Below are 57,282 nucleotides of genomic sequence, written 5' to 3' on the forward strand. Positions count from 1 at the left end.
AACAGCCCGCCGTCGGCGTCGAGGATCGCCACCAGCGTCACCCGCGGGAAGTGGTGCCCCTTGGCGAGCATCTGCGTGCCGACGAGGATGCACGGCTCGCCTTTATTGATGGTCGCGAAGAGGTCGCGCATGGCGTGCTTGCGCGAGGTGCTGTCGCGGTCGATGCGCAGCACCGGGTAGTTCGGGAAGAGGATGCGCAGGCGCTCCTCGGCGCGCTCGGTGCCGGCGCCGACCGGGCGCAGGTCGAGCTTGCCGCAGTCCGGGCATTTGCGCGGGGGGCGCTCGCGGTGGTCGCAGTGGTGGCAGCGCAGCTCGCCGGAGCCCTGGTGCAGGGTCATGCGCGCATCGCAGCGCGGGCATTTGCTGATCCAGCCGCAGTCGTGGCACAGCAGGGTCGGGGCGAAGCCGCGGCGGTTCAGGTAGACCAGTACCTGCTGGCCGGCGCCGAGGGTTTCGCCGATGGCCCGTTGCAGCGGCATCGACAGGCCTGCGTCCAGCGGCAGGCTCTTCACGTCCAGGCGCTGGAACTTCGGCGCCTGCGCGCCGCCGGCGCGCTGGGTCAGGCGTAGCAAGCCGTAGCGGCCGCTGGCGGCGTTGTGCAGGCTTTCCAGCGAGGGCGTGGCCGAGCCGAGCAGGATGGGCGTGCGCTCCATGCGCGCCCGCACCAGGGCCAGGTCGCGGGCGTGGTAGCGCAGGCCTTCCTGCTGTTTATAGGAAGCGTCGTGCTCCTCGTCGATGATGATCAGCCCTGGATTCTTCAGCGGGGTGAACAGCGCCGAACGGGTGCCGATGACGATGTCCGCGTCGCCGTCGCGGGCGGCCAGCCAGGCGTCCAGCCGCTCGCGGTCGGTCAGCGCCGAGTGCAGCAGGGCGATGCGGGCGTTGAAGCGGCGCTCGAAGCGACTCAGGGTCTGCGGGCCGAGGTTGATCTCCGGGATCAATACCAGCGCCTGCTTGCCGGCCTCCAGGGTCTCGCGGATCAGCTGCAGGTAGACCTCGGTCTTGCCGCTACCGGTGACCCCCGCCAGCAGGTAGCTGTGGAAGCTGCCGAAGCCGGCGCGCACCGCTTCGCAGGCGGCGCGCTGTTCGGCGTTGAGCGGCAGTTCGGCCTGCGCCAGCCAGCCGCCGTGGTGTTCGACGGGCGCGTGGTGGCGGCTTTCCTGGCTGGCGAGGCCTTTTTCCACCAGCAGGTCGAGGCTGTCCTTATTGATACCAAGCTGGCCGAGCAGTTCGTGCAGCACGCCGTGCGGGTGCTGTTGCAGCGTCTGCAGGGCCTGGCGCTGGCGCGGTGCGCGGGTCAGCCGCGGGTCGTCGAGCTTGGCGCCGGGGGCGGCGAGCCAGAAGCGCTGCACCCGCGCTTCGGCGGGCTCGCCCTGGCGCAGCAGGTTCGGCAGCGCCCAGGACAGGGTGTCGCCGAAGCTGTGCTGGTAGTACTGCGAGGTCCAGCGGCAGAGCTCCAGCAGGTGGGGCGGCAGCGGTGGCTCGCGGTCGAGCACTTCCAGCGCCGGGCGCAGTTTGCCCTCGGGCACCTCGGAGGTTTCCGCGTGCTCCACCAGCACGCCGACGATCTCGCGGCGGCCGAAGGGCACGCGCAGGCGTACGCCCAATGGCAGGCGCTGCGCGTCGACCCCGCGCGGCGGCAGGTAGTCGAACAGGCGGCGCAGCGGCGAGGGCAGGGCGAGGCGCAGGATGCTGGCTTGGGGCACGCTGGGGCTTTCCGGGGCATCGGGAGGCGGCGATCTTAGCATGGGCGTGGCGACGGTCGGTCGAAGGCGCGACTTGCGTTGGAAAAACGCTCTGGTATGATCCACGCCCTTAATTTGCGTGCGGTGCCCGGTAAATAGATCCCGCCTGCGGTCCTCGACGACCGTGGCTCGGCTTCTGACAGAGACTGGGTGGCGGCACACCAACCAGAGGAAGACATCATGAAACCGGAAATCCATCCCGCGTACGAAGAAATCGAAGCCACCTGCAGCTGCGGCAACGTGATCAAAACCCGTTCGACCCTGTGCAAAGGCATCCACCTGGACGTGTGCTCCGAGTGCCACCCGTTCTACACCGGCAAGCAGAAAGTCGTTGATACCGGCGGCCGTATCGACCGCTTCAACCAGCGCTTCGCCATGTTCGGTGGCAAGAAGTAAGAGCGATTTCCGGAAAAGCCCCGATGGCCTTTCCCGATATCCTGAAAAAGGCGCCCCTACGGGGCGCTTTTTTTGTGCTTGCGATTTGCCTGGGCGGGCCGGTGCTGGCCGCTTGCCCGGCGTCGACATCGGCGGAGCACGTGCAGGTCGCAAGGGTGGTCGACGGCGACACCCTGAAGCTCGCCGATGGCCGCAATGTGCGCCTGATCGGGGTAAACGCGCCCGAACTGGCCCACAACGGCCGCACGACCGAACCCTTCGCCGAAGCCGCGCGGCAGCGCCTGCAGGCTTTAGTGGCGGAGAACCATGGCGAGCTGTCGTTGCAACCTGGCCGCCAGCCGAAGGATCGCTACGGTCGCACCCTGGCTCATCTCTACGACCGCCAGGGCAACAACATCGAGGCGCAACTGCTGGTCGAGGGTTTGGGCTACCAGGTGGCGATCGCGCCCAACACCGAGCTGACCGCTTGCCAGAAAGCCGCCGAACGCGAAGCCCGCGAGGCCGGTCGGGGACTCTGGAAGCGTTCGCCGGTGCAGGATGCGCAGGGACTGCATGAGAGCGGTTTCGCCGTAATCCGCGGACGAGTTGCCGAGGTGCAGCGCAACCGCGGCGGACTGTGGATCGAACTGGATGGCCCGCTGGTGTTGCGCATCGGGCCAGACCTGCTGAAATCGTTCGATAAGCGCACACTGGATAACCTGCCCGGGCGCATGCTGGAAGCGCGCGGCTGGGTGATCGACCGAGCCGCGAAAGGCGGCGTGAAACCTGGGCAGGCACGCTGGATGCTGCCCATCACCGACTCGGCCATGCTGGAGCTGATGCCATGATTTCGCCAAGGATGCTGTTGCTGACCTGTCTGTTCGCGCTGAGCGGCGTGCTGGGGGGCTGTGCGGTCAACCCGGCGACCGGCGAAACCGACTTCGTCACCATGAGCGAGCAGGACGAGCTGGCCCTCGGCCGCCAGGCCAGCCAGCAGGCCGCCAAGGAGTACCCGCGTTACCCCGACGAGAAGCTCCAGGCCTACGTGCAGCAGGTCGGCGAGCGCGTCGCGCGGGTCGGCGACCGGCCCAACCTGCAGTACCACTTCACTGTCGTCGACTCGGCGGATATCAACGCCTTCGCCCTGCCTGGCGGCTACATCTATATCCATCGCGGGCTGATGGCCTACCTCAATTCCGAGGCCGAGCTGGCCGCTGTGCTGGGTCACGAGATCGGCCACGTCACCGCCCGCCACAGCGTTCGCCAGCAGAGCCAGGCCAGCGCCTGGAACGTGCTCGGCGCGGCTGTTGCGATCGGCACCGGCGTCAGCGCCGCGGGCGACCTCACCAACGTCCTCGGCACCGCCGTGGTGCGTGGCTACGGCCGCGACATGGAGCTGCAGGCCGACGGCCTCGGCGCCAAGTACCTGGCCCGCGCCGGCTACGATCCCAAGGCCATGATCCAGGTGGTGCGGGTGCTGAAGAACCAGGAAGACTTCGCCCGCAAGGTGGCGCAGCGCAACGGCGATGCGGTGCAACCGGTTGGCTACCACGGGCTGTTCGACACCCACCCGGACAACGACCGGCGCCTGCAGGAAGTCCTCGGCCCGGCCCAGGCGCTGGCCACCGGGCAGCAGGAAGTCGCCCGCGACCGCTACCTGCAGGCCATCAACGGCCTGACCTTCGGCGACTCGGCCGACGCTGGCATCCGCCACGGGCAGAGCTTCTACCACGGCGAACTGGGCTTCACCCTGACCTTCCCGCAAGGCTGGGGCATGCTCAACCAGCCCAGTGCACTGATCGGCTTTCCCAAGGACCAGCAGGCCTACATCGGCATGAAACTGGTGCCGCGCGAAGGGCAGCTCACCCCCCTGGAATATTTGCGCAAGGGCGCTGGCGGCCGCCTGGCCGAGGAGCAGGAACTGAAGCAGGCCGGCATCCAGGGCGCCACCGGCGTGGTGCCGGGCACGCCGGCCCGGCGCGTGGCGGTGATCTACCTGGACAAGGCCGCCTACCTGTTCATCGGCGTGATCAAGAGCAACGGCTCGCTGGAAACCCGCGACAGCGAGTTCCTCAGCGTGATCAACAGTTTCCGCCCGCTGCGCGCCGACGAACGCAAGCTCGCCGAGGCGCGTCGCCTGCAACTGGTGAAGGTGTCGTCGGGACAAAGCGTGGAACAGCTGGCAAAGGGTGAAAACGGGCCGGAATCTGACGCGATTTCTCGTATACGATTGCTCAACGATTTGTATCCATCTGGTCAGCCAAAACCCGGCGACTGGCTGAAGATCGTACGTTAGGAGCATTGACACCAGGGGCCTGCAGCGATCTTGGCAGGCGCTATCTTCCCGCGTATGCTCGGTCGCCCGTCTGTCCAACAAGCAATAAAGCGGAAGTGCCCAAAATGTCTGATCTCAAGACCGCTGCCCTCGAATATCACGCGCAACCCCGCCCCGGAAAACTGAGCGTCGAGCTGACCAAGCCGACCTCCACCGCCCGCGACCTGTCGCTGGCCTACAGCCCGGGCGTGGCCGAGCCTGTGCGCGAGATCGCCCGTGACGCCGAACTGGCCTACAAGTACACCGGCAAGGGCAACCTGGTCGCCGTGATCTCCGACGGTACCGCCATCCTCGGCCTGGGCAACCTCGGCCCGCTGGCCTCCAAGCCGGTCATGGAAGGCAAGGGCGTGCTGTTCAAGCGCTTCGCCGGTGTCGACGTGTTCGACATCGAAGTCGACGCCGAGAGCCCGCAGGCCTTCATCGATACCGTCAAGCGCATCTCCATCACCTTCGGCGGCATCAACCTGGAAGATATCAAGGCGCCGGAGTGCTTCGAGATCGAGCGCGCGCTGATCGAGCAGTGCGACATCCCGGTCTTCCACGATGACCAGCACGGCACCGCGATCGTCACCGCTGCCGGCATGCTCAACGCCCTGGAAATCGCCGGCAAGAACCTGGAGACCGCGAAGATCGTCTGCCTGGGCGCCGGCGCTGCCGCCATCTCCTGCATGAAGCTGCTGGTGAGCATGGGTGCCAAGGTCGAGAACATCTACATGATCGACCGCCAGGGCGTGATCCACGCCGGCCGTACCGACCTGAACCAGTACAAGGCGGTGTTCGCCACCGAGACCGACAAGCGCACCCTGGCTGACGCCCTGGAAGGCGCCGACGTGTTCGTCGGCCTGTCCGGTGCCAACCTGCTGAGCGCCGACGATCTCAAGCGCATGGCGCCGAACCCGATCGTCTTCGCCTGCTCCAACCCGGATCCGGAGATCAAGCCGGAGCTGGCCCACTCCACCCGCAGCGACGTGATCATGGCCACCGGTCGTTCGGACTACCCGAACCAGGTGAACAACGTGCTTGGCTTCCCCTTCATCTTCCGCGGTGCCCTGGACGTGCGCGCCACCCGCATCAACGAAGAAATGAAGATCGCTGCCGCCCTGGCCCTGCGTGACCTGGCCAAGGAGCCGGTACCGAAGGACGTGTGCGATGCCTACGGCGTGACCTCGCTGGAGTTCGGCCGCGAGTACATCATTCCGAAGCCGATGGACAAGCGCCTGATCACCGTGGTTTCCGATGCCGTGGCCAAGGCCGCCATCGAGACCGGCGTGGCGACTCTGCCCTACCCGAAACACTATCCGCTGCAATCGGTGGAAGACGTGTTCAAGGGCTGATCCCGGCCTGCTGACGAAAAACCCCGCGCTTCGGCGGGGTTTTTCGTTTCTGCGCCCGTGCAAGCGAGGGAGTCCGGGGGACTATGCTTTAGGAAGGCGCCGCGTTTCCTGAGGGTTCGACGCCGCATCGGCCTGACTGCGGAGGCGTGCCATGTCCACGCTGATTCGCCATTGCGCTCTGTTCCTGCTGCTCTTGCTGGCGGGCGGAACCCTGGCGGCCCAGCCGGCAGTGGTGCTGACGGTGGACGGCGCCATAGGCCCGGCGACTTCCGACTATGTAGTGCGCGGCCTGCAGCGAGCGGCGGATGAGGGCGCACCGGCGGTTATCCTGCGCATGGACACTCCGGGCGGTCTGGACACCTCGATGCGCGACATCGTGAAGGCGATCCTGGTCAGCCCGGTCGCGGTGATCGGCTACGTCGCCCCCGGCGGTGCGCGAGCGGCAAGTGCTGGCACCTACATCCTCTATGCCTGCCACATTGCGGCCATGGCGCCGGGGACCAACCTGGGCGCGGCCACGCCGATCAATATCGGCGGCATGCCTGGTGCGCCGCAGGAACCCGGCGACAAGCAGAAGAAAGCGGCGAGTGAGGAAGACACCCTCAAGCGCAAGCAGATCAACGATGCCTCGGCGTACATCCGTGGCCTGGCGCAACTGCGCGGACGCAATGCCGACTGGGCCGAGCGGGCGGTGCGCGAGGCGGTCAGCCTGTCTTCCGGCGAGGCGCTGAAACAGAAGGTCATCGACCTGCAGGCGGACGACCTGGGCGCGCTGCTACAGGCGGTGGATGGTCGCAAGGTGCAACTGGCCGGGCAAAGCGTGACGCTGCACAGCGCCGGCGTTGGCTGGGTCGAACGCAGCGCCGACTGGCGCACCCGCCTGCTGGCGGTGATCACCGATCCCAGCGTGGCGCTGATCCTGATGATGATCGGCGTCTACGGGCTGATCTTCGAATTCGCCAACCCTGGCCTGGCCCTGCCCGGCGTACTCGGCGGGATCTGCCTGTTGCTCGGCCTCTATGCCTTGCAGTTGCTGCCGGTGAATTTCGCGGGAGTGGCGCTGATCCTCCTCGGCCTGGCCTTCATGGCCGCCGAAGCCTTCCTGCCCAGCTACGGCAGCCTGGGTATCGGCGGTGTCGTGGCCTTCGTGATCGGCGGGCTGATCCTGCTCGACACCGATGCACCAGGCTTCGGCATCCCGCTCGGACTGATCGTCGGCGTGGCCACGGTCAGTGCGCTGTTCATCTTCGGCATCCTCGGCGTGGCGCTGAAGAGCCGCCGGCGCCAGGTGGTCAGCGGCGCGGCGGGGCTGGTCGGCAGCCGGGCGATCATCGGCGAGGTGGCGGGTGACGACGCGCACGCCGGCTGGGTGCAGCTGCAAGGCGAGCAGTGGCAGGTGCGCTCGACGCAGGCCCTGCATGCGGGCCAGCGGGTACGGGTACTGGCGCGCGACGGGCTGCGCCTGGATGTGGCGGCCGACGACGAAACCGGAGGTGACTGATGGGCATTCCCTATGGGCTGCTGGTGGCGCTGTTCCTGGTGCTGATGCTGGCGTTCAGCTCGCTGCGCATCCTGCGCGAATACGAGCGTGCGGTCGTGTTCCAGCTCGGCCGCTTCTGGAAGGTCAAGGGTCCGGGGCTGGTGCTGCTGATCCCGGTGGTGCAGCAGATGGTCCGGGTGGACCTGCGCACCGTGGTGCTCGACGTGCCGCCGCAGGACGTGATCTCCCGCGACAACGTTTCGGTGAAGGTCAACGCGGTGGTGTACTTCCGCGTGCTCGATCCGCAGAAGGCGATCATCCAGGTCGAGAACTTCCTCGCCGCCACCAGCCAACTGGCGCAGACCACCCTGCGCGCGGTGCTCGGCAAACATGAACTGGACGAGATGCTGGCCGAGCGCGAGCGGCTGAACCTGGACATCCAGAAGGTGCTGGACGCGCAGACCGACGCCTGGGGCATCAAGGTGGCCAACGTCGAGATCAAGCACGTCGACCTCAACGAGTCGATGGTCCGCGCCATTGCCCGGCAGGCCGAGGCTGAGCGCGAGCGGCGGGCCAAGGTGATCCACGCCGAAGGCGAGCTGCAAGCGTCGGAGAAGCTGATGCAGGCCGCCGAGATGCTCTCCCGCCAGCCCGGCGCGATGCAGCTGCGCTATATGCAGACCCTGGGCAGCATCGCCGGCGACAAGAACTCCACCATCGTCTTCCCGATGCCCATCGAACTGCTCAAGGGGCTGCTGGAGCCGGGGAGCAGGCGCGGCGGCGAGTGAGCCTGGCGGCGGCCGAGCGGGGGGCGGAAGCGCGCGCCCGTTCACACCTCGACTGCCGAAGATGGGCTCCAGTGCGCAGCAAACTCACCTACAATCACACGCTTTAGGGATCGCCAGACAGCGCCTGTTCCGATGCCCCCTGTCCATCAGGGGCCGCGTGCGCCCGGAGCGTTCCGTGTTCGCCCCGGTTGTGGCGGGGGTACCGGCATGAGGAGAAGTATGCTGCTGCGCGTCCTGGGGTTCGTGCTGTGTCTGCCTTTGTTGGCGATGGCCGATGAGCCTTTGCGCCTGGTTTCCGACCGCTGGCCGCCCTATACCGATGCGAAGATGCCTGGCGGCGGGCTGGCGGTGCACCTGGTCAGCAGCGTGCTGACCCGCGCCGGCTACTCCATCGAATACAGCGAAGTGCCCTGGCCGCGCGCGCTCTATGGCGTGCAGAACGGCGAGTACGACGTGCTGGTGGATGCCTGGTACAACACCGAGCGCGAGAAGTACGGCCACTACTCGCAGCCCTACCTGGTCAACAACCTGCGCCTGATCAAGCGCAAGGGCGCACCCATCGCCTACGAGCGCCTTGCCGACCTCTATCCCTACCGTTTCGCCGTGGTCCGCGGCTACGCCTATTCGCCGGCCTTCAACGACGACAAGCGCCTGCGCAAGGTGCCGGTGCTCAACTTCGCCAATGCCGCCATGATGGTCGCCGCCGGCCGCGTCGAACTGACCCTGGAAGACGAGCTGACCGCGAGCTACCAGCTGGACCATGAGCTGCGCGATATCCGCGACAAGCTGGAGTTCGTCCCGCGGCCGCTGAGCGAGAACCCGCTGTACATCCTGGTCAGCCGCAAGAACCCGGACCACGCGAAGATAGTCGAAGACTTCAACCGCGAACTGGCGAAGATGCGCGCCGACGGCAGCTACGACGCCTTCATGAACGTCCACCTGCCCTGAGCAATCCTCAGGCGGCGTCTTCCTGCTCGCTGCCGATTTCCTTCTTCAGCAGATGCGCGGCCAGGCTGCGCAGCGGCGCCAGTTCGCGGCAGATCAGCCCCAGCTGGGTCTGCACCAGCCGCTGCGGGTCTTCCAGCTCGTCCGGCACCTGTTCCAGGCGCTTGGCCAGGGCTTCCTCGGCATCGCTGTGGATCGCCACCGGGCGGCGTTCGGCGAGGCTGCTGGCGATGATCTCCAGGCTGGTGCCCAACTGTTCGGCGGCCTCGCTGATCAGTTCGTTGGCTGGCGACTCGGGCAGCCGATCGCGGTGCGCACCGAGGGCCGAGAGGTAGCTGAGCAGGGTGTGCGAGAGCACCAGGAAGCGGAAGCCGATCTCCGCGTCCTTCCGGAAATGCCCCGGCTCCATGAGCATGTTCGACAGGGTCGTGGAGAGCGTCGCGTCGGCGTTGTGGGCATTGCGCCGCGCCGTGCGGTAGGCGAGGTCGTCGCGCTTGCCGTTGGCGTACTGCTGGAGAATTTCGCGCAGGTAGCGGCCGTTGCAGGCGAGGGTGTTGCCAACCAGGCTGTGCAGGCGCCGGCCCTGCCAGTCGGGCAGCACCAGGAACACCGCGAGGCCGGCGATGCAGGCGCCGACCAGGGTGTCGAACAGGCGCGGCAGGATCAGCCCGTAGCCGTTGCCGACCTGGTTGAAGCACAGCAGCACCATCAGCGTGATGGCTGCGGTGGCCAGGGTGTAGCGCGTGCTACGCGTGGCGAAGAAGACTACCCCGGCAACCACGGCGAGCAGCGACTGCACCGGCGCGCCGGGGAACAGGTCGATCAGTGCCCAGCCGGCCACCAGGCCGATCAGGGTGCCGAGGATCCGCTGCACCAGGCGGATGCGCGTGGCGCCGTAGTTGGGCTGGCAGACGAACACCGTGGTCAGCAGGATCCAGTAACCCTGGGTCGGGTGGATCAGGTGCAGCACGGCGTAGCCGGCGGTCAGCGTCAGCCCGAGGCGCAGGGCATGGCGGAACAGCAGCGAGGTCGGCGTGAGTTGCAGGCGAATGCGCTCGAAGGCGTCGCGCAGCGAGCGCGGCGAGCGGTCCAGCAGGGTGCTGTCCTGTTCTTCGGCGAGGGCGTCGGGGTTGCTCGCGCCGCTGAGCTTCTGGTCCAGGCTGGCCAGGTTGCCGGCCAGCGCCGCGAGCGAGCGCAGCAGAGTGCGCCAGGCGGGGTTGCCCTGTTGGCGCAGGTATTCCAGCGACGCCTGGAGATCGGCCAGGGCCAGTTCGCTGTCGTTGTAGTCGAATGGCTGGCGCAGGCGGATGGCGCGTGACAGCGCCTGGCACGCCTTGCCCTGCTGGTTGAGCAGGCGCTGGCAACGGAACATCACGTCGCTGTGGAAGAAGGCTTCGGCCAGGCGGTTGTACGGATAGTGCGAGGAGCTGGCGCGCTCGTGGACGTCCTGGGCGATGAAATAGAGCTTCAGGTAGCGGCTCAGCTTCGGCCCCGGACGGCCGTGGCTGAGGCGCGCGAGAATGGTTTCCTTGGCCTGGTTCAGCGCCACCACGAGCTTGCCGTTCTGTCGCGCCAGGGCCAGCCGGCGGCCTTCGACATCGAGCTGGCGCAGCGGCTCGAAGAGGGTCGACTTGATCTTCAGGTATTCGCCCAGCTCGAAGTACAGCCGCGCCAGCATCTGCTGCACCGGCTGGTTGGCGAACAGCGCATTCCACAGCACCGAGAGCAGGCCGTACCAGGCGGCGCCACCGACCAGCAGCAGCGGCTCCCGCCACAGGTCACCCGGCGCGCCACCACGCTGGTCGACGCCGATCATGGTGTAGATCGACAGGATCAGCGTGGCTGAAGCGATGGCTGCGTAGCGTTCGCCGAGCGCACCCAGCAGGGTCATGCCGAAGGCCGACAGCGCCAGCCCCGTGACGAACAGCCAGGGATAGGGGAAGAGCAGCTCCACCGCCAGCGAGGCGATCAGGAAGCAGACCAGAGTCACCAGCAGCGCCTGCAAGCGGCCCAGCCAATGATCGTCGGTTTCCGCCAGCGCGCTGGCGATGATGCCGAGGAACAGTGGGATGACCAGTGCGGTCTGGCCGAGCAGCCAACAAGCGCCCATGGCCCCGGCGAGGGCGATGAACACCCGCAGGCTGTAGGCGAACTTGTCCAGCGCCCAAAGGCGCCGCAGGGTTTCGAGCAGGGAGGAGGAGGGCATGTGAGTCAGGGACGTCCGGGTGTCTCGGGGGTGAGACTAGCGGATCGCCTGGGGCGCGGCTATCGATGGGGGCTTATGTAGGAGCGAGCTTGCTGGCGAACCTCCAGGCGCGTGGCTTGGGTTCGCGAGCAAGCTCTCTCCTACGACTGGGATCAGAGGATGCGCACCTTGAACGAACGCCCCTTGATCTTGCCTTGCTGCAGGCGCTGCAGGGCCGCCTTCGCCTGGTCGCGCTGCACGGCGACGTAGGCCTGGAAGTCGAAGATGGCGATCTTGCCCACCGCGCTGCCGGGCAACCCGGCGTCGCCGGTGAGGGCGCCGAGGATGTCGCCGGGGCGCAGCTTGTCCTTGCGGCCGCCGGCGATGTTCAGGGTGGTCATGGGCGGCAGCAGCGGTGCGGAATTGGCGCGCAGGAAGTCGATGCGCTCCCAGTTCAGCGGGGCGCCCTGCAACTCCTCGATGGCCTGGGCGCGCGAGGCCTCGGCCGGCGCCACCAGGGACAGCGCCAGGCCTTTCTCGCCGGCGCGGCCGCTACGGCCGATGCGATGCACGTGGACCTGCGGGTCGCGCGACAGCTCGACGTTGATCACCGCTTCCAGCGCCTCGATATCCAGGCCGCGGGCGGCGACGTCGGTGGCTACCAGCACGCTGCAGCTGCGGTTGGCGAACATCGCCAGCACCTGGTCGCGCTCGCGCTGTTCGAGCTCGCCGTGCAGCGCCAGGGCGGAGATCTTCTGCGCTTCGAGTGCCGCGGCCAGTTCCTGGCATTGCTGGCGGGTGTGGCAGAAGGCGACTGCCGATTGCGGGCGGAAGTGCTGCAGCAGGCGCACCGTGGCATCCAGTCGCTGGCGCGGGTCGATCTCGAAGAAGTGCTGTTCGATCTGGCTGTGATCGTGCAGCGACTCGACCTCGACGCGTTCCGGTTTGTTGAGGAACTTCGCCGCCAACTGCTCGATCCCGTCCGGGTAGGTGGCCGAGAACAGCAGGCTCTGCCGGCGCGCCGGGAGCTGGCCGATGATGTCGGCGATGCTGTCGTAGAAGCCCATGTCGAGCATGCGGTCCGCTTCATCGAGGACCAGGGTGTTCAGGCCGTCGAGCTTCAGGGTGCCCTTGCGCAGGTGCTCCTGGATGCGTCCGGGCGTGCCGACCACCACATGCGCGCCGTGCTCCAGCGAGCCGATCTGCGGGCCGAAGGGCACGCCGCCGCAGAGCGTCAGCACCTTGATGTTGTCCGCGGCGCGGGCCAGTCGACGAATCTCCTTGGCCACCTGGTCGGCAAGCTCGCGGGTCGGGCACAGCACCAGCGCCTGGCAACCGAAGTAGCGCGGGTTGAGCGGGCTGAGCAGGCCGATGCCGAAGGCCGCGGTCTTACCGCTGCCGGTCTTGGCCTGGGCGATCAGGTCGCGCCCCTTGAGGATGATCGGCAGGCTGGCCGCCTGGATCGGCGTCATCTCGCGATAGCCCAGGGCATCGAGATTGGCCAGGAGATCGGCGGAAAGCGGCAGGCTGGAGAAGGCGGTGGAGGTCACGTAAGAAAAACCCGACAGGCGTTTGGCCGCGCAGTGTAGCAGTCCTGCACTTTCGAAGATGTCGCAGATGCGCCTCAAAGCCCCGTAAATACTGGGCTTGACGCCCATTCGTCAGAATTGCAAATGGGTCGAACTAGTGGATTTTTATACAGATTCGCTTTCCGATGCTTTTTGTCGTAGAGTGCCCGCACTGTGTTTGCATGGGTCGCCGTCGATCGTGACCTGATGCGGTCGGTTATTCCACCCCGTCCTGCTCGACTCCTTGTAACTCCTTGCAACTCAGTTCCTCGCCACATTTGTGGCACTTCTACACCCATGTTCCAAGGAGAACAAAATGTCGAATCGTCAGAACGGCACCGTCAAGTGGTTCAACGAGACCAAAGGCTACGGCTTCATCACCCCTGAGAGCGGCCCGGACGTCTTCGTTCACTTCCGCGCCATCGAAGGCCACGGCTTCAAGACCCTGGCCGAAGGCCAGAAAGTCAGCTTCGAAGTCGTGCAAGGCCAGAAAGGCATGCAGGCTGAGCGCGTACAAGTCATCGCCTAAGCGCTGACCTGACGTAGCCAAGAACCCCGGATGGAAACATCCGGGGTTTTTTGTTGCCCCGAGATTCATTTCCGCCTGTACTGCGATATTCGCCCTCACTGGAGTTCCCGCGATGAACCTGCGCCGCGCCGGCCTGCTGCTCGCTTTCTGCTGTTCCCCTGTGTTCGCCGCCCAGCCGGCCACCTGGGGCTGGGTCGAGCAGGCCAAGCTGATGCCGGAGAACGTGCTGCTCAAGGCGCGCCTGGACACCGGCGTGCAGACCTCGGTGATGGACGCGCGCAACGTGGTGAAGATTCGCAAGAACGACCAGCGCTGGGTGCAGTACGACATCGTGGTGACCGACCCGGCGACCGGCCAGGAGCAGCGCTTCCCCTTCGAGCGCCCGGTCGAGCGTCAGCTCAAGGTGCGCGTGGCGGATGGATTCGAGCACCGGCCGGTGGTGTCGATGGACATCTGCATGGGCGAGAAGCTGTACCACGAGCAGTTCGCCCTCTCCGACCGCCAGGGCGACGATGCCCAGGTCCTGCTGGGCCGCCGCACCCTCGAACATCTTGGCGCGGTGGATGCGTCCAAGACCCTCACCACCCCGCCCACCTGCAAGCCCTGAGTCAGTGCCCGTCGTCGGGCTCCAGGCGCCGCGGCGCCTGTGACGTACGGCCGTCCTCGCCGGAGAGCTGGAAGAAGATCGCCGCCGCCAGCATCGACATCACGCCCACGCTCAGATAGGTAGCGTGGAACGCCCCCAGCACGTCGCCGGCATTGATCTCGATATCGGCCTGGAACCCGCCCAGCAGCGCCGCCGCGCACGCCACGCCAAGGCCGATCGACAATTGCATGACCACCGAGAGCAGGCTGTTGCCGGCGCTGGCGTTGTCGTCGCGCAGGTCGATCAGGGTCAGGGTGTTCATCGCCGTGAACTGCAGCGAGTTGACCGCGCCGAGCAGGCCCAGGTGGATCAGCAGCCAGACATGGGGTGTGTCCTGGTCGATCAGGCCGAAGCTCGCAATCAACGCACCCAGCAGCAGGGTATTGCCGACCAGCAGGCGGCGATAGCCGAAGAAATCGAGGATCGCCTTGGCCAGCGGCTTGATCGCCATGGCCATGCCGGCCAGGGGGATCATGCTCATGCCCGCCTTGGCCGGGCTGAAGCCCAGGCCGACCTGCAGCAGCAGCGGCGTGAGGAAGGGCAGGGCGCCGCTGCCCAGGCGGGCGAACAGGTTGCCCAGCACGCCCACGGCGAAGGTCCGCGTGCGGAACAGGCTCGGCGGGAACAACGGCGCCTCGATGCGCAGCGCGCGCAGCCAGTAGGCGGCGAGCAGGACCAGGCCGCCGATCAGCAGGAGCACCACGCGTACGTGCGGCATGTGCAGTTCGCCAAGGCCTTCGAGGGCGATGGTGATCAGCAGCATGGAGCCACCGAAGAGCAGGAAGCCCGGTACGTCGAATCGAGCCTGCCCGGCGCCGCGCAGGTCCGGCATCAGGCGCATGGCGAAGGCCATGCCGAGCAGGCCGACCGGGATGTTGATGAGGAAGATCCAGTGCCAGCTGGCGTATTCGACCAACCAGCCGCCCAGTGTCGGGCCGGCCAGCGGACCGACCAGGCCGGGGATGGTGACGAAGCTGAGCACCCGCACCAGTTCGGTTCGCGGGTACACGCGCAGGATCACCAGGCGCCCCACTGGCATCATCAGTGCGCCGCCCAGGCCCTGCACCACGCGGGCGATGACCAGCACGCCGAGGCTCGGCGAGAGCGCGCAGAACAGCGAGCCGAGGCTGAACAGGAAGACCGCGAAGAGAAACACCCGGCGCGTGCCGAAGCGGTCGGCTATCCAGCCCGACGCGGGAATCAGCAGCGCCACCGTGAGCAGGTAGGAGATGACCACCGCCTGCATGCGCAGCGGGTCCTCGTCCAGCGAACGGGCCATGCTCGGCAGCGCGGTGTTGAGGATGGTGGCGTCCAGTGCCTGCATGAAGAAGGCCACGGCCACCAGCCATGGAAGGATGCGGGCGATGCGCGGGGTGAGGGTGAAGGGCTCGCTCATGATCGATCCTTGCGTCGGCATCCGCCAAGCATAGGGAAAGATGCTCAGGGCCGGTATCGGTGCCGTCGTTGGTATTCCCGCGTTCAGCTAACCTGAGCGCTAATGCGCTCGGCCGGCCAGGGAGGAACGAAGTCCCGCCGCCTGGGTCGTACCCGTGTTTGGCGCGCCTGGCGCGCCGGCCATCCATGCAAAGGAGATGTCGATGTCTGTTCGAATCCGTTCCACCCTCGCCGCCGTGGCCCTGCTGTCCGCATCCTCGGCTTTCGCCTTCAACCTCGGTGACGCGGCCAACGCGGTTTCCGGCATGGCGGGCGGCGGTACTTCCCAGGTCGCCACCACGCCGCAGACCAGCGGCCTGCTCGGTGCGCTCACTGGCCAGCTCGGCGTCAACCAGGAACAGGCCGTAGGCGGCACCGGCGCGCTGCTGGGCCTGGCCAAGAACAAACTCAGCGGCGGCGATTATTCGCAGCTGCTGCAACAGGTGCCGGGGCTGGACAAGTTGTCCGGTAGCAGCGCCCTCGGTGGCCTGGGCGACCTCGGCGGCGCCTCGAAGAGCCTGCTGGGCAACGTCGGCAGCATGGGCGACGTGAACAAGGCGTTCGGCGCCATGGGCATGGATCAGAGCATGACCGGCAAGTTCGCCAGCGTGCTGCTCGACTATTTCGGCAAGCAGGGCGTCAGCAGCAACCTGCTGGGCAGCCTGGGCAGCCTCTGGGGCGTTGGCGGCTGAACCAAGCCCCTCTGCGTAGGAGCGGGCCTGGTTCGCGAAAAAGCGAATCGCGGATGAGATCCGCTCCTGTGCGCTTCCTCGTTTGGCCGACGAGCCGCTCTGAACGAAATTTCTGACATTCAGTCGAAGCTGCGACCCGCCCCGTTTGCGGCGGATTTCCCTGTCGCGGAGCCTTCGATGATCGCCCGATCCCTTCTCGCCCTCACCGCTTGCCTGTGCCTCGCGTCCTTGCCGGTCGTCGCCGAAACCTTCGATGAAGCGCCCAGCGCCAACAGCAGCAGCGCCGATGGCAGTGCCGCAGCGCGCAATGCCGCCAACGGCCTGGTGGAAACCCTCGGCCAACGCCTGAACATCAGCGACGAGCAGGCCATCGGCGGCGTCGGCGCGCTGCTTGGGCTGGCGATGAACCGACTGGAGCCGGCCGACAGCGCGCAACTGCAGCAGCGCCTTCCGGGGCTCGGGCAACTCTCGTCGGGAACGCTCGATGGCGGGTTGGGAGGACTTGGCGGACTTGCCGGCCTGATCGGTGGCGCCGGGCAACTGCTCGGCGGCATCCAGAACCTGCAGGACGTCGACCAGGTCTTCAACGTGTTGGGGATGAACCAGGGCATGGTCGGACAGTTCGCCGGCGTGATGCTCGACTACATGGTCCAGCAGGGCCTGAACAGCCAGCTGCTGGGCACCCTGGGGCAGATCTGGGGGAGCCTGCCGAGCATCCCCAAGACCCCGCTCGCACCGGCGCCGCTGGCGGCTCCGAGCGGCAAGGCCGCCTGATTCAGAGCTGGGCGCGCAGCTCGCCGATGCGGGCGTCCTTTTCCTGCCAGAGGCGCGATACCCAGACCTGCACGTACTGGCGGAATTCCGCGTCGTTCTCGTAATCGCCCTGCCAGAGCGCAGGGTCGATTTCATGGGTGCGAATGTCGACGATCACCTTGGGCACTCGCCCGCTGAGCAGGTCCCAGAAACCCGGAGTCCGGCCTTGCGGATAGACCAGCGTGACGTCGAGCATGGCGTCCAGCTGCTCGCCCAGGGCGGCCAGGACGAAGGCCACGCCGCCAGCCTTGGGCTTGAGCAGGTGCTGGTAGGGCGATTGCTGCTGGGCCTGCTTGGCGGGTGTGAAGCGGGTTCCTTCGAGGTAGTTCACCACGGTGACCGGCAGGCCCTTGAACTTCTGGCAGGCGGCCTTGGTGATCTCCAGGTCCTTGCCCTTGAGCTCCGGATGCTTCTCCAGGAAGGCCTTGCTGTAGCGCTTCATGAAGGGGTAGTCGAGGGCCCAGAAGGCGAGGCCGAGGAAGGGCACCCAGATCAGCTCCTTCTTCAGGAAGAACTTGAAGTAGGGCGTCTTGCGGTTGAACGCCTGGACCAGTGCCGGGATGTCCACCCACGACTGGTGGTTGCTCACCACCAGGTAGGAGGTGTCGGCACGCAGCGCATCGCCGCCGCGGATGTCCCAGTGCGTCGGCGTCATCAGGGCGAAGATCGCCTTGTCGATTTCCGCCCAGGTCTCGGCGATCCACATCACCGCGACCGAGCAGGCATCCTTCAGGCGCTTGCCCGGCAGAACCAGCTTGAGCAGCGCGATCAGCATCATCGGGCCGATCAGGACCAGGGTGTTGAGCAGCAGCAGGAGGCTGGCGAGGATGCCCTTCAACGTGGCCAACATGGCGGTGCGACTCCTTGTTCGAGGTGGCGCGGCCATGATACGCAGGCCGCATTCCTTCCCCAAGTCGCTGCTTCCCGTCCGGTGTGCCGGCGCACTATGCTCTAGGCAATCCCCCTGCGATTTTTTGCCATGCCCGATTCGATCTACCTGCGCGTGCCGGTCGAAGCCGTGACCCTGGGGATGTACGTTCACGAGCTCTGCGGGTCCTGGATGGACCACCCTTTCTGGCGCAAGCGTTTCCTCCTGGAAGACCCTGACGACCTGAGACGCCTTCGTGAAAGCGGCATCCGCGAAGTGCTGATCGATCCGTCCCGGGGGCTTTCGCCACGCCCGGCCCTGGTGCCCGAGGCCGAGCCTGAGACTGATGTGGCGCCGGAGCCGGCCGCCGAGCCCGTGGCCCAGCCCATTCCCGCCCGGCGCTCCCTGGAGCACGAACTGCGCACCGCGCGGCGTCTGTGCGCACGCTCCAAGCAAGCGGTCATGGCGATGTTCAGCGATGCGCGCATGGGGAAGGTGGTAGATGCGGAGCAGGCGGTGGAGCTGGTGGCGGAAATCACCGAGTCGGTACTACGCCATCCCAACGCGCTGATCAGCCTGGCGCGGCTCAAGCACGCCGACGAATACACCTATATGCACTCGGTGGCCGTCTGCGCGCTGATGATCGCCCTGGCCCGCCAACTCGATATGGACGACTCGCTCGTGCGCGAAGCAGGGCTGGCCGGCCTGCTGCACGACATCGGCAAGATGCAGGTGCCCCTGGCGGTGCTGAACAAGCCGGGACGTCTGGAAGAACACGAGTTCGCCAGCGTGCGCGAGCACCCACGCCGGGGCGTCGACATCCTGATCCAGGGGCGCCAGGTCGGCGCGCTGGTGCTGGACGTCTGCCTGCACCACCACGAGAAACTCGACGGCAGCGGGTATCCGCATCGCCTGGCGGGTGAGCAGATCAGCCTGTTCGCGCGCATGGGGGCGATCTGCGACATCTACGACGCCATCACCTCGGACCGCCCCTACAAGGCTGGCTGGGACCCCGCCGAATCGATCCGGCGAATGAACCAGTGGTGTGGCTCGCACCTCGATGAGCAAGTGTTCCGCGCCTTCGTCAAATGCCTGGGCATCTACCCGGTGGGCTCGCTGGTGCGCTTGGAGAGCGAGCGCCTGGCGGTCGTCATGGACCAGCACGTCGAATCGCTGCTGACGCCGACGGTGAAGGTGTTCTATTCGGCGCGCACGCGCGCCGCCATTCCCCAGGAAGTGCTCGACCTGGCGCAGCTCAAAGGCCGCGAGCGCATCGTCGGCCGCGAGTCGCCGGCGCAATGGGGTTTCGGCAATCTGGAGTCGCTCTGGAGCGGGCTCGATCGCCGGCGCGGCTCGCTGTTCGACGGCTGATCCGCCACCCTGGCGAACCCCCGGGGCGCATGGTAGTCCTATGCGCCATGCTCCCTGCCTTCCGTTCTGGAGAATCCCCGTGAAGCGCGTACTAGCCCTGATTTCCCTGCTCGCCCTGCCTGGCCTGGTGCTGGCCGCCGAGCCAAAACTCTACGGCCGCTACGAATGGGTCGGCCTGCCCGAACTCGACCGCACCCTGCAGGCGAAGATGGACACCGGCGCCTACACCTCGTCGCTGTCGGCCAAGGACATCGAGCGCTTCCAGCGCGACGGCGAGGACTGGGTGCGCTTCCGCCTGGCGACCAAGGAAGGCGGCGACGCGGTCTTCGAGCACAAGCTCGCGCGCATCTCGAAAATCAAGAACCGCGCCGGCGACGACGAAGAGGACGCGCAACCCTCGCTCAGCGAACGCCCGGTCATCCTGCTGCCTGTATGCCTGGGTGGCGACCAGCAGGTGATCGAGGTCAACCTCACCGACCGCAGTAACTTCACCTATCCCTTCCTGATGGGCGCCAAGGGCCTGCGCAAGTTCCACGTCGCGGTCGACCCGGGCGAGCGCTTCGCCGCCGGCAAGCCGAACTGCTCCGGGAGCTGAAGCCCGATTGACGGGCCGCGGCGCTTGCGGCTTGATGGCAAGCTTTCAAACCGAGGCACGGACGCCATGCCGCACATCCTCATCGTCGAAGACGAAGCCTCCATCGCCGATACGCTGCTCTACGCGCTGCAGTCCGAGGGCTTCGCCACCACCTGGCTGAGCCTGGCGGGCGAGGCCTTGCAGCGTCTGCGCGAGACGAGCTTCGACCTGGTCATTCTCGACGTCGGCCTGCCCGACATCAGCGGCTTCGAGGCTTGCCGCCAGCTGCGCCGATTCTCCGAGGTGCCGGTGATCTTCCTCACCGCACGCGATGGCGAGATCGACCGGGTGGTGGGGCTGGAGATCGGCGCCGACGATTACGTGGTCAAGCCGTTCAGCCCGCGCGAGGTCGCTGCGCGGGTCAAGGCCATCCTGCGCCGTGGCGCGCTCCGCGAGCAGCCGGTCGCAGTACCGGCGGGGCTGTTCCAGGTGGACGAGGAGCGCTTCCTGATCCACTACCGCGGCCAGCCGCTGAACCTCACGCTGCACGAGTTCCGCCTGCTGCAGACCTTGCTGGCGCGACCGGGCCGGGTGTTCAGCCGCGAACAGCTGCTGGAGGCACTCGGCGTCTCGGCCCAGGCCGGTTACGAACGCAACATCGACACCCATATCAAGGGCCTGCGCGCCAAGCTGCGCCAGGTGGCCGCGGACGCCGAGCCGATCCAGACCCATCGCGGCCTCGGCTACAGCTACGCGGCGGAGAAGGCCTGATGCCGCTCGGCCTGCGGATCTTCCTGGCGTACTTCCTGTTCGTCGGGCTGACCGGTTACTTCGTGCTCAGCACGGTGATGGACGAGATCCGCCCCGGCGTGCGCCAGTCCACCGAAGAAACCCTGGTGGATACCGCCAACCTGCTCGCCGAGATCCTCCGCGACGACCTGAAGAACGGCTCGCTCGCCCAGAGCCACCTGCCCGAGCTGCTCAAGGCCTACGGCGCGCGCAGCCCGCAGGCGGACATCTGGGGCGTACGCAAGAACGCGGTGAACCACCGCATCTACGTCACCGACGCGCGCGGTATCGTCCTGCTGGATTCCGCCGGCAGCGCGGTGGGCCAGGATTACTCGCGCTGGAACGACGTCTACCTGACCCTGCAGGGCAAGTACGGCGCGCGCTCCAGCCGTGAGTCGGCGGATGACCCGGACTCCTCGGTGATGTACGTGGGGGCACCGATCCGCGATGGCGAGAAGATCATCGGCGTGGTCTCGGTCTCCAAGCCCAACCGCACCCTGCAACCCTACATCGAGCGCTCGCAGCGCCGCCTGGCCTGGCTCGGCGGCGGCCTGATCGTCCTCGGCCTGCTGGTGGGCGGACTGCTTTCCTGGTGGCTGAGCGGCGCGCTGCGTCGCCTCACTCGCTATGCGCAGGCGGTCAGCGAAGGCCAGCGTGCCGAGCTGCCGCACTACCGCGGTGGCGAGATGGCTCAGCTGGCCGATGCGGTGGAGCGCATGCGCGTGCAACTGGAAGGCAAGGCGTACGTCGAGCGCTATGTGCATACCCTGACCCACGAGCTGAAGAGCCCGCTGGCTGCCATTCGTGGTGCCGCCGAATTGCTCGAAGGCGAGATGCCGACCGAACAGCGTCTGCGCTTCGCCGGCAACATCACCAGCGAGAGCCGGCGCTTGCAGCAGCTGGTCGAGCGGCTGCTGAACCTGGCCCAGGTGGAGCAGCGCCAGGGCCTCGAAGCGAATGAGCCGGTGGTGCTACGCGAGCTGGTCGCGGAGTTGCTGCAAGGCAACCTCGCGCGCCTGGAAAGCCTGCAGGTGGACAATGCCGTGCCGCCGGAGGCCGTGGTCGATGGCGAGGCCTTCCTGCTGCGCCAGACACTCGGCAACCTGCTGGAGAACGCCCTCGACTTCACTCCGGCGGGCGGCACGCTTCGCTTTGGCGCCGAACGCGCAGGGAAGTCCTGGCGCCTGACGCTGTTCAACCAGGGCCAGGCGATCCCCGACTTCGCCCTGCCGCGGCTGACCGAGCGCTTCTACTCGCTGCCGCGGCCAGGCAGTGGACGCAAGAGCACCGGGCTCGGGCTCAACTTCGTTGCCGAGGTCGCGGCGCTGCATGGCGGTTCGTTGCACGTTGGCAACGTCGAAGGCGGCGTCGAAGCCTCACTGCTGCTCCCGGCGCACTAGCCGCCGGCTTCGCGCAATCCCCACGAAGTCTCCACCGAAGCGCCACAGACGCCCCACAGAGCCCACGCAGACTCTCCGGTATCCACAACCGCCCGGAGAGGCCCCATGAATCGCCCCCTGCTCATCAAGCTCGGCGCCATCGCCGTTCTCATGCTCCTGCTGCTCGTTCCCCTGCTGATGATCGACGGCCTGGTCGGCGAGCGACAGGCCTACCGCGATGGCGTGCTGCAGGACATCGCCCGAAGCTCGGCTTACGAACAGCGCCTGAGCGGTCCGCTGCTGGTCGTGCCCTATGTGCGCAGCGTGCTGGAGTGGCAGCACGACGAGAAGACCGACACCCACGTACAGGTGCGCCGGGAAAAGCGCGGTCGGCTGTACTTCCTGCCGGAGCGCTTCGTGGTCGACGGCAACCTGACCACCGAGTTGCGTCATCGCGGCATCTACGAGGCGCGTCTGTACCATGCGCAAAGCCGCATCCAGGGGGGCTTCTTGGTGCCGGCCAACTACGGCGTCAGCGAGGACCTGGACAGCTATCGCTTCGAGCAGCCCTTCCTCGCGGTAGGCATCAGCGACGTGCGCGGCATCCAGAATGTGCCCAGGCTCGCGTTCGGCGGCCGGCAGCTGGACTTCGCCGCCGGCAGCGGCGAGCGCCTGCTCGGCGATGGCCTGCATGTCGCCCTGCCGATCTCGCCCAGTAGCACCGAGCAGCGCTTCGACTACGGCTTCGACCTCAACCTGCTCGGCAGCTCGCGGCTGGCTATCGCTCCGGTCGGTCGTGAAAGCCAGGTCAACCTGAGCGCCGACTGGCCCCACCCGAGCTTCGACGGCGAATACTTGCCGACCGAGCGCAGCGTCGATGCCAAGGGCTTCACTGCGAACTGGCGTACCAGCTTCTTCGCCAGCGGCATGGAAGATGCGCTGAAGGATTGCGTGGGCGAGAAGAACTGCAATGCGTTCCAGGGGCGTAGCTTCGGCGTCAGCCTGATCGACCCGGTGGACCAGTACCTCAAGGCCGATCGCGCCTTGAAGTACGCCCTGCTGTTCATCGGCCTGACCTTCGCCGGCTTCTTCCTTTTCGAGGTGCTCAAGGGCCTGGCGCTGCACCCGGTGCAGTACGCATTGGTCGGCCTGGCCCTGGCGCTGTTCTACCTGCTGCTGCTGTCGCTAACCGAGCACATCGGCTTCGAACTGGCTTACCTGGCGTCCGCCGGCGCCTGCGTCGCCCTGATCGGCTTCTACCTCAGCACGGTGCTGCATAGCGTCCTGCGCGGTTGTGCCTTCGCCTTCGGGCTGGCGCTGCTCTACGGGGCGCTCTACGGCCTGCTGCGCGCTGAGGATTACGCGCTGCTGATGGGCTCGTTGCTGCTCTTCGCGGTGCTGGCTGGCGTCATGGCGCTGACCCGTCGCCTGGACTGGTACGGCGTCGGCCGGCAGCCGGAGGAGCCGCACTTCTCCCTCGATGAAGTGAGCCGCGTGGGCTGAAGGAGAACGCCATGTCCGCACCGATGCGCTTCACCCTCTGCCTGTTCTGCGGCCTGCTGCTCGCCGTGATGGCCTTGCCGCTGCTGATGCTCGTCGGCCACTTCGAGCTGGTCGCCTGGTTGGCAGCCACCGGCAAACCGCTGGCCTGGCTGGCGCTGGAGCTGCCGCCGGCGGGGTTCTGGGATGGCCTGAGCGGCGCCCATGACGCGGCGCACAATCCGCATGTCCGCTCGTTCCTGGAACTCTGTGTCGGCTTCGCCCAACTCGGCGTGCTGATCGCGCTGCCGCTGTACTACCTGGGAGCACGGCGGTGAGCGGTTTGCGCGAGGAGCGCCGCGCTGGGCGGCGGTTGGCAAAGAGGATTGCGTGGCTGTTTGTGAGGGGGCGATGGAGGTTCGCGAGCAAGCTCGCTCTTATGAAGAGCGGGTCGGTCCTGTAGGAGCGAGCTTGCTCGCGAACGGAGTCATGCGGGTTGGGTGGACTGCATGGACGGACGCTTCGCCGCATCGGCATACCAGGCGGCGAGTTTCGGGTAGCGGCTGCGCCAGTCCCAATCGGCGAAGCGGAAGTCGAGGTAACCGAAGACACACGCCACGCCAATGGCTGCTATGTCGAAACGCCCCTGCAGTTCCTCGCTGGCTTCGTTCTCGAAGTAGGCGAGGCTGCGCTCGATCTTCTGCCGTTGGCCGTCCAGCCAGCCATCCCAGCGTTTGTCCTCGGGGCGCGCGACGCTTTCGTAGCGGCTCAGTACCGCCGCGTCGAGGATGGCGTCGGCCAGCGCGGCGAGGGTCAGGCGGCGCCAGCGGGCCGGGCCTTCGCGCGGGATCAGCGGCTCGCCTGCATGTTGCTGGTCGAGGTAGTCGAGGATCACTCGGCTGTCGTACAGCGCCTGGCCGTCGGGCAGGCGCAGTGCGGGAATCTTGCCCGCCGGGTTGCAGGCGTTGACCGCCGCGTCCGGGCTGACGGGGCTCAGGCTGGCCGCCTGCAGTTGCACCTTGTCGAGCTGGCCGGTCTCGTGCAGCAGCACCAGGACCTTGCGCACGAAGGGCGAGGCGGGGGAGTGGAACAGGGTCAGTGAAGCGCTCATCGGGTGTCCTCGTTATTCGCGGATGACCAGCAGGCGGTCGGTGCCGGATTCGGCGCCCCAGACCGCGCCGGGACGGCCGGTCAGCTGGCGCACGCGGGCGTCCGCGCGGTCGCTGGGATAAGAAGTGAAGCGTGCGCTCTGCGGGTCGAAGCGCAGGATGGCGTTGCCGGCGATGTCGCTCAGCCAGACGCGGTCCATGCTGTCGACGAAGATCGCGCAGGGTTGCGCCTGGGCGCCGGGCAGCGGCCAGTGCTGCCAGCTGCCGTCGCTGGGATCGAAGCGGCTCAGCTGGCCGTTGCCGCTCTGGCTGATCCAGAGCCGGCCGATGGAATCGGCGCCCAGTTGCAGCGGGCCGCTGTTCGCCACGGGCAGCGGGTAGCGGGTGACGCTGCCGCTCAGGGTGTCGATGTGGTTGATGCTGTTGTCGTCGCTGGAGGCATACCAGACCTGCCCGTCAGGCGTCACCGCCAGGCCATGCGGGCCTTTGCCGCCTGGCGCCTGCCACACCTGCAACTGGCGGCTGTCGGGGTCGAGGCGGCCGAAGTAGCCGTTCTCGCCGGTGAACCAGATCTCGTCGTCGTCGTCCTGCACGATGCTGTCCAGGCCGGCGTCGGGGGCGTTGTCCGGCAGGCGGATGACTTCGGTGCCCAGGCGCTCCGGATCGACCCGGACGATGGCGTTGAGGCCGCTGTCGGCGACCCAGGCCGAGCCGTCGGCGCCGGCTATCACGGCGCGCGGCAGCGAGCCTTTGCCGAGGCTGACCTGCTCGTCCTGCCCGCTCTGCGGATCGAGCCGGCCCAGCGAGCCGGTGCCCGCGGAGACGTACCACAGGCGGCCGTCGTCCAGCAGCGCGATGGCGGCGGGAGTCACGCCACGGCTCAGTGGGAAGTATTGGGGATCGGCGGCGTGGGCGGTGGCGCTCAGCAGGACGCCGAGCAGGGCGGGGAGAAGACGCAAACGGTGTTGCATTGGGGGGCTCCCGGGCGTGGCCGTTGGAAGGCGCACTGTAGCGCGCCGTGCGCCAGGACGCGAACGCCGGGGTCGTTGCGAGCCCCTGAATGAAAAAACCGCCCCGAGGGGCGGTTTTCTGTGTCAGCTGGCGCGGATTACAGGCCGTTCTTGGCCTTGAATTCGCGACGACGACGGTGCAGCACCGGCTCGGTGTAGCCATTGGGCTGCTTGGTGCCCTCGACTACCAGCTCCAGCGCGGCCTGGAAGGCCACGTTGTCGTCGAAGTTCGGCGCCATCGGGCGGTACAGCGGGTCGTTGGCGTTCTGCCGGTCGACCACGCTGGCCATGCGCTTGAGGCTCTCGACGACCTGCTCCTGGGTGATCACGCCGTGGCGCAGCCAGTTGGCCAGCAGCTGGCTGGAGATACGCAGGGTGGCGCGGTCTTCCATCAGGCCGACATCGTTGATGTCCGGCACCTTGGAGCAACCGACGCCCTGGTCGATCCAGCGCACGACATAGCCGAGGATGCCCTGGGCGTTGTTGTCGATCTCGTTCTTGATCTCTTCCGCGGTCCAGTTGGTGTTCGGTGCCAGCGGGATGGTCAGGATGTCGTCGATCGAGGCCGGTGCGCGCTTGGCCAGTTCGGCCTGGCGGGCGAACACGTCGACCTTGTGGTAGTGCAGCGCGTGCAGGGTGGCGGCGGTCGGCGACGGTACCCAGGCGGTGTTGGCGCCGGCCAGCGGGTGGGCGATCTTCTGCTCGAGCATGCCGGCCATCAGGTCGGGCATGGCCCACATGCCCTTGCCGATCTGCGCCTTGCCTTGCAGGCCGGTAGCCAGGCCGATGTCGACGTTGCTGTTCTCGTACGCGCCGATCCACTTCTCGGTCTTCATGGCGCCCTTGCGCACCATGGCGCCGGCTTCCATGGAGGTGTGGATCTCGTCACCGGTGCGGTCGAGGAAGCCGGTGTTGATGAACACCACGCGCTCGGCGGCGGCCTTGATGCAGGCCTTCAGGTTGACGGTGGTGCGGCGCTCTTCGTCCATGATGCCGACCTTCAGGGTGTTGCGCGGCAGACCGAGCAGGTCTTCGACGCGGCTGAAGATCTCGGCGGCGAAGGCCACTTCTTCCGGGCCGTGCATCTTCGGCTTCACGATGTAGACGCTGCCGGTGCGGCTGTTCTTGCGGCTGGTGTTGCCATTCAGGTTGTGAACGGCGATCAGGCTGGTGAACAGGCCGTCCTGGATACCTTCGGGCACTTCGTTGCCCTGGGCGTCGAGGATCGCCGGGTTGGTCATCAGGTGGCCGACGTTGCGCACGAACAGCAGGGAGCGGCCGTGCAGGGTCAGCTCGGAACCGTCGGCCTTGGTGTAGACGCGGTCGGGGTTCATGGTGCGGGTGAAGGTGCTGCCGCCCTTGCTGACTTCCTCAGCCAGGTCGCCCTTCATCAGGCCCAGCCAGTTGCGGTAGACCACGACCTTGTCGTCGGCATCGACGGCGGCGACCGAGTCTTCGCAGTCCATGATGGTGGTCAGCGCGGACTCCATCAGGACGTCTTTCACGCCAGCGGCGTCGGTCTGGCCGATCGGGCTGGTCGGGTCGATCTGGATTTCGAAGTGCAGGCCGTTGTGCTTGAGCAGTACGGCTTTCGGCTTGGCAGCGTCGCCCTGGAAGGCGATGAACTGCGCGGCGTTCTTCAGGCCGGTTTCGCTGCCGTTCTTCAGGGTCACTACCAGGGCACCGTTCTTCACGGTGTAGGCGGTGGCGTCGACGTGGGAGGCGCCTTCCAGCGGCGCGGCCTCATCGAGGAAGGCGCGGGCGAAGGCGATCACCTTGTCGCCGCGGACCTTGTTGTAGCCCTTGCCTTTCTCGGCGCCGTTCTCTTCGCTGATCACGTCGGTGCCGTACAGCGCGTCGTACAGCGAACCCCAGCGGGCGTTGGAGGCGTTCAGGGCGAAACGCGCGTTCATCACCGGCACTACCAGCTGCGGGCCGGCCATGCGGGCGATTTCTTCGTCGACGTTCTGGGTGCTGGCCTGGAAGTCAGCAGCTTCCGGCAGCAGGTAACCGATTTCCTGCAGGAAGGCCTTGTAGGCGACCGCATCGTGCGGCTGACCGGCGCGGGCCTGGTGCCAGCCGTCGATCTTCGCCTGGAGGTCGTCGCGCTTGGCGAGCAGGGCTTTGTTCTTGGGGGCCAGATCGTTGATCACGGCTTCCACACCTGCCCAGAACTTGCCGGCATCGATGCCGGTTCCGGGAATGGCTTCGTTGTTCACGAAGTCGAACAGGACTTTGGCGACCTGCAGGCCACCGACTTGAACGCGTTCAGTCATTGCTTGCCTCACTCTGCTCAGGACCAGCTCTGGACACAGGCAAAACGCCTTGTAGTCCGAGCCGCGGAATACTACATGATGCCGTGGGAAAAATCAGTGGGCTTGCGTCGCGGTTAGACCAAAGAACGCATCTCAGTCACGTAGCAGCAATAATGTTCGCAAAATTCTTATCGAGTGTTCCAGATAAATCTTAGAACTGTACACGTTTAACCCTTCCGGGTATCTGTGGCAGCCCGTCGCAGCCGGCTATCTTCGGCGTGCCTATACTTCGCTCTCACCCTGGAGAACCCCGCATGTCCGTGTCGCTTGCCACCACCGCCGATCTCGATGAGCTGGTCCCGCTGTTTTCCGGATACCTCGACTTCTACGAGGTCCCAGCCCCCGATGCCGACATCCGCGCCTTCCTCAAGCCCCGCATCGAGCGGGGCGAGTCGACGGTCTTCCTCGCCCGCAGCATCGATGGCCTGGCAGTAGGATTCGTGCAGCTCTATCCGCTGTTTGCTTCCCTGGCCTTGCGCCCGTCATGGCTGGTCAGCGACCTCTACGTCATGCCCGCTGCTCGCCGCGATGGCTATGGCGAGGCGTTGATGAACGCTGCCCGCGCCCACGCCGAAGCCACCGGGGCCTGCGGCCTGATGCTGGAAACGGCGAAAACCAACCACGCCGGCCAGTCTCTCTACGAGCGGCTCGGCTACAAGCGTGACGAGAAGTTCTACACCTACTGGCTGGACCTGGCGGGCTGAGCCCGGCTTTCTTGTGCCCTTGGAGGAGACTGCCATGAATCATCTTGTTCTCACGGTCATCGCCGCGGACCAGCCGGGTCTGGTCGAGCGGGTCGCCCAGTGCATCGCCGCGCACGGCGGCAACTGGCTGGAGAGCCGCATGTCGCGGATGGCCGGACAGTTCGCCGGGATCCTGCGCGTAGCGGTCCCTGCCGAGGGGTATGACGAACTGGTGGAAGGCCTGCAGGAGCTGGCCGACCACGGCATCCGGGTGATGCTGGCCGACAGCGGCATCGACCCGGCGTGCAACTGGAAGCCGATCCACCTCGACCTGGTGGGCAACGACCGCCCGGGCATCGTCCGCGACATCACCCGCCTGCTGGCCGAACACGGGGTCAACCTCGAACGCCTGCACACCGAAGTGCTGCCGGCACCAATGAGCGGCGAGCCGCTGTTCCACGCCGATGCCCTGTTGGCGGTGCCGCTGACCCTCTCCCTCGACCTGCTGCAGTCGCGTCTCGAGGAACTGGCGGACGACCTCATGGTGGAACTGAATATCCACAAGGACGAGTGAAGCACCCGAATCCGAGGCTTTCTGTGGATAAGTCTGTTGGCAGTTGTTGAATGGATTGCGGAGTCCCTTGCAGTCCTTGATCTGAAGCTGTGAATGGTTTTGCACAGGGCGGGTCATCAGGTAGCCCGCCTTGCGCACAATTCCCGTGGGCGCCTCTGTTGGCGACCTGTGGATACTCTCTGTGATGCCCCGCCTGCCGTGGCTTCTACGCAACTGATCGAATTCCGCTCAATCTATCTCGTCGAAGTTGCCTTGCCGGCTTCTCCACCGCTTCCCACAAAATCCGTGGATCGAGCTGTGGGCAACTTTTGCATGGTTGGCTGCAGGCGCCGTTGTTTGTGGCTTGTAGTTGATTGATCAAAAAACGGACAGGGCGCTTCGGCCCATACACAAAAGCCGGGGATGCGTCTGTGGAAAACCCCTGGGTGAAACGCTAGACGCCTTGAGTGGCGGCGTCTGTAGCTTGTTGGGCGATATTTGAACAGCTGCGGTGATGGAGTAGCGGGCTGTGTATGGCGTGTCGCCCAGGGTGCGGTTATCCCCGTCGACATTGGAAGAGCTTGTGGAAAAGCTTCGGGTAATCCTCTGCAGACCTTGCTGCGCGGGGTCTGCAGAGGGTTGGTCGAGAAATGATCAGTCGCGGCGCAGGCGGTAGAAGATATCCACGCTGTAGACCAGCAAGGCCAGCCAGATGAAGCCGAAAGAGACCAGGCGCGCCGGGCTCAGGTGCTCGTCGAAGAGCAGCACGGCCTGCAGCAGCACCAGGGTCGGCGCCAGGTACTGCAGGAAGCCCAGGGTCGCGTAGGGCAGGTGGCGTGCGGCGGCGTTGAAGCTCACCAGCGGCACCAGGGTGATAGGGCCGGCAGCGACCAGCCAGAGTGCCTGCGAGGAGGTCCAGAAGTCCGCGTGCACGCTCGGGCCGTCGGCGAACAGCAGCAGCCAGCCGAGGGCCAGCGGCAGCAGCATCCAGGTTTCCACCACCAGGCCGGGCAGCGCGGCGACCGGTGCCTGCTTGCGGATCAGGCCGTAGAAGCCGAAGGTCAGCGCCAGCACCAGAGAAACCCATGGCAGGTTGCCCAATTGCCAGACCTGCTGGGCTACACCGAGGGCGGCCAGGGCCACTGCGACCCACTGCAACGGGCGCAGGCGTTCGCGCAGGAACAGCATGCCCAGCAGCACGTTGATCAGCGGGTTGATGTAGTAGCCCAGGCTCGCTTCGAGCATGTGCCCGTTGTTCACCGCCCAGACATAGACCAGCCAGTTGCTGGCGATCAGCAGGCCGCTGGCGCCGAGCACGGCGATGCGTCGTGGGTTCTCGCGCAGCTCGCGCCACCAACCGGGATGCTTCCACACCAGCAGCAGTGCTGCACCGAACAGGGCGGACCAGATGGCGCGGTGGGTGATGATTTCCAGCGCCGGGATGCGTTCGAGCAGTTTGAAGTAGATCGGGAAGAGTCCCCAGATCACGTAGGCGGTCAAACCCAGTGCGTATCCCCGGCGGGGATTGGCGGTGGCCATGGAACGTCCTTGAGGCAGAAAGAGAAAGGCCGGGGGATTTTAGGTGCGGCGCCCGGAGTTGTCTGTGTGTTCAGGTTTGCCGGCGGGGTGGCGGAGGAGAAGGGCGTAACGAAGGTTTTACGGACTTCTAGGTCCCCGCGTTCGCGGGGGTGACGCCTAACCTCGTCATTCCCGCGAACGCGGGAACCCAGTGAAGCGTTCAAAACAGCCGCAACGGCTCCTCATCCAGCGCCGCCAGTTGCTCGCGCAGCACCAGCACCTGCTCGCCCCAGTAACGCTCGCTGCCGAACCAGGGGAAGCTCGGCGGGAACGCCGGGTCGTCCCAGCGGCGCGCCAGCCAGGCGCTGTAGTGCATCAGGCGCAGGGCGCGCAGGCCTTCGATGAGCGGCAGCTCGCGGGCATCGAAGTCGTGGAATTCCTGGTAGCCGTCGATCAGCTCGGAAAGCTGCCCCAGGCGCTCATGGCGCTCGCCGGCCAGCATCATCCACAGGTCCTGCACGGCCGGCCCCATGCGGCAATCGTCGAGGTCGACCATGTGATAGACGTCGTCGCGGCACAGCAGGTTGCCCGGGTGCAGGTCGCCATGCAGGCGGATCGGCGTGTAGCGATTCTCGGCGAACAGGCTGTCGAGGCGCTTGAGCAGGTCGCGCGCCACCGATTCGTAGGCTGGCAGAAGGCTCTTCGGCACGAAGTTGCCGTTCAGCAGGGTGGCCAGGGATTCATGGCCGAAGTTATCCACCGTCAGGCTTTCGCGGTGGGCGAAGGGGCGCGTCGCACCCACCGCGTGCAGGCGACCGAGCAACTGACCGAGGCGGTAGAGCTGGTCGAGGTTGCCCGGCTCCGGGGCGCGGCCGCCGCGGCGGGGGAAGAGGGCGAAGCGGAAACCGGCGAATTCGAAGAGGGTTTCGCCATCGCGGTTCAGCGGTGCCACTACCGGCACCTCGCATTCTTCCAGCTCGGCGCTGAAGGCGTGCTCCTCGCGGATGGCCTCGTCGCTCCAGCGGCCGGGGCGGTAGAACTTGGCGATCAGCGGCTGCTCGCCTTCGATGCCGACCTGGTAGACGCGGTTCTCGTAGCTGTTCAGCGCCAGGACGCGGGCATCGCTGAGGTAACCGAGGCTCTCCACCGCATCGAGGACCAGGTCGGGGGTGAGGGCGGAGAAGGGGTGCGACATGGCGGGCGTCCGAAGGTTGAGCGGCCCTCTAGTCTACGCGGCCCTCCGCCACTTGCCGAACCCTCTCGCCTCAGCGCATGCAGCTACCTTCCCCGGGCAGCGCGTAGCCGGCCTGGCGCAGTGCCTCCGGATGCTGGCGCAGGTAGACGATGAAGCGCTCGGCCAATGCGTGACGGGGGCCTTCGACCAGCACCAGGTATCGCCGCGCCTGTGCGTCACAGGCGTAGGTGGCGGGGGCTTCTCCGCGCCCATTGGCGTGCAGTTGCGCGGCAGCTGCCTGGTCATCCGGGAAGAACATGTCGAAGGCGGCACCCTGGGCGATTTCCCCGCCCAACTCGGTGTCATTGCCCTCGATGAGCAGCACCTTGTTGCCGGTGTCCAGCTGGTACTGGTCCACCAGGCGTTCCAGCAGCGGCATGGGTTGGTGGGCGCTGGCGACGCGCAGGACGTCAGGGGTGGCCTGCGACAGGCCAGGCAAGGCCAGCAGGCTCAGGCAGAGGAGGGTGGGAAGGCGCATGGCGCGGCTCCGGTGGCAAGTGGGATTGGCGCATTGAAACGCCGATCCCTCGGGCCTCCATTGACATGCGGCAGGCTTTTTTCAGAGCGGGGTGCCGAGGATCACCTGGGCCGGGGAGAACTGCGCGCGCACGGTGTCGCCGGGGGCCAGGCGCAGGATGTCGATGCGCTCCTGGTCGACCAGCGCACACAGCGTCTGGCCGCTGGGCAGCTGGATGCGGACTTCGCAGGGGCCGTCGCCGGACTCGCGGATTTCTTCGATACGCCCCTCCAGCGCGTTGAGTCCTTGGGGACATTCGATCTTCGGCAGGTCGACGTAGAGCCAGCCGGCCTTCATCAGCGCGATCACCGGCCGACCGTCGCCCAGCTCCAGCTTCTCGGTGCTCTCGCGAGTAACCCTCGCGCGGATGTGGGCGCCACCAGGGAGTTCGATGGTGATCAGGTCGTTCAGGCCTTGCTCCTCGATGCCGCAGACGCGCCCGTGCAGCTGGTTGCGCGCGCTGGTGCGCATCATCAGGCGGCCGATCAGCTCCAGGTCCTCTTCCTGCTCGACTGACTCGAGCATCCGCTCGCGCAGCACCTCCAGGCGCTGGTAGAGCGCCAGCAGGCGTTCGCCGGCCGGGGTCAGGCGCGCGCCGCCGCCGCCCTTGCCGCCGACACTGCGCTCCACCAGCGGACGCTCGGCCAGGTTGTTGAGCTCGTCCACCGCATCCCAGGCGGTCTTGTAGCTCATGCCGGCAGCCTTGGCGGCCTGGGTGATGGAACCGAGCAGGGCGATCTGGGCGAGCAGGGCGATGCGTTGCGGGCGGCGGGTGACGTGCTGGGTCAGCAGGCTGAGGGTGGTCATGGACATCGTTTTTATTGGCGTTGGAATCAGGCGAGGCTGGTGCGCTCGTCGGGAAAAGGCAAGCGGAATCCGCCGGGCGTGTGCGCCGGTCGAGTCAGCCCGGCTTGGGCGTGCGCGCCAGGCAGTAGACGTCGACCCGCCGGGCCCCGGCCCGCAGCAGCAGGGCTGAAAGGGTGTCGGCGGTAGTGCCGGTGGTGAGCACGTCGTCCACCAGCGCCAGGTGGCGACCGCGCAGGGAGGCCGGGTTATCCACAGTGAAAGCATGGCGCAGGTTGCGCTTGCGGGCCGCTGCGTCCAGGCCTTGCTGTGGCGGGGTGTCCAGGACCCGGCGCAGCGGATCGGCGTAGGCCAGCCGCAGGTCGCGGGCCAGCCAGCGGGCGAGCAGTTGCGCCTGGTTGAACCCACGCTGGCGCTGACGGCGGGCGGACCAACACGGCACCGGCAGCAGCAGGTCCGGAACCGCCAGGCCCTCGCTGTAGGAATGCTGCAGATGCCGCGCGAGCAGGCTGCCGAGCAGACGGCCCATCGGTCGATCGCCGTGGTGCTTGAAGGCGGGGATCAGGCTGTCGAGGGGAAACCCGTAGTGCCAGGGCGCCTCGGTGTGGGCGAACGCCGGTGGTCGGCGCAGGCAGCCGCCGCAGTCCAGACCCTGGGTCGGCAGCGGCAGCGCGCAGCGCGGGCAACGCCCGCTAAGCCAGGGCAGGTCCGCCTCGCAGCCCGCGCACAGCGGCAGGTCGGAGCCGTGTGCGACGCCGCCGCAGAGCAGGCAGTCCGGGCGCGGGAAGGTCCAGCGTGGGCGCAAGCGCCCGATGAGTCGAGAGAAGTGCATCCGCGGCCTCCTGGCGGGTGGGAGGCGGCGGGAGACTCAGTGGATCAGCCAGCTCATCACGATGAGCCCGAGGAAGGTGAGTATCAGCCCGCCGAAGATCGAGCGCCGCAGCAGGGCGCGGACGCCACTGTAGAGAAGCAGCAGGCCGACGAAGAGTAGGACGAAGCTGAAGATCGAGACGTCCATGCCGATGGCCTTGGCCATACCGTGGAGGAACGCGTCCATGGCGCCCCAGATCATGCCGAGGAACCCGGAGAGGAATTCGACGAGGAAGCGGATGATCTTGCCGACAGTCTGGCCGAGCCAGTCGAAGACGCCTTCTGTTGCCATGGGTGCCTGGGGTTCCCGATCGATGCTGGTGGTGAGGTGGCGGATTGCCTTCAGGTCAATCAGTAAGTGATCAATATTTGATCACTTGTCGACCTGTGACTTTAACTTGGTTGACAGCGACCAAGGCTTACATATGATGCCTCGAAAGCCTGATCCGTCGCGCGCCCCGCGTGCTGTCCGAGAACAACGAGGCGCCCTCCAGCGTCCAAGGATTTTCCCCATGAGTGCAACCGCATCCGTCGCCACCCGTCATGACTGGACTCTCGCCGAGGTCCGCGCGCTCTTCGAGCAGCCCTTCAATGACCTGCTGTTCCAGGCGCAGACGGTGCACCGGGCGCACTTCGATCCGAACCGCGTGCAGGTCTCGACCCTGCTGTCGATCAAGACCGGCGCCTGCCCGGAAGACTGCAAGTACTGCCCGCAGTCCGGCCACTACAACACCGGCCTGGACAAGGAAAAACTGATGGAAGTGCAGAAGGTGCTGGAGGCGGCCGCCGAGGCCAAGGCCATCGGCTCCACCCGCTTCTGCATGGGCGCGGCCTGGAAGCACCCGTCGGCCAAGGACATGCCCTATGTCCTGGAGATGGTGAAAGGCGTCAAGAAGCTCGGCCTGGAAACCTGCATGACCCTCGGTCGCCTGGACCAGGAACAGACCCAGGCGCTGGCCGAAGCCGGCCTGGACTACTACAACCACAACCTCGACACCTCGCCGGAGTTCTACGGCAACATCATCACCACCCGTACCTACAGCGAGCGCCTGCAGACCCTGGCCTACGTGCGCGAGGCGGGGATGAAGATCTGCTCCGGCGGCATCCTCGGCATGGGCGAGTCGGTGGACGACCGCGCCGGCCTGCTGATCCAGCTGGCCAACCTGCCGGAGCACCCGGAATCCGTACCGATCAACATGCTGGTCAAGGTCAAGGGCACCCCGCTGGCCGAAGAGAAGGATGTCGATCCGTTCGACTTCATCCGCACCCTGGCCGTGGCCCGGATCATGATGCCGAAATCCCACGTGCGCCTGTCCGCCGGCCGCGAGCAGATGAACGAGCAGATGCAGGCCCTGGCCTTCATGGCCGGCGCCAACTCGATCTTCTACGGCGAGAAACTGCTGACCACCAAGAACCCGCAGGCCGAGAAGGACATGCAGCTGTTCGCCCGCCTCGGCATCAAGCCCGAAGAGCGTGAAGAGCACGCCGACGAAGTGCACCAGGCTGCCATCGAGCAGGCGCTGGTTGAGCAACGCGACTCGCAGCTGTTCTACAACGCCGCCTCGGTTTGATCTGCTTTTCTTTGTAGGAGCGAGCCTGCTCGCGAAGGTCCTGCAGCGGGGCTGATTCGCGAGCAAGCTCGCTCCTACAGAGTGGCTTCCGGACGGAAGCTAAGGGGTTGCGCATGTCCTTCGATCTCTCCGCCCGTCTTGCCCAGCGCAAGGCGGACGATCTCTACCGCCAGCGCCCGCTGCTGGAATCGCCGCAGGGGCCGCTGGTGCGCCTCGACGGCCGGCCGATGCTGGCCTTCTGTTCCAACGACTACCTGGGCCTGGCCAATCATCCCGAAGTGATCGCTGCGCTGCGTGACGGCGCCGAACGCTGGGGCGTGGGCGGTGGCGCTTCGCACCTGGTCAACGGCCATTGCGGCCCGCACCACGAACTGGAGCTGGCGCTCGCCGAATTCACCGGGCGACCGCGCGCATTGCTGTTCTCCACCGGCTACATGGCCAACCTGGGCGCGGTGACGGCGCTGGTCGGCAAGGGCGACACCGTCCTGGAAGACCGCCTCAACCATGCCTCCCTGCTGGACGCTGGCCTGCTGAGTGGAGCGCGCTTCTCGCGGTACCTGCACAACGATGCGGCCAGCCTCGCGTCGCGCCTCGGCAAGGCCGAGGGCAACACCCTGGTGGTCACCGACGGCGTGTTCAGCATGGACGGCGACCTCGCCGACCTGCCCGCGCTCTGTGCCGAGGCGAAACGCCATGGCGCCTGGGTGATGGTCGACGATGCCCACGGCTTCGGCCCGCTGGGCGAAAACGGCGGCGGCATCGTCGAGCACTTCGGCCTCAGCCAGGAAGACGTGCCCGTGCTGGTCGGCACCCTGGGCAAGGCTTTCGGCACGGCCGGTGCTTTCGTCGCCGGCAGCGAAGAGCTGATCGAGACCCTGATCCAGTTCGCCCGCCCGTACATCTACACCACCAGCCAACCGCCGGCGGTGGCCTGCGCGACGCTGAAGAGCCTGGAGTTGCTGCGCAGCGAAAGCTGGCGCCGCGAGCACCTGCGCGTGCTGATCGAGCGCTTCCGCCGGGGCGCCGAAGCCATCGGCCTGACCCTGATGGACAGCGCCACGCCGATCCAGCCGATCCTCATCGGCGGCAGGCGCCCCGCCCCAGGGCCCTCGCGCTGTCAGCCGCGCTGCGCGACCACGGCATCCTGGTCGGCGCCATCCGTCCGCCGACCGTGCCGGCTGGCAGCGCCCGCCTGCGCGTGACCCTGAGCGCCAGCCACAGCGAGGCGCAGGTCGACCGCCTGCTCGAAGCGCTGGAGCAGAGCTGGCGGCAGGTTTCGAGCAGCCTGCTGGCGGAAATCGATGCGGAGGAGGGCGACGATGCGTGACCAACTGATCCTGCTGCCAGGCTGGGGCCTGGGCAGCGCGCCGCTGGAGCCGCTGTGCGATGCGCTGCGCGAGCAGGCGCCGCACCTGGCCGTGCATATCGAGCCGCTGCCGGCGGATGGCGACGCCGCGACCTGGCTGGACAGCCTCGACGACGAAGTGCCGCGCGACGCCTGGCTGGCCGGCTGGTCTCTCGGCGGCATGCTCGCCGCCGAACTGGCCGCGCGCCGCGGCGAGTCCTGCCGTGGGCTCATCACCTGCGCCGCCAACGCCAGTTTCCGCCAGCGTGACGACTGGGCTTACGCCATGCCCAATACCGTCTTCGAGGACTTCTTCGAAGCCTTCCTGCTGGAGCCCGAACTGACCCTCAAGCGCTTCACCCTGCTGGTCAGCCAGGGCGCCCGCGATGCCCGCACCCTGGCGCGGCAGCTGCAGGTGGCCATGCCGGCGCCGCAGGTCGAGGCGCTGTCCGCCGGCCTGCAACTGCTCGGCAGCCTGGACACCCGTGGCGCGCTGAGCCGCTATCCCGGCCCGCAACTGCACCTGTTCGCCGGCAACGACGCGCTGGTGCCGGCCCGCGCCGCCGAGGCGCTGCTGGAGTGGCTGCCGGACGTGGAAGTCAGCGTCATCGAAGGCGCCAGCCACGGGCTGCCGCTGGAGCGCCCGGACGAGGTGGCCGCGGCCATCCTGCAATTCATTCACGAGGGTGACGATGTCTGAGTTACCGGCCGATGGCGTGCTGCCCGACAAGCGCCAGGTCGCTGCATCCTTCTCCCGCGCGGCCGCCAGCTACGATGCGGTCGCCGAACTGCAGCGCGGAGTAGGCGACAGCCTGCTCGAACGCGTGCCGGCCGACCTGGCGCCGCAGCGCTGGATCGACCTGGGCTGCGGCACCGGCTACTTCAGCCGGGCCCTGGAGCAGCGCTTCGCGGCTGCCGAAGGGGTGGCCGTGGATATCGCCGAGGGCATGCTGCGTTTCGCCCGCGAGCGCGGCGGTGCGCGCGCCTTCGTCGGCGGGGACGCCGAGCGCCTGCCGCTGCGCGAAGGCTGCTGCGACCTGCTGTTCTCCAGCCTCGCCATCCAGTGGTGCGCCAACCTGGGCGCGGTGCTGGGCGAGGCGCGACGGGTCCTGCGCGGCGGCGGGGTGTTCGCCTTCAGCAGCCTGTGCGTCGGCACCCTCGGCGAGCTGCGCGCCAGTTGGCAGGCGGTGGACGGCTTCGTCCATGTGAACCGCTTCCGCGAGTTCGCCGGGTACCAGGCGCAGTGCGCTGCCAGCGGATTGGAAGTGCTCGAACTCTTCACCGAAGACCGCGTGCTGCACTTCCCCGACCTGCGCAGCCTGACCCACGAACTCAAGGCGCTAGGCGCGCACAACCTCAACCCGGGGCGCCCTGGTGGCCTTACTGGTCGAGCCCGGGTGCGTGCGCTGATCGACGCCTACGAACAATTCCGTCAGCCCGAGGGCCTGCCGGCAACCTACAGGGTGGTTCACGCCGTCCTGCGCAAACCCGCTTGATCTACGTAGGCGCGCGCTAGCTCGCTCTTGCGATTGTTGTTTGAGGAATTCCATGTCCCACGCGTATTTCATCACCGGCACCGACACCGAAATCGGCAAGACCACCATCGCCTGCGGCCTGCTGCAGGCCGCCCGCCAGGCCGGGCTGTCGACGGCGGCGGCCAAGCCGGTGGCCTCCGGTTGCGAGCGCCGCCCCGAAGGCCTGCGCAACAGCGACGCGCTGGCGCTGCTGGACGAATGCACCCTGCCGCTGAGCTATGAAGAGGTGAATCCCTTCGCCTTCGCGCCGGCCATCGCACCGCACCTGGCGGCACGCGAAGTCGGCGTGGCGCTGAGCGCGGAAACCCTGATCGGCCCGGTGCGCCATGTGCTGGCCAAAGGTGCCGAATTCACCGTGGTGGAAGGCGCAGGTGGCTGGCGCGTGCCGCTGGCGGGCGAAGAGAGCCTGTCGGACCTGGCCATCGCGCTCGGGCTGCCGGTGATCCTGGTGGTCGGCGTGCGCCTGGGCTGCATCAACCATGCGGTGCTCAGCGCCGAAGCGATCCTGCGCGATGGCCTGCAACTGGCAGGCTGGGTCGCCAACATCGTCGACCCGCACACCTCGCGCCTGGAAGAAAACCTCGCGACCCTCGCCGAACGCCTGCCGGCGCCCTGCATCGGTCGCGTGCCGCGCCTATCCGCACCGTCTTCGCTCGCCGTGGCCTCCCACCTCGACCTGGGAATTCTCGACCTGCCTGACTGATGGCCTTTGAATATCATTGGAGATCCTGCTTGAATATCAGCCGGGTCTCACCTTCGACGAGTGAACAGCATGGAAATCTCCGGTAACGCATTCAGCACCGGTCTGCAGGGTCTGAACAGAAGCCTGCAGCAGGTCGACCGTGCTGCGTCCCGGGTCGCCGCGCAGCCGGCTGCTTCCAGCGGCGATGACCTGACCGCGCCGCTCGTCGATATGCAACAGGCCAAGTACGCCGCCCTGGCCAACAGCCGCACCCTGCAGGTGGCTGACCAGACCCTCGGGACGCTGATCGACATCAGCGTCTGACGTTTCGTAGCCCTTCAGAATCTCCCTTCAGTAATTTCTGCATTTCGGTAGGCCACTCGCTTACCGAGGCCCTTGCCCTGCGCTTTACTTGTTTCTCAGAAACCCTTGCCGGGCGGCGCTCTGACGCGCGCTCGCGAGCGTGACCGGGTGGTCGGTCTGCGCGCTTGACAAGGTTTTGGCGTAAACGTATGTTTCAAACGCCTGTTTGAGAGTCGGGGCGCGGACGCGCATCGACTGGGCGGCCGGGAACGCTCCCGCACAGCGACCGAACGAGCGGTCGCCCATTAACCAGAACCCTTCGTAGAGGTTTACCGCTATGCCTGATTACAAGGCCCCCTTGCGTGATATCCGTTTCGTTCGCGACGAGCTGCTGGGCTACGAAGCGCACTACCAGAACCTGCCGGGCGCCCAGGACGCCACGCCGGACATGGTGAATGCCATCCTCGAAGAGGGTGCCAAGTTCTGCGAACAAGTGATCGCTCCGCTGAACCGCGTCGGCGACCTGGAAGGCTGCCAGTGGAGCCCGGAAGGCGTTAAGACCCCGACCGGCTTCAAAGAGGCCTACAAGCAGTTCGTCGAAGGCGGCTGGCCGAGCCTGGCCCACGACGTCGAGCACGGCGGCCAGGGCCTGCCGGAGTCCCTGGGCATGGCCATCAGCGAGATGGTCGGCCAAGCCAACTGGTCCTGGGGCATGTACCCGGGCCTGTCCCACGGTGCCATGAACACCCTGCACGCCCACGGCACTCCCGAGCAGCAGCAGACCTACCTGACCAAACTGGTTTCCGGCGAATGGACCGGCACCATGTGCCTGACCGAGCCGCATTGCGGCACCGACCTGGGCATGCTGCGCACCAAGGCCGAGCCTCAGGCTGACGGCACCTACAAGGTCACCGGCACCAAGATCTTCATCTCCGCTGGTGAACACGACATGGCCGACAACATCGTCCACATCGTGCTGGCCCGCCTGCCCGACGCCCCGCAAGGCACCAAGGGCATCTCGCTGTTCATCGTGCCGAAGTTCCTGCCCAACGCCGAAGGCGGCGTAGGTGAGCGCAACGCCGTTTCCTGTGGCTCGCTCGAACACAAGATGGGCATCCACGGCAACGCTACCTGCGTGATGAACTTCGACGCCGCTACCGGCTTCCTGATCGGCCCGCCGAACAAGGGCCTGAACTGCATGTTCACCTTCATGAACACCGCTCGCCTGGGTACCGCGCTGCAAGGCCTGGCCCACGCCGAAATCGGTTTCCAGGGTGGCATCGCCTACGCTCGCGAGCGTCTGCAAATGCGTTCGCTGACTGGCCCGAAAGCCCCGGAAAAGGCCGCCGACCCGATCATCGTGCATCCGGACGTGCGCCGCATGCTGCTGACCATGAAGGCCTTCGCCGAAGGCAACCGCGCCATGCTGTACTTCGCTGCCAAGCAGGTCGACATCGTGCAGCGCAGCCAGGACGAAGAGCAGAAGAAAGCCGCCGATGCGATGCTGGCCTTCCTCACGCCGATCGCCAAGGCGTTCATGACCGAAGTCGGTTTCGAAGCCGCCAACCATGGCGTGCAGATCTTCGGTGGCCACGGCTTCATCGCCGAGCACGGCATGGAGCAGAACGTGCGTGACAGCCGTATCTCCTGCCTGTACGAAGGCACCACCGGCGTCCAGGCGCTGGACCTGCTGGGCCGCAAGATCCTGATGACCCAGGGCGAGGCGCTCAAGGGCTTCACCAAGATCGTGCACAAGTTCTGCCAGGCCAACGAAGGCAACGAAGCCGTCAAGGAATTCGTCGCACCGCTGGCTGCGCTGAACAAGGAGTGGGGCGAGCTGACCATGAAGGTCGGCATGGCTGCCATGAAGGATCGCGAGGAAGTCGGTGCCGCTTCGGTCGACTACCTGATGTACTCCGGCTACGCCTGCCTGGCCTACTTCTGGGCCGACATGGCGCGCCTGGCTGCCGAGAAACTGGCTGCCGGCACCAGCGAAGTCGCCTTCTACGAGGCCAAGCTGAAGACCGCGCGCTTCTACTTCCAGCGCATCCTGCCGCGTACCCGCGCGCATGTCGGTTCCATGCTGTCCGGCGCCAGCAACCTGATGGACCTGGCCGAGGAAGATTTCGCCCTCGGTTACTGATGGCTAGGCCGGGGCGACCCGGCCTCTCCCCAGTGCAAAAGCCCGCCTCCGGCGGGCTTTTTTGTGCGCCCCGACAAGCAGTGCAAGCGATTAAATGCCATCATTGGGCCACTTTGCCGCGCGCCCGCGAAGAGGCGTCGGCCCACTCCTGGATTCCTTCGTGCTCGCACTTGCCCGTTACCGGCCCAGTCATTTTCTCGCGCCCTTGCTGTTCCTGCCGGCAGGCCTGGTTGCGGGCTCCTTGCCGGCGATGAACGAGTTCTTCTTCTCTTTGTTCAACGTCCTGCCAACCGTGCTCCTGCTGCTCGGCGGCGCCCTCTGCCTGATCTACGGACGGCAGCGCCAGCTGTTCATGCTGGCGGTGGTGTACATCGGCTACTTCCTGCTCGACACGCAGGTCGATTTCTACCGCGATACGGGAGCGCCGCGCGCCGATGCGCCGCAGGTCTATCACCTGGTCTGCCTGTTGTTGCCGCTGCTCTACGGGCTGTATGGCATCTGGCAGGAGCGTACCCACCTGCTGCAGGACATGTTCGCCCGCGGCGCCGTGCTGGCGGCTGTCGCCGCACTGGCCACCGGGCTGTCGCGCAGCTTTCCCCAGGGTTTGCTCGACCTGGTCAGCAGCGTCTACTGGCCGTCCCTGCAGGTCCACTGGATGGTCCTGGCGCAGCTGTCGTACCTGGCGTTCCTGCTGGCCTTCGGCTTACTGCTGACCAGCTATCTGCGCCAGCCAAGGCCGTTGCATGCCGCGCAGTTGCTCGGTCTGTTCGGCCTGTTGTGGATGCTGCCCAAGGTCTTCCTGTTGCCCTACGCGCTGCACGCGATGAGCAGCCTGGTGATGTTCAACCTCACCGCGGCGGTGGCCCACGAGGCCTACCTGATGGCCTTCCGCGATGAACTCACCGGCTTGCCCGGACGCCGCGCGCTCAACGAGCGCTTCCAGCGCCTCGGCCAGCAGTACGTGCTGGCGATGGTCGACGTCGACCACTTCAAGCGCTGCAACGACACCTATGGCCACGACGTCGGCGACCAGGTGCTGCGCATGGTCGCCAGCCGCCTGCGCAAGATCGGCGGGGGGGGGGAGGGGTATCGCTACGGTGGCGAGGAATTCACCCTGGTCTTCCCGGGCAAGTCGATGGAAGCCTGCCTGCCGCACCTGGAAGACATTCGCCAGATGATCGAGGGCTACGCCATGCAACTGCGCGACCGTGGTTCGCGCCCCGGCGACGACCGCCAGGGCCGCAGCCAGCGGCGCGGGCAGAGCAGCCAGGCGATCAGCGTGACCATCAGCATCGGAGTGGCCGAACGCGACGCCGAACAGCGCACCCCGGAGGAGGTGGTCAAGTCTGCCGACCAGGCGCTCTATGCGGCCAAGAGCGGCGGCCGCAACCGCGTCTCGGTGCACGGCAAGAGCCGTCGCGGCGCGGTGCGCACGGCCTGATGCGGCGGCGGGTTATGGTCGCGCATTCATCGCATGCAGGGTGATTGCCTGTAGTTTCCGGAGCACAGTAGGTTCAGACCTTTCGCGCGCCGTTCTGGCGCGGTACCGACTGGAGAACTGCCATGCCCGATTACAAGGCCCCCCTGCGTGATGTGCGTTTCCTGATCGACGAAGTCTTCGATTTCGCCGGCGGCTACCAGGCGCTGGGCGCGACCGATGCCAGTCCGGACATGGTTTCGGCGATCCTCGAAGAGGGCGCCAAGTTCTGCGAGCAGGTGCTGGCGCCGCTCAATCGCTCCGGCGACGAAGAGGGCTGCCACTTCGACAACGGCGTGGTGACCACGCCCAAGGGCTTCAAGGAAGCCTATGCGCAGTACGTCGAAGGTGGCTGGAACGGCGTGTCCGCCGACCCCGAATACGGTGGCCAGGGCCTGCCGCCGTCGCTCGGCCTGCTGGTCAGCGAGATGATCGGCGCCTCCAACTGCTCCTGGGGCATGTACCCGGGCCTGACCCGCGGCGCCATGGCCGCCATCCACGCCCACGGCACCGCCGAGCAGAAGAACGCCTACCTGCCGCGCATGACCGCCGGCACCTGGACCGGCACCATGTGCCTGACCGAGCCGCACTGCGGCACCGACCTCGGCATCATCAAGACCCGCGCCGTGCCCAATGCCGACGGCAGCTACGCGATCAGCGGCACCAAGATCTTCATTTCCGCCGGCGAGCACGACATGAGCGAGAACATCATCCACCTGGTGCTCGCCAAGCTGCCCGACGCGCCGGCCGGCACCAAGGGCATCTCGCTGTTCATCGTGCCGAAGTTCACCCTCGATGCCGCCGGCGAGGCCGGTGCGCGCAATGCCGTCTCCTGCGGCTCCATCGAGCACAAGATGGGCATCAAGGCCTCGGCCACCTGCGTGATGAACTTCGACGGCGCCACCGGCTACCTGATCGGCGAGGCCAACAAGGGCCTGGCCTGCATGTTCACCATGATGAACCACGCGCGCCTGGGCACCGGGATGCAGGGCCTGTGCCTCGGCGAGACCAGCTACCAGGGCGCCGTGAAATACGCCCGCGACCGGCTGCAGATGCGCGCCCTGACCGGTCCGAAGGCGCCGGACAAACCGGCCGACCCGATCATCGTCCACCCGGACGTGCGCCGCATGCTGCTGACCATGAAGGCGTTCAACGAAGGCAACCGCGCGCTGGCCTACTTCACCGCGCAGCTGCTGGACGTCGAGCACCTCGCCGAAAGCGCCGAAGAACGCGAGCAGGCGGCCAACCTGCTGGCCTTCCTCACCCCGATCTGCAAGGCCTTCATGACCGAGACCGGCCTGGAAGCCACCAACCTGGGCATGCAGGTGTTCGGCGGCCACGGCTTCATCCGCGAGTGGGGCATGGAGCAGCTGGTTCGGGACTGCCGCATCGCCCCGATCTACGAAGGCACCAATGGCATCCAGGCCCTCGACCTGCTCGGCCGCAAGGTGCTCGGCAGCCAGGGCAAGCTGCTGATGGGCTTCACCAAGCTGGTCCACAAGCTCTGCCAGGAACACGCCGAACACCCGCAGCTGAAGGCCCAGGTGGCGCAGCTCGCAGCGCTGAACAAGCAGTGGGGCGAGCTGACCCAGAAAGTCGGCATGGCGGCGATGAAGAACCCCGACGAAGTCGGCGCCGCGGCCGTGGACTACCTGATGTTCTCCGGCTACATCACCCTCGGCTACTTCTGGCTGCGCATGGCCCTCGTCGCCCAGCAGAAGCTGGAGGCGGGCAACGGCGAAGCGGATTTCTACCAGGCCAAGCTGGCCACTGCTGACTTCTACTTCGCCCGCCTGCTGCCGCGCGCCGCAGCGCACAAGGCGGCTGTGGAGGCCGGTGGCGAAAGCCTTATGCGCCTGTCTGCCGAGCAGTTCGCGCTCTAAGGCGTCAGCGCATTCCCGACAGGCCCCCGCTGATACCGGGGGCCTGTTCGTTCCTGCATTTTGCAGTGCACAATTTTGTGACTGGAATTAGATAAATGGTCATATCATGGCGCTACAAACCTGAAGCGGTGTTGGAGTAGACTCCGGCAGCGCACCATTGCGTACGAATCATCCCGTTTTTGCTGGCTGCCCGTTCAGCCGCTGTTCGCTAGAGGAATCCGATCGTGGCTGACTACAAAGCACCCCTGCGCGACATGCAGTTCGTCCTCAACGAAGTCTTCGAGGTGGGCAACCTCTGGGCACAACTGCCCGGCCTGGCCGAGACGGTAGACGTCGAAACCGCCAACGCCATCCTCGAAGAAGCCGGCAAGGTCACCGCGGGCGTGATCGCCCCGCTGAACCGTAGCGGCGACGAAGAAGGCTGCAGCTGGAGCGCCGAAGGCGTGAAGACCCCGGCCGGCTTCCCCGAGGCCTATCGCACCTACGCCGAAGGCGGCTGGGTGGGCGTGGGCGGCGACCCGGAATTCGGCGGCATGGGCATGCCCAAGGTGATCGGCGCGCAGGTCGAGGAGATGGTCAACGCGGCCAACCTGTCCTTCGGCCTGTACCCGATGCTGACCGCCGGCGCTTGCCTGTCGCTGCTCAACCACGCCAGCGAAGCACTCAAGGCCAAGTACCTGCCGAACATGTACGCCGGCACCTGGGCCGGTTCCATGTGCCTGACCGAACCCCACGCCGGCACCGACCTGGGCATGATCCGCACCAAGGCCGAGCCCCAGGCCGACGGCAGCTACAAGATCAGCGGCACCAAGATATTCATTACCGGCGGCGAGCACGACCTGACCGAGAACATCGTCCACCTGGTGCTGGCCAAGCTGCCCGACGCGCCGGCCGGCTCCAAGGGCATCTCGCTGTTCCTGGTGCCGAAGGTGATGGTCAACGACGACGGCTCGCTCGGTGAGCGCAACGCCGTTTCCTGCGGCTCCATCGAACACAAGATGGGCATCAAGGCGTCCGCCACCTGCGTGATGAACTTCGACGGCGCCACCGGCTGGATCGTCGATGCGCCGAACAAGGGCCTGGCGGCCATGTTCACCATGATGAACTACGAGCGCCTGGGCGTTGGCATCCAGGGCCTGGCGACCGGCGAGCGCTCCTACCAGAGCGCCGTGGAATACGCCCGCGAGCGTATCCAGAGCCGCGCGCCGACCGGCCCGGTAGCCCAGGACAAAGCCGCCGACCCGATCATCGTCCACCCGGACGTGCGCCGCATGCTGCTGACCATGAAAGCGCTGAACGAGGGCGGTCGCGCCTTCTCCAGCTATGTCGCCATGCAGCTGGACACCGCCAAGTACAGCGAAGAGCCGGCCACGCGCAAGCGCGCCGAAGAGCTGGTCGCCCTGCTGACTCCGGTGGCCAAGGCCTTCCTCACCGACATGGGCCTGGAAACCACCGTCCACGGCCAGCAGATCTTCGGCGGCCACGGCTTCATCCGCGAGTGGGGCCAGGAGCAACTGGTGCGCGATTGCCGCATCACCCAGATCTACGAAGGCACCAACGGCATCCAGGCGCTGGACCTGATGGGCCGCAAGATCGTCGGCAGCGGTGGCGCCTTCGCCAAGCACTTCACCGACGAGATCCGCGCCTTCACCGCTTCGGCCGCTGCCGAGCTGGCCGAGTTCACCGGCCCGCTGAACGCCGCCGTGCAGAACCTGGAAGAACTGACCGCCTGGGTACTGGACCGCGCCAAGGGCAACCCCAACGAGATCGGCGCCGCGTCGGTCGAATACCTGCAGGTCTTCGGCTACACCGCCTACGCCTACATGTGGGCGCTGATGGCCCGCGCCTCGCTGGGCAAGGAAGGCCAGGACGAGTTCTACGCCACCAAGCTGGGCACCGCGCGTTTCTACTTCGCCCGCCTGCTGCCGCGTATCCACTCGCTGAGCGCCTCGGTGAAAGCCGGCAGCGAATCGCTGTACCTGCTGGACGCCGCGCAGTTCTAAGCGAGCGCTGCACGAGAATGCCCCGCCTCGGCGGGGCTTTTTCGTTTCAGCGAAATAACAGCCTTGTAAGCCTAGGCTTACAAGGCGCGGTGTCATTTGGCGTCTACCGAGTGCTTGGTTCGGTGGGTAATCTAACAACCAGTCAGGACATTGCGCAGGAAGCGCCAACGACAAAACGGAAAGAAAGGGATTCCACCACGGATGGTGGCCAGCACGGACGTCAGGATATCGGTCTGCAAAACCCCGCCCGCAAGGCGGGGTTTTTCTTTGCCTGCGATTTTTGCGGGCTGTTTTCTACGGGCGCAAATGACTTTTTGGGCCATTCCCCTTCGGGCCAGCGCAAGCGCTGTTCGCGATAGAGCCGCGTCCCGCGTTCGCGGGAGTGACGGGGTAAGGGGCTTGCTTCTTATCGTCTTCCCCGCCGCGAACGCGGGGACCCAGAAGTAACGTAGGAGCGGACCTTGTCCGCGATAGCCGGAATTCCGGGCGCGGTTCGTGGATGAGATCCACTCCTACAAAAAGCCTTACACCGCCCCTTCCAGCAGCGAGCGCAGCAGCTCCACGGTCGTGTGCTGACGCTGCGCATCGCGATAGACCAGCCCCACGCTCAGCGGAATGCGCGGCTCGCTCAAGGGCTTCCAGAGCAGATCGCGATTGCTGTTGGTCTGCCGTGCGCGGCCCGGCAGCACGGTGGCGAACTGGCTGTGTGGAAGGCTGTCGAGGATGCCGGTCATGTGGTTCAGCTCGGCCTGCACCCTGGGGCGCCGGCCGATGGCGGCTAGTTGCTCCTGCCAGATCTGCCGGGCGCGGAATTCTTCGCCGAGCAGCAGCATCGGCAGCTCCGCGGCCTGGGCCAGCGAGACCTTCTTGAATTCCCGCAGCGGATGGTCCGTCGGGATCACCAGCTGCAGCTCGTCCGGATACAGCTCCACCCCGTGCAGCGCCGGCTGGCGCGGCGGCAGGAAGCCGATGCCGATATCCAGCTGCCCGCCCATCAGCCGCCGTTCGATTTCCACCCCGGACAGCTCGTACATGCGCACCTGCAAGTGCGGCTGCGCGGTATGCAGACGCTCCACCAGATGCGGCACCAGGTTGGCATTCACCGTCTGCAACACGCCGATGGCCAGGCTGCGCGGGGAATGCCCGCGGAAGCCGCGCAAGGCATCGTGAGCGCGCTCCAGGCCATCGAGCAGGGGCACCGCGTGGTTGTAGAGGGTGTGTGCTGCGACTGTCGGCAGCAGACGTTTGCCGCTGCGCTGGAACAACGCCACATCGAGGTTCTGCTCGAGCTGGCGGATCTGCTGCGAAAGCGCCGGCTGGGACAGCGCCAGGCGTTCGGCTGCACGCCCTACGTGACCTTCCTCGTAGAGCGCGACGAAATAGCGGAGTTGGCGAAAATCCATAAGCGGGGCTTATCAACGAAACTGGAAAATCGAAATGGATAGGGACCTATCCGAGCGCCTAGTCTATTGCCACTCCGCCGCCACAGCGGGCTAGACAAAGGTGGAAGACGCCGTCATTCCGGGCGTTTCCATAGGCAAAGTCGAAGAGTGCAGGCGCCGACCTGCGCTGCCAGGGCCGTGATCAAGTGGAAGAGCGGATGGCCCGCCTGCAGGGCCCCGAATGCAGGAGAGCCGCTCCGTCGTCAGACGCAGCGGCTCTCCACAACCTGCCTCGCGCCCGCCCCCGGACGTCGTTTTGGTCCACCGGGGCGGCTTTTATCTGCCGAGGGTGCGCAACGCGCCTTGGCTCTTTGTAGGAGCGAGCTTGCTCGCGAACCAGCCCCGCAGCGGGGCTGCGGCGTTACAACTCGATCTCACCCCCCCGCCAGCGCGCATAGCTCGGTGAAGTCGACGATCTCCGTCTCCCGTCCGTTTACCTGCACCAGGCCGTTCTTCTGCAGGCGGGTGAAGCTGCGCGAGACGGTTTCCACCGCCAGCCCCAGGTAATCGCCGATCTCGTGGCGCGACATGCTCAGGCGGAAGCGCAGGGCGGAGAAGCCGCGCTCGCGGAAGTGCGCGGAAATGTTCAGCAGGAAGGCGGCGATCCGCGAGTCGGCATTGAGCCGCGAAAGCAGCAGCTTCATCTGCTGATCCTCGCGAATCTTCCGACTCATCATCAGCAGCAGCTGGTGCGACAGCCCGGGAATCTGCTGCGACAGCTGCTCCAGCTGGTCGAAAGGAATCTCGCTGCACAGCGTGCTTTCCAGGGCGATGGCCGACACCGGGTAGCTGCCCTCGTCCATGCCGGAGAAGCCGAAGATCTCGTTGGCGTAATAGAAGCCGGTGATCTTCTCGATGCCTTGTTCGTTGGTGGTCACCGTCTTCAGCGAACCGGAGCGCACCAGGTAGACGTTGTGGAAGGGGTCGCCCTGGCGGAACAGGTGGTCGCCCTTATGCAGCAAGTGGCCGGGCTTGATGATCGCTTCCAGCTCGAGAAGCTTGTCGTCGCTGAGGGTGGGCGGCGCCAGTCGACAGTTCTTGCAATACGGTTGCGGCTTCAACATCTGATTCATCCGATAGTCCCCTATACGCCAGCCGCAACCGCGTCCGGCGGCCGATTTCACTCCTAAGAACATAGCAACAGATGGGCGTCTGTCATCCACGGCTGACAGAGCTGTCCGTGCTGATGCGTGGCTTTTTCGATACTCGTTCGTAATCCGCGTCTGACCGCCTTTTCACCTGTTCCGGAGCAGCAGAAGCGGTGAATGGCCTCGTGTCCTTGATGGCGATAACTCGCGCGCAGGACCTGCCGGCGGTCGCCGCCAACGGCTAGATGAAATCTCGGGCTGGCTTCGTGAAATTCGTTGTGATATTTTTCATGAAAAATAGATACGACAATTTCACGAGGTCGCCATGTTCCTGCGTTCGAACCAGCCTGTCGGCACTTACTACGCCGCTGCCAATCCGGAGTTGCTGCAGCCCCGCGCACAACTGACGGACGCGCTGGAGTGCGAAGTGCTGGTGATCGGCGCCGGGTTCAGTGGCCTGCACACCGCGCTGCAGCTCGCCGAAGGCGGGCGCCAGGTGTGCGTGATCGAAGCCAGCCGCATCGCCTGGGCGGCGTCCGGGCGCAACGGCGGCCAGGCATTGCCCGGCTGGTCCAGCGACCTCGGCCCGATCGAGGACGACCTCGGCCATGAAGGCGCCCTGCGCTTGTGGCAAGGCATGCTCTGGGCCGCGCGCGAACTGCGCGACCTGCCGCAGCGCCACGGCTTCGACTGCGACTACCGCGTCGGCCACCTGTGGACCGCCGTGCTGCCGCGCCGCGTCGGCATGCTCGAAGCGTGGCAGGAAGAGGCCGCCAAGCGTTGGGGCTACGAAGGCCTGCAGATGATCTCCCGCGCCGAGCTGCCGCAGTGGGTCGCCAGCGACCGCTACCTCGCCGGCCTGTACGACCCGAACTCCGCGCACATCAACCCGCTGAAACTCGCCTACGGCCTCGCCGATGCGATCGAGAGGGCCGGCGGGCGCATCTTCGAACAAACCCGCGCGCTGCGTTACAGCGAGCAGGGCAATGGCTACCTCGTCGAAACCGAGCACGGCACCGTGCGCTGCTCCGCCCTGGTACTGGCCTGCAACGCCTACATCGACGGCCTGGATAAAGACGTCTCGGGGCGCATCCTGCCGGTCGGCACCTACCAGGTCGCCACCGCGCCGCTGGGGGCCGAGCTCGCGCACTCGTTGCTGCCGAAGAACTGCTGCGTCACCGACAACCAGTTCGTCCTCGACTACTTCCGCCTGACCCCTGACCACCGCCTGCTGTTCGGCGGCGGCTGCACCTACCTGGGCGGCCTGCCCAGCGACATCCGCGCCGCCACCCGGCCGTACCTCGAGCGGGTGTTCCCGCAGCTGCGTGGCGTGGAGCTGGAATACGCCTGGGGCGGGCACATCGACTGCAGCATGCGCCGCACGCCGGACGTCGGTCGCCGCGGCAATCTCTTCTGGCTGCAGGGCTATTCCGGCCATGGCGTACTGCCCAGCCTGGCCGCGGCCCGTGCGGTCAGCCAGGCGATGCTCGGTCGCGAAGAGGAACTTGATCTCTATCAACGCCTTAGCAATCCCGGCTTCCCCGGCGGTCAGCGATTTGCCGCGCCACTGGAAGCCATTGGAAAAGCCTGGTATCGGTTGCGGGACTTCTTCTGACCCGAGCCGGAATGCGCCTATGCAAGAACACGAAAACGAACACCTCGCGACCCTGATCCGCGACCTGCGCAAGCACAAGGGCCTGACCCTTGGCGCGCTGGCCGAGCGGATCGGTCGCTCGGTCGGCTTCCTCTCCCAGGTCGAGCGCGGCCTGTCGCGCCCGACCGTGGCCGACCTCACCGCCATCAGCGAAGCACTGGGTGTGCCGACCACCTATTTCTATGCCGGCGGCCCATCGCGCACGACCTCCTGGGTCACCCGCCCGGCCGACCGCCGCACGCTCTACTACGCCGGCGGCATCACCGACATCCTCGCTTCGCCGAGCATGTCCGGCGGCTTCTCGATGCTCGACAGCATCCTCGCGCCCGGCGCCACCAGCGGTGAAGACCACCTCAACGACAGCTCCGAGCAGGGCGGCTTCGTCCTCGAAGGCGAACTGACCCTCTGGTACCAGGACGAAACCGTCACCCTTTACCCAAACGACAGCTTCCAGCTGCCGCCGCACGCCAAGTTCCGCTACGGCAATCTCACCGACAAACCAACGAGGGTGCTCTGGATCTTCACCTGATTCCCTCGCAGGCCCTCGCGGCCTGCCGGGTGAACGCTCCGGCCGCGCCTGACACACAGGCAACTACAAGATGAACCGCCAAACCTTCCCCGATCTGCTCAGCGAAGTTCGCGCCTTCCGCGCCCAGTACCCGGAGGTCCGCTACGTCGACCTGATCTGCCTGGACATCCCCGGGCACTTCTACGGCAAGCGCTACCCGGTCGACATGCTCGAGAAAGTCGCCGCCGGCAGCCCGCTGAAGCTGCCGCAGAACTGCGTCCTGCTGGGCGTGCAGGGCGGCCTGCACCCGATCGGCGACTACTGCTTCAACGACGGCGATCCGGACGCCCCGCGCCGCCTGGTGCCCGGCAGCCTCAAGCCGGTGCGCTGGGAGAACCAGCCGCTGGGCCAGATGCTGATCACCTCCGACGGCACCGAGGCGCCCATCGAGTTCGAGCCGCGCGAAGTGCTGGCCCGCGTGCTGAAGCGCCTGGAAGGCAAGGGCATCCGCCCGGTAGTGGCGTTCGAGCTGGAGTTCTACCTGTTCGACAAGAAGCTCAAGGACGGCCTGCCGCAGTACCCGCGCGACCCGCTGTGCGACGACGAAGACGACCAACCGAACATGCACATCGAGCGCCTGTCGCGCTTCTCCGACGTGCTCCATGAAGTGGTCGAAGCCGCCCGCGAGCAAGGCGTGGACGCCAACGTCATCACCGCCGAAATCGGCCCGGGCCAGTTCGAGATCAACTTCGCCCACTGCGAAGACGGCCTGCACGCCGCCGACCAGGCCGCGCTGTTTACCCGCGCCACCCGCGGCGTTGCGCTCAAGCACGGCCACCGCGCCAGCTTCATGAGCAAGCCCTACCTGCACGCGCCGGGCAGCGGCATGCACGTGCACGTCAGCCTGTACGACCGCGAAGGCAAGAACCTGCTCGACGGCGACAACCAGCGCCCGCTGCGCCACGCGGTGGCCGGCTGCCTGGAACTGCTGCCGCACTGCATGCCGATCTTTGCCGCCAACCACAACGCCTACCGCCGCTACGGCTCCCGCGTGAACGCCGCGAGCAAGGCCAGCTGGGGCTTCGAAGACCGCGACGCGTGCATCCGCATCCCGGAATCCGACGGCAAGAACCTGCGCATCGAACACCGCCTCGCCGGCGCCGACGCCAACCCCTACCTGGTCCTGGCCGCCATCCTCACCGGCATGGAACACGGCCTGGAAGCCGGCAAGGAGCCGATCCCGTCGCTCAACGAAGATCGCGAAAGCGGCATCGAATTCCCCCGCGACATGCTCGGCGCGGTGGCCGCGATGGAAAACCACCCGGTGGTGAAGGACGGCCTGGGCAGCGAGTTCGTCTTCGTCTACTGCGAGAACAAGCGCCACGACCACCTGGACTTCATGAACGAAGTCAGCGCCCGCGAGTACCGCTGGTTCCTCTAAGGCGCCACACCCTGTAGGAGCGAGGGGGCGCCTAGCGCTTGCTCGCGAACCCAGCCCCGCAGCGGGGCCAGGTTCGCGAGCTTCGTAGGATGGGTTGAGGCACGAAACCCATGCGGCATCCGTCCGCCCCCGCAGCATGCCCCACCCCGTAGGGCGCCTAACCGCAAGGCGGTTAGGCGCCGTTGCGGAACAACTCCGACTCGATCACCCCCACCGCATCTGTCAGGCGTCCCCACAGCTCGCCCTGCCACTCCAACACGGTCGTGTGGCGCCAAAGCACCGCGCCGAGACGCCGGCGCGGCAATGCCGGATCGTCCAGCTCCGCATCGCGCAGCACCGGCACCACCTCATTGGTCAGCCATTGCCGCAGCTCGCGGTTCTCCGGGTGATAGAGCTGCACCACCAGCAGCATGTAGACCCCGCTCTCGCTGATCAGCAGCTCCTTCTCCGGCTGGCCGCTGCCATTGAGCAGCACCACCTTGCGCGTCTGGTCCCGGTCCAGCTTGTTGGTGATCCGCTCGTTGAGCGTGCTGTTGGTCAGCCGCGCCAAATCCGCGGCGACGAACCACGCCTGGCGATCGATCAGCACCGCCCGCAGTTGCCGGTGGTTACGCACGAAAGCCATGGGCTTGAGAACGGATTCGGAAGAAGGGGAAGGGATGAAACTCATGCTGTAGCTCCTTGCTGTTTTCAAGAAGCCGCCACCGTAAGACCGGGAGGGGAGGCGGACCGTGCAAGGGTGGAAAACCGGGATCAACGGAACGAAAGACCGGCCGGGCCGAAGCCCGCCTCGCACGGTCCGCCATAGACTGCCAGGGCGAATCCGACACACCGTGCCTAAAACGCTCTGCTATGGCGTAGTTCCGTCAAATCACAGGTTTCCACACCTGACCCCGGCAAAACCGAGGCGGCCGAAACCTTACGCAGAGGGTTTGTAGGACGGCAACGCAGTCGCAGTGTAGGACTTTTCCCAATCTCGCCCGAATGAGTATTTGGCTCATCCGGTGAGCCGAATAAATCGGCTATTCGGCTCACTCAAGCTCCAGCAGGGCACACAAACCCCATGCCGACTGGCCCGCAGGCGCCCAAGCGTTTAAGGTTCGCCATCGATCAAGACACCCCGCAGGGATGCAGCGCCTACGCCGCCTTCCTGCGCCCGAGGAAGGAACAACCCCGTGAACCAGCAAAACCTCGCCGACTTCATCTGGAACGTGGCCGACGCGCTGCGCGGCGACTTCAAGCAGTCCGAGTACGGCCGCATCATCCTGCCCTTCACCGTGCTGCGCCGCCTGGAATGCGTGCTGGAACCCACCCGCGCGCAGGTTCGCACCCAATACCAGGCGCTCAAGGCCACCAGCGTGGACCTCGATCTGATTCTGCCGACCACAGCGGGCGCCAAGTTCTACAACGTCTCCGACTACGCCCTCGACAGCGTCGGCTCCACCAGCACCCGTGCCAACCTGCAGGACTACATCGCCAAGTTCTCCGCCAACGCCCGCCAGGTGTTCGAGCACTTCGCCTTCGACGGCTGGCTGGAGAAGCTGGAGAAAGCCAACCTGCTCTACCTGGTGACGCAGAAGTTCGCCGCCATCGACCTGCACCCCAATGTCATCAGCAACCACGAAATGGGCCTGGTGTTCGAACACCTGATCCGCAAGTTCGCCGAATCCGCCAACGACACCGCAGGGGAGTTCTTCACCCCGCGCGACGTGGTGCGCCTGGCTACCACCCTGGTGTTTGCGCCGGATCACCAAGCGCTCAACGGCGAAGGCGTGGTGCGCACTATTTATGACTGCGCGGCCGGCACTGGCGGCTTCCTGTCCTCGGCCATCGAGCAGGTGAGCGAATGGAACCCCAATGCCCGCCTGATTCCGCACGCCCAGGAACTGAACCCGGAAACCTACGCCATCTCCGTGGCGGACAAGCTGATCCAGGGCTTCGATACCAAGAACATCAAGCTCGGCAACACCCTCTCCAACGACCAACTGCCCGGCGAACACTTCGACTACTGCCTGGCTAACCCGCCGTTCGGCGTGAAGTGGGAGAAGGTGCAGAAGCAGGTGCAGGACGAGCACAGCCAGCAAGGCTACGCCGGCCGCTTCGGCCCCGGCCTGCCGCGCGTGGGCGACGGTTCGCTGCTGTTCCTCATGCACCTGCTGTCCAAGCGCAAGCCGGTGGAACTGGGTGGCACGCGCATCGGCATCGTCCTGTCCGGCTCGCCGCTGTTCAACGGCGGCGCCGGCTCGGGCGAATCGGAAATCCGCCGCTGGATTCTGGAGAACGACTGGCTGGAGGCGATCATCGCCCTGCCCACTGACCTCTTCTACAACACCGGCATCGGCACCTACATCTGGGTGCTCTCCAACCACAAGGACGCGCTGCGCAAAGGCAAGGTCCAACTGATCGACGCCACCGCCCAGCACGCGCCCATGCGCAAGAGCCTGGGCAGCAAGCGCAAGTACCTCTCCGAGGAACAGATCACCGAGATCGCCAAGTTGCACGAGGCGTTCGAGGAAGGCCCGACCAGCAAGGTCTTCGCCACTACCGACTTCGGCTACCGCCGCATCACCGTCGAACGCCCGCTGCGCCTGCGCTTCTCCGTCACCCCGGAAAAGCTCGCGGCCTACCAGAACACCAAAGGCGCTGACCAGGCCGAAGCCTTCGCCCAGGTACAGGGCGCCTTCGACAACCTGCCGGCCTTCCTCAAGGCGGCGGGCATCAAGAAACTCTCCAAAGGCGCACAAAAGGCCGCGCTGGCCTGCTTCGGCGAGCGCGACCCGGAAGCCCAGCCGGTGCTGGACGAAAAGGGCAACCCGCAGGCCGACGCCGACCTGCGCGAGTTCGAAAACGTGCCGCTGAACGAGTCCATCGACGCCTACTTCGCCCGCGAAGTCCTGCCCCACGTACCGGATGCCTGGATCGACACCGGCAAGACCGACGCGAAGGACGGCCAGGTCGGCATCGTCGGCTACGAGATCAACTTCAACCGCTACTTCTACGTCTACCAGCCGCCACGCGCGCTGGCCGAGATCGATGCCGACCTGAAAGCCGTGGAGGCCGAGATCGCCGCGCTGCTGGGTGAGGTGACGGCATGAGCCATTACAAGCCTTATCCGGCTTATAAGGATTCGGGGGTGGAGTGGTTGGGGAGAGTGCCGGAGCATTGGGGCCTTCGTCGGCTCAAGCACATGGCGAGATTTAGCGGAGGTGGTACTCCCAGTCGTGACAACGCGGATTTCTGGAATGGGAATATCCCTTGGGTGTCGCCCAAGGACATGAAGGCTGAAGTGATTTCTGGTGCTGAAGAAGCAATTACCCCTAAGGGTTTGGCGGGAAGTAGCTCTTCGCTAGTGTCGGCGGGGCACGTGCTAATGGTTGTGCGTTCGGGGATTCTCAAACACACAATCCCGGTTGCCATTAATGATGTTCCTGTGGCGCTTAATCAGGACATGAAAGCAATTCGTCTCGACTCAAATTATCTGACCGAGCGCTTCTTTATGCGTTGGGTTCAGGGGCTCAATGATGAACTTCTTAAGGACTGGCTCAAGCAAGGAGCGACAGTCGAGAGCATTGAGCAGGAATACCTCGCCAATAGCTGGATAGTGGTTCCTCCGGGCGCAGAGCGAGAGCGAATCCTTAAGGTCCTCGATCGCGAAACAGCCCGCATCGACGCGCTGATCGAAAAGAAAACCCGCTTTATCGAACTGCTGCGCGAAAAGCGCCAGGCGCTGATCACCCATGCCGTCACCAAGGGGCTCGACCCCAACGTGAAGATGAAAAACTCCGGCGTGGAGTGGCTGGGGGAGGTGCCGGAGCATTGGGTGGTTAAACGATTTCGCGATATCTGTCTCAGCATTTCCACAGGGCCATTTGGCACAGCACTGGGGAATGAGGACTATGTGACGGGCGGGGTTCCAGTGATCAATCCGTCGCACATCGTGGATGAACATTGCTGTCCCGATCCCGATATCACGGTATCTGCCGAAACTGCTGAACGGCTTAGCTTCTGGGCAATGCGTACGGGAGATTTGGTTACCGCGCGTCGTGGCGAGCTTGGCCGTGCTGCAGTTATTTGTGACGAGCAAAATGGCTGGATCTGCGGCACAGGTTCTTTGCGCGTGCGTCCGAACCCTGGCCAGGCAATCGTTGGATATCTCCACACTGTGCTGCAGTCTCGCTATGCACGCGAATGGCTAAATCTCGCCTCAGTCGGCGCAACAATGGCGAACCTTAACGAGGGGATCTTGGGTAGCCTCCCATTGGTGC

The 57,282-nt window shown here is 66.1% G+C and carries 50 protein-coding genes and 1 pseudogene (2 of these 51 running past the window's edge); 34 read left to right on the forward strand and 17 right to left on the reverse strand.

From position 1 onward, the window contains the following. Nucleotides 1–1,706, reverse strand: the 5' portion of a protein-coding gene (locus PKB_RS02335; RefSeq protein WP_043248711.1) for a primosomal protein N'. The gene continues 514 nt to the left of window position 1, outside the view; only the first 1,706 of its 2,220 coding nucleotides appear in the window; the start codon lies at nt 1,704–1,706; its stop codon lies off the left edge, out of view. Nucleotides 1,707–1,925: 219 nt separating this feature from the next. Here PKB_RS02335 and rpmE point away from each other — a divergent pair, with 219 nt between their 5' ends. From rpmE to PKB_RS02370, 7 genes are all read left to right on the forward strand, one after another. Next, nucleotides 1,926–2,141, forward strand: a complete 216-nt coding sequence (gene rpmE / locus PKB_RS02340) for a 50S ribosomal protein L31 (protein ID WP_009615432.1) — start codon at nt 1,926–1,928, stop codon at nt 2,139–2,141. Between the two features lie 23 nt (nt 2,142–2,164). Then, nucleotides 2,165–2,968 (forward strand): thermonuclease family protein, encoded by an 804-nt coding sequence (locus PKB_RS02345; RefSeq protein WP_052355150.1) that lies wholly within the window; start codon nt 2,165–2,167, stop codon nt 2,966–2,968. Further along, nucleotides 2,965–4,416 (forward strand): M48 family metalloprotease, encoded by a 1,452-nt coding sequence (locus PKB_RS02350; protein ID WP_043248713.1) that lies wholly within the window; start codon nt 2,965–2,967, stop codon nt 4,414–4,416. Before PKB_RS02345 ends, PKB_RS02350 begins: the two co-directional genes overlap by 4 nt. Before the next feature lie 104 nt (nt 4,417–4,520). Beyond that, nucleotides 4,521–5,789, forward strand: coding sequence for a malic enzyme-like NAD(P)-binding protein (locus PKB_RS02355; protein ID WP_043248715.1), 1,269 nt, complete (start codon nt 4,521–4,523; stop codon nt 5,787–5,789). A gap of 151 nt (nt 5,790–5,940) precedes the next feature. Continuing rightward, nucleotides 5,941–7,290, forward strand: coding sequence for an NfeD family protein (locus tag PKB_RS02360; RefSeq protein WP_043248717.1), 1,350 nt, complete (start codon nt 5,941–5,943; stop codon nt 7,288–7,290). Further along, on the forward strand, nt 7,287–8,057 hold the full coding sequence (locus tag PKB_RS02365; protein ID WP_156957978.1) for a slipin family protein: 771 nt from the start codon (nt 7,287–7,289) through the stop codon (nt 8,055–8,057). The genes PKB_RS02360 and PKB_RS02365 overlap by 4 nt, the downstream gene beginning before the upstream one ends. 219 nt (nt 8,058–8,276) lie before the next feature. Next, nucleotides 8,277–9,005 carry a substrate-binding periplasmic protein gene (locus tag PKB_RS02370; RefSeq protein WP_043248722.1) on the forward strand — a complete coding sequence of 243 codons (729 nt, stop codon included), beginning with the start codon at nt 8,277–8,279 and terminating at the stop codon, nt 9,003–9,005. Nucleotides 9,006–9,012: 7 nt separating this feature from the next. Here the strand turns inward: PKB_RS02370 and yccS are convergent, their stop codons facing one another. Next, nucleotides 9,013–11,208: a YccS family putative transporter gene (gene yccS / locus PKB_RS02375; RefSeq protein ID WP_043248723.1), complete on the reverse strand. Its 2,196-nt coding sequence runs from the start codon at nt 11,206–11,208 to the stop codon at nt 9,013–9,015. 152 nt (nt 11,209–11,360) lie between these two features. After that, nucleotides 11,361–12,737: an ATP-dependent RNA helicase DbpA gene (gene dbpA / locus PKB_RS02380; RefSeq protein ID WP_043256830.1), complete on the reverse strand. Its 1,377-nt coding sequence runs from the start codon at nt 12,735–12,737 to the stop codon at nt 11,361–11,363. 334 nt (nt 12,738–13,071) lie between these two features. On the opposite strand from dbpA, the gene PKB_RS02385 reads away from it, so the two are divergent. Next, entirely contained in the window at nt 13,072–13,284 is a 213-nt protein-coding gene (locus PKB_RS02385; RefSeq protein ID WP_043248725.1) for a cold-shock protein, read from the forward strand. 112 nt (nt 13,285–13,396) lie between these two features. Continuing rightward, complete coding sequence (locus tag PKB_RS02390; protein WP_043248728.1) at nt 13,397–13,891, forward strand: ATP-dependent zinc protease family protein; 495 nt, start codon at nt 13,397–13,399, stop codon at nt 13,889–13,891. A gap of 1 nt (nt 13,892) precedes the next feature. Here the strand turns inward: PKB_RS02390 and mdtD are convergent, their stop codons facing one another. Beyond that, nucleotides 13,893–15,326, reverse strand: coding sequence for a multidrug transporter subunit MdtD (gene mdtD / locus PKB_RS02395; RefSeq protein ID WP_043248730.1), 1,434 nt, complete (start codon nt 15,324–15,326; stop codon nt 13,893–13,895). Nucleotides 15,327–15,528: 202 nt separating this feature from the next. Here mdtD and PKB_RS02400 point away from each other — a divergent pair, with 202 nt between their 5' ends. After that, nucleotides 15,529–16,056, forward strand: a complete 528-nt coding sequence (locus tag PKB_RS02400) for a DUF2780 domain-containing protein (RefSeq protein ID WP_043248732.1) — start codon at nt 15,529–15,531, stop codon at nt 16,054–16,056. Between the two features lie 177 nt (nt 16,057–16,233). After that, complete coding sequence (locus tag PKB_RS02405; RefSeq protein ID WP_052355151.1) at nt 16,234–16,830, forward strand: DUF2780 domain-containing protein; 597 nt, start codon at nt 16,234–16,236, stop codon at nt 16,828–16,830. 1 nt (nt 16,831) lies between these two features. On the opposite strand, the gene PKB_RS02410 is transcribed toward PKB_RS02405, so the two are convergent. Beyond that, complete coding sequence (locus PKB_RS02410) at nt 16,832–17,719, reverse strand: acyltransferase (protein ID WP_043248734.1); 888 nt, start codon at nt 17,717–17,719, stop codon at nt 16,832–16,834. Nucleotides 17,720–17,860: 141 nt separating this feature from the next. Between PKB_RS02410 and PKB_RS02415 the strand changes: the two genes are divergently transcribed. From PKB_RS02415 to PKB_RS02440, 6 genes are all read left to right on the forward strand, one after another. Then, a complete protein-coding gene (locus PKB_RS02415) occupies nt 17,861–19,108 on the forward strand; it encodes an HD-GYP domain-containing protein (RefSeq protein ID WP_167333385.1) in 1,248 nt (415 codons plus the stop codon). Nucleotides 19,109–19,187: 79 nt separating this feature from the next. Next, on the forward strand, nt 19,188–19,703 hold the full coding sequence (rloA2, locus tag PKB_RS02420; RefSeq protein WP_043248739.1) for a retropepsin-like aspartic peptidase RloA2: 516 nt from the start codon (nt 19,188–19,190) through the stop codon (nt 19,701–19,703). Nucleotides 19,704–19,769: 66 nt separating this feature from the next. Beyond that, complete coding sequence (gene creB, locus PKB_RS02425; RefSeq protein ID WP_043248741.1) at nt 19,770–20,453, forward strand: two-component system response regulator CreB; 684 nt, start codon at nt 19,770–19,772, stop codon at nt 20,451–20,453. Beyond that, nucleotides 20,453–21,871 (forward strand): two-component system sensor histidine kinase CreC, encoded by a 1,419-nt coding sequence (gene creC / locus PKB_RS02430; protein ID WP_043248744.1) that lies wholly within the window; start codon nt 20,453–20,455, stop codon nt 21,869–21,871. The genes creB and creC overlap by 1 nt, the downstream gene beginning before the upstream one ends. A 105-nt stretch (nt 21,872–21,976) precedes the next feature. Beyond that, nucleotides 21,977–23,353 carry a cell envelope integrity protein CreD gene (creD, locus tag PKB_RS02435; protein WP_043248746.1) on the forward strand — a complete coding sequence of 459 codons (1,377 nt, stop codon included), beginning with the start codon at nt 21,977–21,979 and terminating at the stop codon, nt 23,351–23,353. Nucleotides 23,354–23,364: 11 nt separating this feature from the next. Further along, nucleotides 23,365–23,667 (forward strand): hypothetical protein, encoded by a 303-nt coding sequence (locus PKB_RS02440; RefSeq protein WP_043248748.1) that lies wholly within the window; start codon nt 23,365–23,367, stop codon nt 23,665–23,667. A gap of 149 nt (nt 23,668–23,816) precedes the next feature. Here the strand turns inward: PKB_RS02440 and PKB_RS02445 are convergent, their stop codons facing one another. The 3 genes from PKB_RS02445 to PKB_RS02455 form a co-directional block, all read right to left on the reverse strand. Beyond that, a complete protein-coding gene (locus tag PKB_RS02445) occupies nt 23,817–24,440 on the reverse strand; it encodes a glutathione S-transferase family protein (protein ID WP_043248751.1) in 624 nt (207 codons plus the stop codon). A gap of 12 nt (nt 24,441–24,452) precedes the next feature. After that, nucleotides 24,453–25,409 (reverse strand): Vgb family protein, encoded by a 957-nt coding sequence (locus PKB_RS02450; RefSeq protein ID WP_084166557.1) that lies wholly within the window; start codon nt 25,407–25,409, stop codon nt 24,453–24,455. A gap of 137 nt (nt 25,410–25,546) precedes the next feature. Next, on the reverse strand, nt 25,547–27,724 hold the full coding sequence (locus PKB_RS02455; protein WP_043248753.1) for a malate synthase G: 2,178 nt from the start codon (nt 27,722–27,724) through the stop codon (nt 25,547–25,549). A gap of 293 nt (nt 27,725–28,017) precedes the next feature. Between PKB_RS02455 and PKB_RS02460 the strand changes: the two genes are divergently transcribed. Together PKB_RS02460 and PKB_RS02465 are read left to right on the forward strand one after the other, a co-directional pair. Beyond that, nucleotides 28,018–28,467, forward strand: a complete 450-nt coding sequence (locus PKB_RS02460; protein ID WP_043248755.1) for a GNAT family N-acetyltransferase — start codon at nt 28,018–28,020, stop codon at nt 28,465–28,467. Between the two features lie 34 nt (nt 28,468–28,501). Then, the gene (locus PKB_RS02465; RefSeq protein ID WP_043248757.1) at nt 28,502–29,020 is read left to right on the forward strand and encodes a glycine cleavage system transcriptional repressor; all 519 of its coding nucleotides are present in this window, start codon (nt 28,502–28,504) and stop codon (nt 29,018–29,020) included. A 633-nt stretch (nt 29,021–29,653) separates the two neighbouring features. Here the strand turns inward: PKB_RS02465 and rarD are convergent. From rarD to PKB_RS02495, 6 genes are all read right to left on the reverse strand, one after another. Then, a complete protein-coding gene (gene rarD, locus PKB_RS02470; RefSeq protein ID WP_043248760.1) occupies nt 29,654–30,538 on the reverse strand; it encodes an EamA family transporter RarD in 885 nt (294 codons plus the stop codon). A 199-nt stretch (nt 30,539–30,737) separates the two neighbouring features. Continuing rightward, a complete protein-coding gene (locus PKB_RS02475) occupies nt 30,738–31,712 on the reverse strand; it encodes a serine/threonine protein kinase (RefSeq protein ID WP_043248761.1) in 975 nt (324 codons plus the stop codon). A gap of 70 nt (nt 31,713–31,782) precedes the next feature. Then, nucleotides 31,783–32,229, reverse strand: coding sequence for a substrate-binding domain-containing protein (locus tag PKB_RS02480; RefSeq protein ID WP_052355152.1), 447 nt, complete (start codon nt 32,227–32,229; stop codon nt 31,783–31,785). 81 nt (nt 32,230–32,310) lie between these two features. Continuing rightward, the gene (locus PKB_RS02485; RefSeq protein WP_043248762.1) at nt 32,311–33,075 is read right to left on the reverse strand and encodes a TOBE domain-containing protein; all 765 of its coding nucleotides are present in this window, start codon (nt 33,073–33,075) and stop codon (nt 32,311–32,313) included. Nucleotides 33,076–33,169: 94 nt separating this feature from the next. Further along, nucleotides 33,170–33,904 (reverse strand): ComF family protein, encoded by a 735-nt coding sequence (locus PKB_RS02490; protein WP_043248763.1) that lies wholly within the window; start codon nt 33,902–33,904, stop codon nt 33,170–33,172. A 36-nt stretch (nt 33,905–33,940) separates the two neighbouring features. Further along, complete coding sequence (locus PKB_RS02495; protein WP_043248764.1) at nt 33,941–34,234, reverse strand: hypothetical protein; 294 nt, start codon at nt 34,232–34,234, stop codon at nt 33,941–33,943. Between the two features lie 220 nt (nt 34,235–34,454). Here PKB_RS02495 and bioB point away from each other — a divergent pair, with 220 nt between their 5' ends. The 10 genes and pseudogenes from bioB (at nt 34,455) to PKB_RS02550 (ending at nt 46,884) form a co-directional block, all read left to right on the forward strand. Further along, nucleotides 34,455–35,513, forward strand: a complete 1,059-nt coding sequence (gene bioB / locus PKB_RS02500; protein WP_043248765.1) for a biotin synthase BioB — start codon at nt 34,455–34,457, stop codon at nt 35,511–35,513. 113 nt (nt 35,514–35,626) lie between these two features. Then, nucleotides 35,627–36,840 (forward strand): annotated as a pseudogene (gene bioF, locus PKB_RS02505) (8-amino-7-oxononanoate synthase). Beyond that, nucleotides 36,833–37,558 carry an alpha/beta fold hydrolase gene (locus PKB_RS02510; RefSeq protein ID WP_043248767.1) on the forward strand — a complete coding sequence of 242 codons (726 nt, stop codon included), beginning with the start codon at nt 36,833–36,835 and terminating at the stop codon, nt 37,556–37,558. The pseudogene bioF and the gene PKB_RS02510 overlap by 8 nt, the downstream one beginning before the upstream one ends. After that, complete coding sequence (gene bioC / locus PKB_RS02515) at nt 37,551–38,354, forward strand: malonyl-ACP O-methyltransferase BioC (RefSeq protein WP_043248769.1); 804 nt, start codon at nt 37,551–37,553, stop codon at nt 38,352–38,354. The genes PKB_RS02510 and bioC overlap by 8 nt, the downstream gene beginning before the upstream one ends. 52 nt (nt 38,355–38,406) lie before the next feature. Continuing rightward, entirely contained in the window at nt 38,407–39,096 is a 690-nt protein-coding gene (gene bioD / locus PKB_RS02520; RefSeq protein ID WP_043248771.1) for a dethiobiotin synthase, read from the forward strand. A gap of 69 nt (nt 39,097–39,165) precedes the next feature. Further along, nucleotides 39,166–39,399, forward strand: coding sequence for a hypothetical protein (locus PKB_RS02525; protein WP_043248774.1), 234 nt, complete (start codon nt 39,166–39,168; stop codon nt 39,397–39,399). 316 nt (nt 39,400–39,715) lie between these two features. Beyond that, on the forward strand, nt 39,716–41,521 hold the full coding sequence (locus PKB_RS02535; RefSeq protein WP_043248779.1) for a phenylacyl-CoA dehydrogenase: 1,806 nt from the start codon (nt 39,716–39,718) through the stop codon (nt 41,519–41,521). A gap of 160 nt (nt 41,522–41,681) precedes the next feature. Further along, nucleotides 41,682–42,962, forward strand: a complete 1,281-nt coding sequence (locus PKB_RS02540) for a GGDEF domain-containing protein (protein WP_043248782.1) — start codon at nt 41,682–41,684, stop codon at nt 42,960–42,962. Nucleotides 42,963–43,084: 122 nt separating this feature from the next. Then, a complete protein-coding gene (locus PKB_RS02545; RefSeq protein ID WP_043248784.1) occupies nt 43,085–44,881 on the forward strand; it encodes an acyl-CoA dehydrogenase C-terminal domain-containing protein in 1,797 nt (598 codons plus the stop codon). 224 nt (nt 44,882–45,105) lie between these two features. Beyond that, the gene (locus PKB_RS02550) at nt 45,106–46,884 is read left to right on the forward strand and encodes an acyl-CoA dehydrogenase C-terminal domain-containing protein (protein WP_043248786.1); all 1,779 of its coding nucleotides are present in this window, start codon (nt 45,106–45,108) and stop codon (nt 46,882–46,884) included. Nucleotides 46,885–47,408: 524 nt separating this feature from the next. Here the strand turns inward: PKB_RS02550 and PKB_RS02555 are convergent. Next, entirely contained in the window at nt 47,409–48,287 is an 879-nt protein-coding gene (locus PKB_RS02555) for a LysR family transcriptional regulator (protein ID WP_043248788.1), read from the reverse strand. A 413-nt stretch (nt 48,288–48,700) separates the two neighbouring features. Beyond that, nucleotides 48,701–49,399 (reverse strand): cyclic nucleotide-binding domain-containing protein, encoded by a 699-nt coding sequence (locus PKB_RS02560; protein ID WP_043248790.1) that lies wholly within the window; start codon nt 49,397–49,399, stop codon nt 48,701–48,703. A gap of 340 nt (nt 49,400–49,739) precedes the next feature. Between PKB_RS02560 and PKB_RS02565 the strand changes: the two genes are divergently transcribed. The 3 genes from PKB_RS02565 to PKB_RS02575 all read left to right on the forward strand — a co-directional run bounded on the left by PKB_RS02565 (nt 49,740) and on the right by PKB_RS02575 (nt 53,017). Further along, on the forward strand, nt 49,740–51,029 hold the full coding sequence (locus PKB_RS02565) for an NAD(P)/FAD-dependent oxidoreductase (protein WP_043248792.1): 1,290 nt from the start codon (nt 49,740–49,742) through the stop codon (nt 51,027–51,029). Between the two features lie 19 nt (nt 51,030–51,048). Then, nucleotides 51,049–51,597 (forward strand): helix-turn-helix domain-containing protein, encoded by a 549-nt coding sequence (locus PKB_RS02570; RefSeq protein WP_043248794.1) that lies wholly within the window; start codon nt 51,049–51,051, stop codon nt 51,595–51,597. A 70-nt stretch (nt 51,598–51,667) separates the two neighbouring features. After that, entirely contained in the window at nt 51,668–53,017 is a 1,350-nt protein-coding gene (locus PKB_RS02575; protein WP_043248795.1) for a glutamine synthetase family protein, read from the forward strand. Between the two features lie 172 nt (nt 53,018–53,189). On the opposite strand, the gene PKB_RS02580 is transcribed toward PKB_RS02575, so the two are convergent. After that, nucleotides 53,190–53,687 carry a BRO-N domain-containing protein gene (locus PKB_RS02580; protein WP_043248797.1) on the reverse strand — a complete coding sequence of 166 codons (498 nt, stop codon included), beginning with the start codon at nt 53,685–53,687 and terminating at the stop codon, nt 53,190–53,192. Between the two features lie 505 nt (nt 53,688–54,192). On the opposite strand from PKB_RS02580, the gene PKB_RS02585 reads away from it, so the two are divergent. Both PKB_RS02585 and PKB_RS28915 read left to right on the forward strand, forming a co-directional pair. Continuing rightward, nucleotides 54,193–56,112 carry a type I restriction-modification system subunit M gene (locus tag PKB_RS02585; protein ID WP_043248798.1) on the forward strand — a complete coding sequence of 640 codons (1,920 nt, stop codon included), beginning with the start codon at nt 54,193–54,195 and terminating at the stop codon, nt 56,110–56,112. Next, a protein-coding gene (locus tag PKB_RS28915; RefSeq protein WP_084166559.1) for a restriction endonuclease subunit S crosses the window boundary here: on the forward strand, nt 56,109–57,282 show its 5' portion. It continues 176 nt past the right edge of the window; only the first 1,174 of its 1,350 coding nucleotides appear in the window; its start codon is at nt 56,109–56,111; the stop codon falls past the right edge of the window. Before PKB_RS02585 ends, PKB_RS28915 begins: the two co-directional genes overlap by 4 nt.

The sequence above is a fragment of the Pseudomonas knackmussii B13 genome, from assembly GCF_000689415.1.
GTDB classification, from domain to species: Bacteria; Pseudomonadota; Gammaproteobacteria; order Pseudomonadales; family Pseudomonadaceae; genus Pseudomonas; species Pseudomonas knackmussii.

Coding starts and splice junctions, on each gene's coding strand:
- rpmE (WP_009615432.1), top strand. CDS start 1,926: ATGAAACCGGAAATCCATCCCGCGTACGAAGAAATCGAAGCCACCTGC.
- PKB_RS02345 (WP_052355150.1), top strand. CDS start 2,165: ATGGCCTTTCCCGATATCCTGAAAAAGGCGCCCCTACGGGGCGCTTTT.
- PKB_RS02350 (WP_043248713.1), top strand. CDS start 2,965: ATGATTTCGCCAAGGATGCTGTTGCTGACCTGTCTGTTCGCGCTGAGC.
- PKB_RS02355 (WP_043248715.1), top strand. CDS start 4,521: ATGTCTGATCTCAAGACCGCTGCCCTCGAATATCACGCGCAACCCCGC.
- PKB_RS02360 (WP_043248717.1), top strand. CDS start 5,941: ATGTCCACGCTGATTCGCCATTGCGCTCTGTTCCTGCTGCTCTTGCTG.
- PKB_RS02370 (WP_043248722.1), top strand. CDS start 8,277: ATGCTGCTGCGCGTCCTGGGGTTCGTGCTGTGTCTGCCTTTGTTGGCG.
- yccS (WP_043248723.1), bottom strand. CDS start 11,208: ATGCCCTCCTCCTCCCTGCTCGAAACCCTGCGGCGCCTTTGGGCGCTG.
- PKB_RS02385 (WP_043248725.1), top strand. CDS start 13,072: ATGTCGAATCGTCAGAACGGCACCGTCAAGTGGTTCAACGAGACCAAA.
- PKB_RS02390 (WP_043248728.1), top strand. CDS start 13,397: ATGAACCTGCGCCGCGCCGGCCTGCTGCTCGCTTTCTGCTGTTCCCCT.
- mdtD (WP_043248730.1), bottom strand. CDS start 15,326: ATGAGCGAGCCCTTCACCCTCACCCCGCGCATCGCCCGCATCCTTCCA.
- PKB_RS02400 (WP_043248732.1), top strand. CDS start 15,529: ATGTCTGTTCGAATCCGTTCCACCCTCGCCGCCGTGGCCCTGCTGTCC.
- PKB_RS02405 (WP_052355151.1), top strand. CDS start 16,234: ATGATCGCCCGATCCCTTCTCGCCCTCACCGCTTGCCTGTGCCTCGCG.
- PKB_RS02410 (WP_043248734.1), bottom strand. CDS start 17,719: ATGTTGGCCACGTTGAAGGGCATCCTCGCCAGCCTCCTGCTGCTGCTC.
- creB (WP_043248741.1), top strand. CDS start 19,770: ATGCCGCACATCCTCATCGTCGAAGACGAAGCCTCCATCGCCGATACG.
- creC (WP_043248744.1), top strand. CDS start 20,453: ATGCCGCTCGGCCTGCGGATCTTCCTGGCGTACTTCCTGTTCGTCGGG.
- creD (WP_043248746.1), top strand. CDS start 21,977: ATGAATCGCCCCCTGCTCATCAAGCTCGGCGCCATCGCCGTTCTCATG.
- PKB_RS02440 (WP_043248748.1), top strand. CDS start 23,365: ATGTCCGCACCGATGCGCTTCACCCTCTGCCTGTTCTGCGGCCTGCTG.
- PKB_RS02445 (WP_043248751.1), bottom strand. CDS start 24,440: ATGAGCGCTTCACTGACCCTGTTCCACTCCCCCGCCTCGCCCTTCGTG.
- PKB_RS02450 (WP_084166557.1), bottom strand. CDS start 25,409: ATGCAACACCGTTTGCGTCTTCTCCCCGCCCTGCTCGGCGTCCTGCTG.
- PKB_RS02455 (WP_043248753.1), bottom strand. CDS start 27,724: ATGACTGAACGCGTTCAAGTCGGTGGCCTGCAGGTCGCCAAAGTCCTG.
- PKB_RS02460 (WP_043248755.1), top strand. CDS start 28,018: ATGTCCGTGTCGCTTGCCACCACCGCCGATCTCGATGAGCTGGTCCCG.
- PKB_RS02465 (WP_043248757.1), top strand. CDS start 28,502: ATGAATCATCTTGTTCTCACGGTCATCGCCGCGGACCAGCCGGGTCTG.
- rarD (WP_043248760.1), bottom strand. CDS start 30,538: ATGGCCACCGCCAATCCCCGCCGGGGATACGCACTGGGTTTGACCGCC.
- PKB_RS02475 (WP_043248761.1), bottom strand. CDS start 31,712: ATGTCGCACCCCTTCTCCGCCCTCACCCCCGACCTGGTCCTCGATGCG.
- PKB_RS02480 (WP_052355152.1), bottom strand. CDS start 32,229: ATGCGCCTTCCCACCCTCCTCTGCCTGAGCCTGCTGGCCTTGCCTGGC.
- PKB_RS02485 (WP_043248762.1), bottom strand. CDS start 33,075: ATGACCACCCTCAGCCTGCTGACCCAGCACGTCACCCGCCGCCCGCAA.
- PKB_RS02490 (WP_043248763.1), bottom strand. CDS start 33,904: ATGCACTTCTCTCGACTCATCGGGCGCTTGCGCCCACGCTGGACCTTC.
- PKB_RS02495 (WP_043248764.1), bottom strand. CDS start 34,234: ATGGCAACAGAAGGCGTCTTCGACTGGCTCGGCCAGACTGTCGGCAAG.
- bioB (WP_043248765.1), top strand. CDS start 34,455: ATGAGTGCAACCGCATCCGTCGCCACCCGTCATGACTGGACTCTCGCC.
- PKB_RS02510 (WP_043248767.1), top strand. CDS start 36,833: ATGCGTGACCAACTGATCCTGCTGCCAGGCTGGGGCCTGGGCAGCGCG.
- bioC (WP_043248769.1), top strand. CDS start 37,551: ATGTCTGAGTTACCGGCCGATGGCGTGCTGCCCGACAAGCGCCAGGTC.
- bioD (WP_043248771.1), top strand. CDS start 38,407: ATGTCCCACGCGTATTTCATCACCGGCACCGACACCGAAATCGGCAAG.
- PKB_RS02525 (WP_043248774.1), top strand. CDS start 39,166: ATGGAAATCTCCGGTAACGCATTCAGCACCGGTCTGCAGGGTCTGAAC.
- PKB_RS02535 (WP_043248779.1), top strand. CDS start 39,716: ATGCCTGATTACAAGGCCCCCTTGCGTGATATCCGTTTCGTTCGCGAC.
- PKB_RS02545 (WP_043248784.1), top strand. CDS start 43,085: ATGCCCGATTACAAGGCCCCCCTGCGTGATGTGCGTTTCCTGATCGAC.
- PKB_RS02555 (WP_043248788.1), bottom strand. CDS start 48,287: ATGGATTTTCGCCAACTCCGCTATTTCGTCGCGCTCTACGAGGAAGGT.
- PKB_RS02560 (WP_043248790.1), bottom strand. CDS start 49,399: ATGAATCAGATGTTGAAGCCGCAACCGTATTGCAAGAACTGTCGACTG.
- PKB_RS02565 (WP_043248792.1), top strand. CDS start 49,740: ATGTTCCTGCGTTCGAACCAGCCTGTCGGCACTTACTACGCCGCTGCC.
- PKB_RS02570 (WP_043248794.1), top strand. CDS start 51,049: ATGCAAGAACACGAAAACGAACACCTCGCGACCCTGATCCGCGACCTG.
- PKB_RS02575 (WP_043248795.1), top strand. CDS start 51,668: ATGAACCGCCAAACCTTCCCCGATCTGCTCAGCGAAGTTCGCGCCTTC.
- PKB_RS02580 (WP_043248797.1), bottom strand. CDS start 53,687: ATGAGTTTCATCCCTTCCCCTTCTTCCGAATCCGTTCTCAAGCCCATG.